Origin of the sequence: Bacteroides sp. 1001302B_160321_D4, assembly GCF_015667765.1 — a bacterium.
In the GTDB taxonomy this organism is placed as follows: Bacteria; Bacteroidota; Bacteroidia; order Bacteroidales; family Bacteroidaceae; genus Bacteroides; species Bacteroides xylanisolvens.
This window is the reverse complement of sequence record NZ_JADPLO010000006.1, coordinates 117,650-162,396: the sequence shown is the minus strand read 5'-3', so window position 1 is coordinate 162,396 and position 44,747 is coordinate 117,650. Positions and strand designations below refer to the sequence as shown.

Below are 44,747 nucleotides of genomic sequence, written 5' to 3'. Positions count from 1 at the left end.
ACGGAAACGGTAATTGCACACAAACTTCCCACCACCTGCAAAAACGTGATACACCCACATACGCACAGCGCCGGGTAGGGGTTGTGGATTATACACTCCCCAGTTCACCTGACCGGGTTGTAGTTCCATCACTCCGAATGTTTTGCCTACACGGTTACGAAACTGGTCATTGGAAAACCCAAGATCTTCGGGAATCCCCATTCGAAAGCCCTGGCTACCTATTCCTTGATTATGTCCGGTCACCAGATAGCGGGTGTAGGTCAGGAAGTCCGTATGATCGATCCGTACCGGGTCAACCGGATTGAAAACAGGAATCAGGTTGGTAGTGATCCATTGGTCTTTATTAATATGCTGCCGGAGTATGTCCGCCTGCATATTAACAAAGCCCGCCAATTCGTCCGCCATGAAACGGTTCAGGTCGAGCATGGCATGAGGATTGGGCTTATCGGGTACTTCCTGCTGACTAGGGAGACGCACTTGGTCGAAGTCCTGATAAGTTTCACTCCAGAAAGAGGTTCCCCATGTATCATTCAGTTTGTCGATAGTTCCGTATTTCTTTTGTAGCCAGACGCGGAATTTTAGTTGTGCATTTTCACTGTAATCCACTACTCCGTAGTGTCCCGGCTCATTGTCAATCTGCCAGCCGATAACAGCAGGATGATTGCCATAACGCATTGCCAGACGGGAAACAATGTTTTCTACATAACGACGGTAACGGTCGCTACTCCAGGAAGCATGCTGACGCCGTCCGTGCTGAATGGAAACTCCATTATCCCGCTGAATCAATATATCGGGGTACTTTTTCGACAGCCAGGCAGGAGGTGTAGGAGTAGGCGTACACATGATTACTTTCAAACCATATTTCTCCGCCAAAGAGACTGCACGATCCAGCCACTCAAAATCATACTTTCCTTCTTCCGGCTCCATCATGGCCCAAGCGAACTCCGCAAAATGGGTGAACTTGATCCCCATCTCCGACATTTTCTTCAGATCACGTTCCCATTGGGAGGAATCCCATTGCTCGGGGTAATAATAAGAACCCAAAGCAAACAACTCTTCCGGAGGAAAAGACTTATCGACCGGAGACTGGGAAAAGGATGCCAATGAAAACAATAAAGCTAAAACCAATAAAGATTTCTTCATGGATATTATTTTTAGAATCTATATAATAAGACATTTCTAAAAGAGAAAACCACATAGCCATTTATATAAAGAGGTCGTGTTTTGTATAAAACCGGCCTCTTTATGTTATGCTATACTAATATAATACTCAAAACTAGTATTTCTTTGTAAACGTGCAGGTATTTGTATTCATATCCAGCTTGACATGATATATACCGGCTCTGAAATTAGCTCCCGGTCCGAAGTTTTCTGTTTCCTGCCATTGATCTCCGTTCCAATAACCGCCCCGGGCTATTAAATCACCTTCAGACACAATAGTCACGTCAAACGAAGTAATTTCATTATTCCAACCTTTTTTCTTATAAAATCTGAACATAAAGTCATTGTTTAAAAATAGATTGGTTTCAAAAATACGATCCCCGGTCTTCACACAACAGATAAAATCTTTCGGGTTTTCCCATCCCCAATTTCCAATATCATCAGCAAGAAGTCCGCTGATTCTAGGATGCCCGAAGGTAGCCCCAGTGATCCATACAGTTTCGGGGAATTCCGCACCAGTCGTTTTCTCTACATATATAAGTTCCCTATTCTTATTATAGGAGATCTTATACTTGCCATCCGGAGCATTAAACTTGTATTGGCCGTTTTCATTCGTAAAGTATTCCGGTTGAAGCATATAATCCAGATAACTAAAACCTTCAAAATCGACAGTCTGCCCTTTCGTGAGATTCAACTCTACACCGATATAATTGGGATCATTAGATTGAGTCAGCTCTGTACCGTTTATTTTATAAAATTCTTCTCCAAGCTGCCCTTCGTCTACCTTATCAATAAACATACATATATTCTTATTCAGATCTATCCGGACACGGTATACTCCCGGCGTGAAATCCGGTCCGGCTACAAAATCACCGGTAAAATGTCCGCCACCAGTACCACCTGTTGCCGGATCACTGTAATACCATCCCTTACCCAATAAATTAACAGGTTGCGTATTGACAATAGTACTAGCCAGTTCACCTCCCCAAGGACGTTGTTTGTAGAATTTAAACTGGAAATCTTTAACCAGATAAAGGGTGGTTTCAAAAATATTGTCTGCTACCTTCACACACTGGAATGCATCACTCGGCAAGTTGAAAGTCCATGCACCGACAGTCACCCGTCCGGCTTGAGGATGTCCGAAACTGGATCCGCAAACCCATAACCCATCCGGATAATTTACCGAGCGGTTTTCCAGATATGTCAGTTTGTTTATCGGATCATAATACAATTTATAGTTTCCGTCTACTCCTATAAATGTAGCTTTATCTTTTGTTATGTTTTCAAAGAAATCCGGTTGAAGCATCTTTCTCACATCACCAAAATTGCTGAAAGTCACTTCATCACCTTTATGAAGTTCCAAAGCAATGCCCAGAAAAGATGAAGCCTCTTCTAATATACCCATTTCCTGACCGTTAACCAGGAAAGATTGTTCTTGAATATTCTCATCTTTCGCTTCAAAAGCACAAGTGTTATTGTTCAAATCGAGCGTGATAAGATAAACTCCGGGTTGGAACAGCGGTCCCGGAATAAAATCTCCTCCCGTCTTTCCGGCAACCAAGAAAGGGGTAGTTAGAGTGATATTATCTTCGGGAAGAGTAGTGATCTCATTGTCTCCCTCTCCCCAGCCTCTATGCTTGAAAAACTTAAATGAGAAGTTATTAGCCAGATAGAGAGTCAGTTGAAAAACATTGTCGGCACTTTTATAACAATAAAGCACATTGTTAGGTCCGTCCATACTCCAACCGCTTGTGGTAACCAGCCTCGCTTGAGGATGTCCCCAGTTGGCTCCGCAGAGCCATAATCCGTCCGGATAGGTCGCCCCGGCTTTTTCTATGTACAAAAGCTCATTAGCAGGATCATAAAGCACGTTATAATCAGCAGTCTCCCCTTTGAAACGGGCCTTATTTTCGGACACATATTCAAAGTAATCCGGTGAAAGAATGGATTCTATTTCGTCAATCCCCGAAAACTCGACTTCCTGTCCTTTTTCCAGATGAAGCTTTTTTCCCTGAAAATTGGAATAAATCTCTTCATCCAACACTTGACCTCCTACAGAAAGAGGAGAGGCAAGTTTCCATTCCGGCCACTGATCCCATTTCTGTACGTCATCACTGCAAGATGTCGTTAACAGCAACAGAAGGACCGTATATATATAATATTTCATAATGCAGTCATATTAAGATTATACATTTATTTTTTATATGCTTTCAGCAGAGCTTGATAAACAGTTTCGTTCACCTTCACAATACAGCCGTGTCGTGCGCCGGGTCTGTCCGTACCATCCTTCACATTAGGTCCGGAGAAGGTGCGTTCTTTCCATGGGCCGTCCATAGAGGTCGACTGAAACAGATGATACCCATAAGGCTTGGCTGCATAAGATTCCGCATAAATGAACCAACCGCTATGATTGGGCCGTTCGATAAAAATAGGTGCTTCGCGCATCATATCATTCGGAGTGACGGGTGCTCCCGGATTGGTGTAAGGACCGGTCAGATTGGAAGAGGTGGCAATACGGACTGTTTTCCCGGTTTCCGGAGCAACAGCCGGATCACGTTCATCTTTCAAGATTGCATAATAAACACCGTTTACCTTCCGGATAATGGCATCAATAATAGCCATGTTCTCATCTGCACCAGTGAAGTTGAACAGTTTCTGCGGTTCTGTATACGTCTCAAAATCTTTTGTCAACACATAGAGAGTACGCATACTGTCCCAGTCATCCTTATCCGGATCGTTGCAGGCATGCCAGCTTATAATATATTGTCCGCTGTCCTTGTCATAAAACATCTTGGGTGCTCCCCAATAATAAGTAGTATAAAATCCCTGCGCATTACTACGATTAAAAATCATTTCATCTAACGGGGCAGACGTCCATGTCACCAAATCTTCCGACCGCCACAAAGCCAACGGATTGACTGCTATCATATAAAAAGCCCCATCATGTCCCTGACAAATATCTGGATGCCCAATGTAAGCACTATTGATTATCCGACCTTTATTCAGCGTCTCCCAATTTACACCATCCCGGGAAGCTGCATAATACAGCTTTCCATAATTAGCATTCGTCATGTGAGCAAATAAATATCCGCCATCTGTTTCTACCGGAATTTCTTCTCTGCCTGTTTCTACATCATCCGAGCATGCCCAACTCATTAAAGACAATAATAGACCAATTATATAGTAACTCATACGTTTCATATCTTTATATTCAGTTAATAGGTTTAATTTATATTTTGCTGCGCTTTGCTCTTATCTTCCGCCCAACCCGGACGTTCCCAAGTCTGCTTCAGCTCTTTTCCATAAGAAACCGCCTGTTCGACTGCATAATTAGGAATCGGCATGTACTGATGCGTCGGCATTACTCCCTTCGCTTTATACATTTCCTGCGCATATTTATTAAAACGGATCAAGTCAATTTTACGATTACCTTCATAAAAGAGTTCATGTCCCCGTTCGGTCAAGATAGCATCCAGAAAAGCATCCTTGGTATTGGTTGCCACAGCCGGCAAATTTGCCAATCCTGCTCTGTTCCTTACTTGATTTACTGCATTTATAGCAGCCACAGAAGGTACAGTTCCTGTTTTGCGTACTTCTGCCTCTGCATACATCAATAATACATCGGCCCATCTCGCCAAAGGAATATCGGTACCCTGGAAAGTTGTCATGGTTTCCTGCGGAAATTTATTCATAATATATCCATTCCATCTCACCCCCAGATTGTCTTTATTGATGATAACACCATTCTTGTCCTTATAACTAGTCACAATCGTTTTCAGACGACCGTCGTTACTTTCGAAAGCATCATAGTATTTCTTATCCATACTGAAAGCCTGAAACCATCCGCCTCCCATTGGGAAAGGGTCCCCTTTTGCCACATCGGAAGGTAAAGCCCACATCAGGAAAGGATTCGCATTTCCATGTTTCGGGTTACCATCGGCAGCCGGACTACAACTGACAGCCATAATGATTTCTTTATTGAATTTATTGGCATTCTTGAACAGGTCAACGTATGGGGTACTTCCAGTTTTAAACAAATCATATTTACCTGTATTGAGTTCATTATACATATCCATCGCTCTCTGATAATAACCTTCCATGTGTTCTCCCTCGTTCAGACAGTGTTTCATCAGGCAGAAACGGGCATAGTCACGCGTATAGCGTCCCAAATCGGGAGCTGTTTCGGGCGCATTCTTTGCAGCAAATTCCAAGTCGTCCGTAATCCACTGGGCCATTTCATCCAAAGAAGGACGCACGGTATTCGATAACGCTTCCGGATCAATTACTTTTTCAGGGTCCAGGATGACCGGTACAGGACCGTAAACATGTAACAGAAAATACATCATCAATCCACGGCACAGACGCGCTTCTCCAAGCAGATTATTCTTTTTTTCTTCTGTAAGAGCAGTCAGAGGAGCTTTCTCCAAAGTTCCAATGATTTCAGTCATACGGGTTATTTGAGCTGTTTTCGGGAAATGGTTGAGGTTACTGCCATCATCTACATTTCCACGCCAGTAATAAAAGCAATTACTGTAATCTCCTTTAGTAAAGCGTTCCCAGTCTGCACCTACTGTGGTAGCAGATGCACATATATCAGAAGTGGAATCAAACATACGTACCGTTCCTCCCGACTGTATATGAATACCGTGCTGCAAACCGCCTGAACCCATATCATACGTCCAAACCGTAGTGTATGGCAAGTAGCAAATCATCATATAGGAAACATACTCCTGCTCTGTAGAAGGATATTCTCCCTGCAACAAAGCTCCATAAATATAAGGATCAAAATTATTCTCACAACTACCGAATAATAGTTGCAAGGAAACAAGCATCGGTAAAAAAATCTTCTTTTTCATACGACATAATTTGTTAGATTTCATAGCTTGAAGTTTAGAAGGTTAATTTTGCACCTATTGAATAAACTCTCATTTGAGGATATTGCCCTCCGGTCAAATTAGAAGAGGAAGTGTTGATTTCAGGGTCATATCCTTTGTATTTGGTAAAGGTCAAAGGATTCTGAAAATCGACAAACACACGTATTCCTCTAATATATCCTTTAAATACAGATAACTCTTTGGGACCCAGATTATATCCCAGTGTGATGTTTCTTACACGTATATAAGAGGCATTTTCTCTTGTATAATCAAAGCCCAGATTTTCGGGTAAAGCCACTGATTTACTGATTGCGATACCCGGGAAGCGTCCGTTCGTGTTTGTCTGGGTATTCCAAATATTATAAGAATAGATACCAACATTGTGCGCATCCACTCCTCTGGAGAGACCTCCGACATCTATACTATTGCCATATGCATCATTCCATTTCTTTACTCCCAATTGACCATACATGAATATATCCAAATCAAAGTTCTTCCATGTAAATGTATTCCCGAAACCAAAATATAATTTAGGTAACGTATTATCCATATAAGAGTCATTCACATCAATGATTCCATCACCATTTTTATCTTCAACAATAGGATATCCCGGCATACAAGCAGCAGGACCTAACGAACGTTGCGATTCGGGCATATTACTCTTATCCACATTGATGATACCGGTCGTTTTATAATAATAGAATGCATTCATCGGTTCATTTTTCCTTTTCTGATATTTTTGATAATCATAGTTGGGCATACGTTCTATCCATACCGCGTTATAATGGGACATTGTAATTTGAGAGGTCCATTTGAAATCATGTGTTTGAAGATTCAGCGAATTCAAACTCACATCTACTCCGGTACGTTTATAATGTCCTCCATTGATAGGACGTGTTCCGTGCATTCCCAATAATTCAGTCGGTGCTGTCCCCAACAAATGGGTTACGTCATTACGGAATACATCTACACTACCCCAGATTCTATCTCTAAGAACGGAAAAATCCAATCCGATATTTTTCATAACCGTCTTTTGCCAGGTTACATCTTCATAGTTGGCACCGGACAATATGTAAGGAATATAGGTAACTGAATTATTATTGAACTGAACATCTTCACGGGTAGTTGTTACAATACCATATAGTGTTGTACCTAAATTGTCACTACCAGTTTCACCATAACTGGCTCTTAGTTTCAACATATTAATCCAGGAGATATTCTTTATAAATGATTCTTCGTTCATTTTCCATGCTAGAGAAACAGATGGGAAGAGAGCATATTTCTTACTGGGAAAGAATTTATCCGTACCGTCACGGCGCAATGAAGCAGATACTACATAGCGACCCAATAAGTCGAAATTTCCTCTGACAAACTGTGACCTCTTTTCATTTTTATATTTATAAGAAGTCGGATAGAAAGGACCGTCTGCCATGCCTACACTGCTTCCCTGTATATGATCATTCGCATTTTCGTATGATATATCCGAACCATCGCCACTATCGAGATAACGTCCCATACCGCCCATCAGATTCATATCCAACAGCTCTCCAAACTTATGTTGAAATGTCAATGTACCTTCGAGAGTGCTTTGTTGCCTTTTTCCATATCCTAAGTTTCCTCTGGATTTACGTTGCAATGCGTAGTAAACATCAGAAGGTATGTATGAATCACGAGAGGTATTTTCCTTGTTCAATCCATACAACACTTTTGCCGAAAGCATATTCTTTATGATATCAACATCCAATGAGAAATTCATGTAATAACCACTTTGCTCGGACTTATCATTAATATCATGCATGGAAACAGGGTTAGGCGTCCGGCTAAATACATTATATTTCCCTTCGGCATCGTATATAGGAAGATAGGAAGGATAGAAAATTGCTCCGAAAAGTGCTCCGGCTCCCTGATCTCCTAAGTTCCCAACATCCCCGCCAACAGTAGAGTTCGTGTAATTATTCTGATTCAAATTGACGATTGTTGTCAGTTTCAAAAAGTTAGTCAGTTGGGAGGTGATATTTGTACGCAAAGAGTAGCGCTCCATATCCGAATTATGAACGGTAGCATCTTCTTTATAGTAGTTAACACCCAGATAATATTTAAACTTTTCAGAACCACCGCTAATCGTCAGATTATGATTGGTCACCGCACCTGTTTTCAGCACTTTGTCCAACCAGTCCGTAGTCGGAGCATTGGCTATTTGTGTCGGTGTAAAGATAGGTGTCCACTTATCATCATAAGCGGTATTTCCATAAGGATACTGACCTTTGTCATATAAATAATTCTCCTTACTAAAAACATTGACCATGTTCATCAATTCGGGACCACTCAATACCTCCAGATAAGGATAATGTTTCTGTATGGAATAACTTCCTTCATACACTATGGTCGGTTTTCCTTCTTTTCCCTTTTTGGTAGTCACCAAAATAACACCATCGGCAGCTCCGATACCATAAATGGCGGCAGAAGCATCTTTCAGGATTTCAATAGATTCAATATCGTTGGGATTTAATCCTGCCAATCCTGCACGGTTGACGGAGGAAGGAAGTGATGTGCTCCCCGTACCGACTTCAAAAGAGCCGCTAGGCATAACCACTCCATCTACCACATAAATCGGTGTACCACCTCCACGAATGGAGATATTGATGCCTCCCCCCGGCTGGGGACTGGATACGGTTGCCTGCAAACCGGCAGCACGCCCCAACAACATTCCGGAAATATTACTGGTAGCTGCTTTCGATATTTTTTCTGTTTTTACTGTAGCAATAGAAGTAGTCAGATTCTTGCGGGAAGTCGTACCATAGCCCACCACTACCACCTCATCTAAAATTTGCTGATTTTCAGCCAAGGTCACGGATAAAGAGGTCCGGTCTCCCACTTTTACTTCCTGTGTCTGATAACCAATATAGGAAATCTCTAATACGGCTCCCGGTGATACTTCCAACGAGAACTTCGCATTCAAATCAGATGCGGTTCCGTTAGCCGTTCCTTTTTCCTTGATGGTAGCACCGATGATCGGTTCACCATTGGCATCATTCACCACACCTGTGATTTTACGTTTTTTAGTGTCTTTAGAGGTATTCTGCCGTTGCCCTTTTTGGACAACAATGTTTTTACCTTTTACCTCATAAACAACATCTTGCCCGTACAATATCTGATCGATAGCCTCATTCAACTGCTTTGCCTTTACACTCACAATTTTCTTTGTATCCAGATCTCCCACTTTATATACGAAAGAATATCCGCTTTTATTCTTCAATTGCGTCATTGCTTCTTTCACTGAAACATTATTCATTTTCAATGAAACGGCCTGGGCTAGCATTGCTATGTTAAGGCAAAAGAGAGCCACGACCATTAATATGGCCTTCTTCCTGTAATTCATAAAATAAACAAATTATTTAATTAAAACTTGAATAACTCGTTTTAAAAGAGATGTATTTTGCTAACTTTGCATTATCTCTTTTGAAAACATGCTCACGTTTGAAAGTTGTTGAAGAAGAGATTCAGGAGCCGGAAGATGTTCGAGATCTTCCGGTTTTTATTTTTCTCTCCTTATTCATTCACTAAAGACTATTCAGTATTATTTTCTTCCTTCATATTCTTCAATTTCTAAGGTTAAACAATCATAGTATTATAAATCTCTGGTAACCGGTTAATAGATAGTTATATTGCGTTCTTCAATCTTATATTGTATTTTCTCCGTAGATGCCAACGCATCCAATACTTCCTGAATACTTTGCTCCCGACGGACAAAATTACCGTAGAACCGGAAGGTATTTAAAGAATCATTGGCGATGCGAATAGTAACATTGTAGCTACGTTCCAATTCTTTCACGATGTCCGGCAGAAGCTCTTCATCAAAAAACAGATAACCGTCCGTCCATTGCGAAGCATTAGAGGCTGTAACTGTTTCTACTGTCATCCGTCCGTTCGTTTTATTCAATATTGCTCTCTCATCAGGCGCAAGAATTGCTTCTTTTTCTTTTTTCAGTAAATTATTCAGTTCAACTTTCCCTTCCAATAAAGATACTACGACTTCATTATCCTCCGGGTAATCGCGAAAATTAAATTTTGTTCCCAGTACTTGCAATTGTAAATCCTTAGTCTTTACAAAGAAAGGGAGTTTCTCATTCCGCCGGACTTCAAAATATCCCTCACCTTCCAGTTCGATCATACGATTATCGACTCCGAAACCTTGTGAGTAAGTCATTCGTGAACCGGCATTCAGCCAAACTAATGTACCATCCGGCAAATAAAGCTTTGTCCTCGATCCTAAAGGAGCTTCTACGGATATATCCGCGAATGTGTCTTTTACGTTCACTCCTCCCTGCCAATAAGAGAAGCAGCCGACTGCAAGTATGACTGCAATAATCGCTGCATAACGCCACAACATTGACAACCGGAATCCATGATGAGAAGTTTTTTCTATTTCCTTCCGATTTCCGATACGTTTCTTAAATGTATCGAACGCTTTATCTTTATTGTATTTCGACGCAGCTTCACGACTGACAGCAGAAAACCAGACTTCCCGCTGCTGAATAAAGTAATTCTTATTTTCAGGTGATGCAGCTATCCATGCTTTCAGTTCGGCTAAAGCATTTTTGTCCAAACCTTCAGTCAGATAGGTTGCAATCAATTCATCAATATGTTTCTTTTCTTCTTCCATTTTTCTGCGTTCTATAAAGGAGACAGTAGTTTTTTAATTGAGGGTAGTCTAAAAATGACTTTTTTTCGTTTTTACCCGAAAAAAAATAAAAGTAGAGTAATCAGATATTTACTTAGATTCATTTGTAAAGATGCTAATGCATTCTTTATATGATATTTAACCGTATTGACAGAGATGCCTAACTCTTGAGAAATTTCTTCGTATGATTTTCCTTCAAAACGGCTTTTATCGAACACGCGACGACATTCGTTCGGCAATTTATCAATGGCTTTATATATTTCCTCTTCCAGTTCACGCTCCAGCAATGCCCCCAACGGATGCGAATCGGAGATCGTCATTTTATCGTCTGTTATCTCATCAGGCATTAGAGATGAAAACGCGATCTCACGCTTTTCCCATTCAGAATTCAGATAGTTGATACAACGATTACGGACGGCTCTCACCAAATAGCTACGGATAGAAACGGAAATCTCTAACGTTTCACGAATCTCCCATAAATGAAAAATAGTATCCCCGACAATGGTTTCCGCGAGGAATTGATCTTTTACATAGCCACTCGCGACATGACACAGCAGAGCATAATGACGGTCATAGATGTATTGATAGGCGTCTTCGTTGCCTATCTTCAACTGCTCTACTATTAAAGTTTCAGTGTGCTCCATGAATGTATTAGTCGAGTTAATGGCACAAATTTAGAGAAATTGCAGCAGACTACCTAATATCCATATTAATATCTTCAAGGACATCACAATCCAAAAGAATTATAAAAAACTTCTCTCGTTGATTTACGAGATATAGAATAAAAAGTTATTTTTGCACCGTTTTTTAATTTTATCTTAAACTAGTATTATGTACAAGATTTTTCACGGCTTCCATCTAGTGGAAGCTTATCAGGACTTAAAGAAAGCCAAACGGTTGGCAAAAAATCAGACAGTGGCCAGATGCATAAAGCTAACCGTAGCTATTACCCTTTCCCTTATTTTATGGCTCCTCCCTATTGACACATTTGGTATAGAAGGGTTAACAGTTATAGAACAAAGACTTATTTCTATCTTTATTTTTGCCACACTGATGTGGGTATTCGAGGCTGTCCCTGCATGGACCACTTCTGTATTGATTGTCGTTTTATTGTTACTCACCGTTTCCGACAGCAGCTTATGGTTCCTTACTCAAGGAATCTCGACAGAAGAATTGGGACAGACAGTCAAATATAAGTCCATTATGCATTGCTTTGCCGATCCAATCATTATGTTATTTATTGGTGGGTTCATACTTGCCATCGCAGCAACCAAAAGCGGATTGGACGTATTGTTGGCACGCGTCATGCTAAGACCTTTCGGAACCCAATCACGCTATGTACTATTAGGATTTATTCTTGTTACAGCTGTATTTTCAATGTTCCTTAGCAACACGGCTACAGCTGCCATGATGCTCACTTTCCTAACTCCTGTATTAAAAGTACTTCCGGCAGACGGTAAAGGAAAAATTGGTCTGGCTATGGCTATTCCTGTAGCTGCTAATGTGGGTGGCATGGGAACTCCTATCGGCACACCGCCCAACGCAATTGCCTTAAAATACCTGAATGATCCGGAGGGACTGAACCTAAATATCGGTTTCGGAGAATGGATGAGTTTTATGTTACCCTATACTATTATTGTATTGTTTATCGCTTGGTTCATACTTTTACGATTGTTTCCCTTTAAACAAAAAAATATTGAATTACAAATTGAAGGTGAAGCCAAAAAAGACTGGCGTTCCATTGTGGTTTATATCACTTTTGCTATCACAGTCATACTTTGGATGTTTGACAAGGTAACGGGAGTAAACTCTAATGTAGTAGCTATGATTCCGGTAGCCGTTTTCTGTATAACGGGAGTCATCACCAAACGCGATCTGGAAGAAATCAGTTGGAGCGTACTCTGGATGGTAGCCGGCGGCTTCGCCCTAGGCGTTGCTTTACAAGAAACCGGACTGGCGAAACATATGATTGAAGCTATCCCATTCAACACATGGCCTCCTGTATTAATGATTGTCGGCTCCGGACTTATTTGTTATGCTATGGCTAATTTCATCTCACATACAGCTACGGCAGCATTGCTCGTCCCCATCCTAGCCATTGCAGGAAGCAGCATGCGTGAGAACCTATCTTCCTTAGGTGGAGTAGAGACTTTATTGATCGGAGTGGCAATCGGTTCATCATTAGCAATGATATTGCCTATCAGTACTCCTCCCAACGCATTGGCACATGCCACAGGCATGATTCAGCAAAAGGATATGGAAAAAGTCGGAATAATCATGGGAATCATCGGACTGATATTGGGATATACCATGTTGATTATACTTGGCTCCAACAAATTATTATAAAAAATACTCTTTCCATACAAATAAGCCCTGTGAGAAGCAATCATTCTTACAGGGCTTTTTTGCTAATCAGTCTTACTTGAAAACCTGGAAAGAATCTCTTTTGATATTGCTATCCGTTGTTTCAGATAGTGGCAGACTTCTTCCCACCGATAATATGGGAAAAAGGATGTGACCACCGGAATGGTTACTTCTTGCTCATTCAAAAGTATTTTGACCCAGACTTGACAGTTCTTATCACGATAAAACACCCATTGCACATTAGCTGCCATCGGAGCAATTTCATAATCTTTCCAATAAATGGATACGGAATCAGGTGATGCTATCTGTATATCCGTTTTTCCTATACCCATCAATGCTACAAAAGGAATGACAGTTTCTGCATGCGCAAAACGAAGATCCACCCGATTGTCCGATTGCCCGTTAATTGCCTGCTCTGTCGTTTGAATAAACTCTGAAAGTAACGGCCATGCAATTGCAACCGGCAACATATTTCCAACTGGTGCTGCACTTTTAGTCAGATATTGCCGCAAGTTTTGTGTTTGCCAATAACCATACCATTCTTTATCATTGAGAATACCTTTCATATTAAAAGATAAGCCTGTATCAGGAAGTATAGCTGCTATTGAGAACAAAGCCATGACAAACTCCCGTTTTTCCTGTTCTGTTTCTTGTCCTGAGGTGAGAAAAATCCTTTTCATGACAGGTGTAAAAACTATCTTATCTTGCACAAATGATTCATACAAAGAAATCCAGTCACCTTTCTCTTTATAATAAACATAAGGCTTGTTCAAATCAAAAAAACGAAGAAGTGGGTTATATTGCTTTCCTGCACTTTTCTTTATTACCAATGAGGAATCCTGTTTTTCCATACCAGAAAGAAAAGCATCCATACTACTAATACAACGAGGAATATAGGAAGCTATCGCTTCAATTCGCGCCGAATCTACAAATATTTCAGGATAACGCAATAGCATACGCTCTGCTATTCCCTTTTGTTCCTGCTCTCCTACTGCCGACAATTCTCCCCATCGTCCTTCGAAAGCTTCGGACAGCCGTAATACCGTAGCAAGCAGTTCCTGACCTTTTACAGTCAATCTGTTTTCCTGCTCCGCCAATATAAGCACATTTCTAACCTTCTCTAATGCTTTTCCCGAAGTCGGGAACCGTGCTCCGTGCCTTCCTAAATGATTGATATAAAAAGGAACCATACCATCATGGTTCAAAACAGGCAGATTCTTTATCAAAGGATACGGCATAGCCGTTCCTGCATATTTCTGAATTGCACTTTGCCCGAATAAAAAAGTTATAGGGAAAAGCAGACCAGCTAAAAATATCAATATTGCTCTCATCCGGCAGAATATATATTTGTTTGCCAAACATAACAACCGGGCATAGAACAATGTTTATATACGCTGCCTACTATTTCTCATTTTTTAAATTGCTTGCCGGACAAGGTTCTGTATTTTCCGAATCTCCATATTTGCTCGGACTTACACCATAATACTTTTTAAATACCTCACGGAAATATTTCGCATCCGAGAACCCGACCCTATCGGTAATTTCCGCTATTGTATATTCGCCCTGCTTTAGCAATTGTGCAGCATGTTGCAAACGTATCATCCGGATATAATCAGCCGGAGCATAACCTGTCAAGACCTTTAATTTATTAAAGAAACTCGTACGGCTCATGTGATGGCGACTGCTAAGCATTTCTACATTAAAATCCGGATCACTCATGTTCTTCTCTATACATTCCTTGACCGAAGCAATAAATTTCCAGTCCAGAGTATTAGTACAATTAACCGCAAATTTCTGTTCTTCCTCTTCGATACTATTATAAACCTGACGGAGCAAAGCACGATTCGCCAGCAAATTCTTAATCGTTGCCTTGAGTATTCCTACACTGAAAGGCTTGGTGATATAAGCATCCGCTCCGATTTCCAGCCCTTCTAGCATATTCTTCTCGTCTCCCAATGCTGTCAGCAAAACGACCGGAATATGAGACATCTCAAGATCCCCTTTTATCGCTGAACAAAGTTCATCTCCGCTCATTTCAGGCATCATTATATCGGATATAACAAGATCCGGATTAAATTCCCTGATTATGATAAGTGCATCCTTTCCATTCGGACAAGCCTGAATATTATAACTCGTCTTCAGCATATCCACCAGATAATTGCGCAAATCATCATTATCCTCCACTATCAGGATCCGTTGTAAGGAACTGTTTATCTGGGATATTTCCATAGCCGGCAAATCAGAAATACTACCCGGTATGATAGTCTCCGGACGTTCATCCGGCAGCTTGGGAGAAATAAATTTAGCTTTATGAAGATGGCTATTTCCTTTCGGGAAAGTAACTCGTACACAAGTGCCTTGTTGTTCATTGCTCTGAATCTGAATCTTGCCTTTATGTAATTTGACTAGTTTGTATACCAACATCAGCCCTATTCCGCTACCTGTCACTTTTAGATTGACAACATTGCTACCTCTAAAACAGTTCCTGAACAATTTCTTCTGTTCGCACGAAGGAATACCAATTCCCGTATCTTTCACCTCAATGCTCCACGTGTTTCCTTCCTCACAAGCGGAAATGCAGACACTACCTTCTTCAGGTGTATACTTCAATGCATTCGACAAGATATTTTTCAGAATAGATCCCATCTTGTCACTATCAAACCACACATTCAGATAGTCAAAATTGCTTTCATAAACAAACCTGACATGTTTCATTTCAGCATATTTGCGAAAAGCAGCACAAACATCATTCATAAAAGTATTCAGCTCATACTCGGAAACATAAAGAGTGGATGAATAGACATCTATCCGTTCGAAATTTATCAAGTTCGTTGTCAGCTGAAGCAATGTATTTACATTCTTAAGAGCCATATTCATATGGGGTAACGCCTGTTCGGTCACCATACGATTTTCTATGACTTCCTCCAGCGGAGCTTTTATCAACGTAAGCGGCGTACGTATGTCATGAGCCGTATTAATGAAGAACCGTGTCTTCTCATCCGACACTTTCTTCTGCTTTTGCAACATGATGATACGAAAGATGATAATCATAACCAATACCAACAGAATTGCATATCCCACCATAGCCCACAAACTGGCCCATACCGGAGGTGTTATAACAATCTGAATGTTCCTAGTCTCATAGGTCTTATACTTCTCTTCATTGGATATGGCGCGAATTTGCAACGTATAACTGCCAGGAGGCAGATTTCTGACAAGAATCCGGTTATCCTGACTCGGACGGCTCCACTCTTTATGATAACCGTCAATCTTCCATGAATAAAGAATGTTGGAAGGATAATCATAATTAATGGAAGCTACATCAAGGGAAAAAGTATTTTGTCCGTAGGCTAGTTCCAGCCGGTCAGTTTCGTCAATGTCCTTCTTCAAAGGAGATCCGTCATCACCCGGGTAAACGGGATGATAAGCTATCATAAAATCGCGCAGCAACAAACGTGAATAATGCGGTTCCGGTATCTGTATGTCTGTCGGAAATTTAACAGCACCATCATTACCACCGAAAACAAGCATGCTTTTATTACAGGTCGTGGCAGAACCTGCATTAAAACTAACACTCATCAATCCTTGTTCACGTGTCCAGTTACGAAAAGAATGTTTCTGGGGAGAATAGATCGTAATACCAGTCTCCGTACCCATCAAAAGACTCTCGTCCTGACGCGGAAGAATTGTATAAATATTGTCGGAAATCAACGCACAGTTATCAGTACGATATTGATGGATAAACTTTTTCTTATTAATGTCATAAACAAGGAGTCCGGCTCCACGGGTACCGATATACAGGATACCGTCTTCTCTCTGGTATAATGCACATATATAGGGAGATTCAACTGGCAGATCAATATATCGGTAAATTCCGGATTCCTTATCAAGCAGGTAGAGTCCCATTCGCGTACCAATCCACATCAGCCGGTCATCCTTCTCCTGAATGGTAGTAATAGAACTTACTCCCGGATATAAACGTACATTTTTAGTCTCAAGATTGATACGCTTCAGATGATAATATCCACCGGACCAGATATCACCTCCCGAATCTTTTTTAATGTCATAAATATATTGGTCGGGACGTACTCCTGCAATGGCGGCAGGAGAAAGATAAGTTACCTTAAAACCTTTCTTCTTCTCTATCTTGTAAATACCCGATGTATAACCACCAGCCCACATTACACCAGGAGAGACTTCACACAGCGCTAAAAAAATGTGATTCTCATCATTCGGTACCGGTTCAAAGGAGCTAAAGAAGGAACGCCATTCTTTTGTATCAGTCTGATAGAAACTAATACCGTTACTGGTTGCAAACCAGAGGTCACCGTCACTATCTTCCACTACATCATGAACCTGATCGTTCACCAGTGACCGGGTATTACCAAGAGAATGTCTTATCAGGTCATAACTTCCATAACGGTTGTTACGGATTGTAATGCCGGTGGGATAATTTGCGAGCCAGATGCGATCTTCTTCATCTACATAGACATCATTAATATTATTTCCATTCATCCCGTTATAACTGCCATAATCAGCTGTTATATAGGGTTCACTCATGTATGTATTCACATCCAGCTTATATACACCTCTTCCCCCAGTAGCCACTAGAAGTTCATGAGCGTTTAAAGCAGCAATCTGGTTAATCTCTACATGATTGGGGAATTGACAAGAGATGATTTTTCCTGTTCCCCCCATGTCATATATAAGTATTCCCTCTTTATAGTTTCCCACAAATAACTGCTTTGAAACAGCATGGTAATAAAGTTCATGCACTGGAGCGATGCTTTCCAACGCTTCATCAGGAATCACCTTTAACTTCCCTTCTTCTATTCCGGCACGAAATAAACCACTTCCCGTACCTATAAAAAAATGGTTACCATCTGTCTGTTCAATGGTAGTTATTTCACCGTCGACCGGCACCGACATATGTAACACTGTTCCGGTATGGGTATCATACCAGGTAATGCTATCTTTACAGCACAACCATATACGGTCATTCTTGTCCAAATAACCATAATCCAGAAATGCTTGCGACTTATTTCTGATCAGTTCCGGATGCACATAAGCCAGTTCAAACTTGTCATGCTGCGAATCATACCTAAAAATACGACCTTTCTGACCAATTACCCATAATACATTTCCGTTGTCCATATAAAGCCAATTCAAGGCAATCCGTGAATCCAACGTCATGTTATCGTCTGAAAAGTTGTAATGCTTGATATGTTTGCCATCATAACGGTCTATCCCTCCTTGAGTCAGAAACCACATATATCCCCGTCGGTCTTTTTGGATATGGTATATTTTCTGATTATTCAACCCATCTTCCAGTCCTATGTACTTATAAATCTGTCCCCTGCTTACAGTACCATTAATGAGAAGAAGTACAAACAAAAAGAATCTTCTCATTTTTACAAAACTACTCATGTCTTTCACTAATATTCAAAAAAATACTCTGCAAAAATATGAAAAAATTAATTAAAACGCAAGTCGAAAATGTATTTATATTTTAACCATCAATTATTATTAATACTCATACTCCCAGTTTTAAATTTGTTGAATATTGTAAAGAAGAGCTAGAATTTCAGTTACCCCTTAATCTGTAAAATTTCATAAATGCATAAATAAAAAGCTATTCTAATATTATTAAAATAGCTTTTTATTCATATATCATCTATTAAACAATGCGGTAGTTACACTCTCTTTTCCTAGGTAAAAAGCCTTTGCTTTTATCAGTGGAGCATTACATGCTACCGGAGTTTGCCATTCTATGGAACTTTCCGTAGGCTCACTACCATCGGTTGTGTAGCGGATTATCGCATTGGGAATGGCAGTATTAGCCAATAGTAATCCATCCCTTATCATAATACCGGGAGGAGACACCCGGAAATTTATTCCCCGCTTTGCTAAACGTGGCAATTCATAATCTACAATACCGGCATTATATTTCCGTTTGGCATCCATATATACTTTGCCGTCCGGAGATAATGCCCACGATGGTTGAACATTCCAAGCACGTTCTGTCAATCCGAAGACTTTTGGGAAAAGATAATATTCTACCTGTTCAAAACTACGGATTGTTTCCGACCATATTTGTCCGGACAGACCTTTAATATTTTGAGAACCTTCCTTTGTCAAGGGCTGTTTTCCGTTTGAAGCAGCTTTCACATCAACAGGTTCACCTTTCAAATTCCGTCGTAAAGACTTATAAATATCAAAAGGCAACATATCAAACGTCACATATTCATCCACATAACCGCCCCAACGCAATCCCGGTTCCTCCACATGATAGCAATAGGCCATATCCAAATAGAAGTTACCCACATTACAGAGTATAATCGGGTAGCCCGCATTAGCTAGCTTATACGGCACTTCATCCCCACCCTGTTCCGGAATGGTGTTCCAGCAATAATTTAATACCTTACTGTTTCTGAAATGTTCGTTAACGGTATTATCCGGATTCATAACAATGTCCTGCCATCCGACTGCCTGTATGTTACGTTTGTCCAGCATTTCCAATATTTGTTCCAGAAAATAATCCTTCAGTTCCCGTATCTTAGTCAGTCCGTTCTCTTGCATAAAAGTGCGGCAGATAGAAGAACCTTCCCAAATACCTTCTGGTACTTCATCTCCACCCACATGGAAAGCAGTCAGTTCTACTCCTGCATCCTGATACATCTGCACGATTTCGTCAATCACTTTTTCAAGAAAATGATAAGTGGAAGGCATGGCAACATTAATCACATTGTCTGTGAAATTTTGTGCCGACAGATATTGGGAAGTATCTGCAAAGTCAGTCAAAAGATATTCTTCCGCTTTCGGTTGGTCTGTAGCTATGTATTTCTGATAACGGGCATTCATGGCTTTAATCGCTGCCCGGGAATGTCCGGGAATGTCTATTTCGGGAATAACTCTGATATGCCTTTCTTTCGCATATTTCAAAATATCCATGAAGTCACTGCGAGAATAATATCCATTAGCCAATGAAGCAGTATCTGTCTCATTCCATCCCCAGGCATACGCAGGATAAAGACATGTCTGTTCATCTGTGGTATGTCCTCTACGAGAAGCTATTTCTGTCAATTCCTCCAATCCGGGTATTTCCACACGCCAGGCCTCATCGTCACTCAAATGTAAATGCAGTACATTCATCTTATAGAATGATAATATATCGATCAGTTTCAGCAGCTCCGCTTTCTTTGTAAAGTTGCGGGCTACGTCCAACATAATTCCCCGATGCCCCATGTCCGGATAATCGGTTATATGAAGATTAGGTATCGGAGAAGAAGTTAGTTCCATGTTATCTAATAAGGCAAGCAATGTTTGACAAGCATTAAATATGCCATGTGTATCACTAGCTTTCAAAGTCAACCGGTTATTCTTTATCACGATTTCGTAATATTCATCGGGATATTGACAGGTAATAGGAACCTCCATTTTCTTCAATTCAATGATTGTTTCTTCATCCTTATCGGAAACGCTGCATCTTAATAATGAAGTCAATTGACTTTTCAATAAAAGAGCTTCCTCTTTAAACGCATCATCAAACTTCAGACAGACTTTTTGAGAGAAAGAAGAAACACCGCCCGTCTTTTCCACTTTTTTAGGAGCAGGAAAAAGAGAAAGCATATCACAATCTACCGGTTTGCTAAAATCATCATTCTGCTTATAGAAATAATTTCCATCTGCATAGGGAAAGCTGTTCCTCGAGCTAACCCATTGGGTATCGGGCTTAAAAAGCTCGATCTCGATGGGGACATTTTGCGGTTGTAACGGTTTTCCTTTTTCATCGGTAGTTACCATATAAGCCCCTTCAGGAACCGAGGACACATTAATCACATTTCCTTCACTCAATATGGTAAAAGTGATTGTTTCACCCGGTGGCAATGCCTGGTAGTGTTCAGTGGGGTACATTTTATAGTAAGTCGAACCCAAACATTCAATTTCCAGCGGTGCATTAATAGGTTGCTGATAATAAATAGGTGTCTGATTAAAATAGATCACCCAATTATTAGTCAAGGATTTATTCCCATTATTCGTCAGACAGAATGTATTCTTAAAATATCTGGCTTCCACACTATCTTTTTCCAGTTTCCATGTTAAGGATAGCTGTGAGGAAGGGGGCTGTTTACCAGCCCCACAACCAAACAGGCATATCCCCAACATCATTATCCATATATTCCTCATAGTTATCATAAGGGAATTATTTAGTTAATGAACGAATACATTCCACTTCTTCTGTCGAATAAGGGGTTCCATCACTACGGAATATATCGTGGAACCACAATGGAGGTTCAACAACATCAGGCAATGGAGTGTCCCATGCAAAGATCGTATTTGTTTTTCCAGCTACAAGTCCCCAGTTGATTGCACCGATATTTTCTCTCTTCAGCATTGGCATAATATCCTGGAAAGTACTATTTTGAGTACGTGCCATATATTCTGTACAAATCATCGGGCGACCGTATTGCTTCAATGTATCAATGAGTTGCTGATGCGAATTCACGCCTTCATACGTGTGGTATGTTATCACATCCGAATTTTCCAATTGGAACTTATTCAGATTAGTCAGGCTCATATCCCAAACTCCGGCCGACAGAGGTTGTGACGGATTCACCGTTCGTCCCCACGTAAATATCTTCTGCAATAACGGCAAACTTCTTTCACCGTATCTATATCCTCCCGAACCTCCGGGTTCATTATATAAGTCCCATAATACGATTCTCTTATCATCCTTAAAGGTAATCAGGATATCTTTCACATAGCTTTCCAATACCGGAAGTATCACTGCCGTATCGCCTTTATAATACAGATCACCCGGGTCACGTGCCCATCCCGAATTGTGTACTCCCGGCTGTGGTTCCGGCTGTTTGCCAGCCTGATATACAGGATTCCAACAATCATCCAGGAAGACGAAGATGGTAGAGATATGATGCTTGTCGGCAATAGTAAGGTATTCATTGATACGTTTCTTAAAGCCTTCCTTATCTGTTTCCCAAACCAGGTGATGCAAATATACGCGCATACAGTTCATGCCTATTTCTTCCGCCCACCCCAGTTCACGATCAATAGTCACCGGATCAAAAGTATCTGCCTGCCACATCTCCATTTGGTTGATTGCCGTGCTCGGAATAAAATCGCATCCACGAAGCCATCCCCATTGTTTATACCACTCATTAGCCTGCTCTTTTGTCCAGACCTCACGAACAGAGACAGTTTTCTGGTTGCAGGCAATCAACATAGCACCAATAAAAAAGGAAAGTAATATCTTTTTCATATAATCGTTTTACTTTATCAAATTAAAAATCTGTTTATTTTCTCCACGTAAATATTACCATATCACCCGGTTCGACTGCTATCGTAGAGCCGTCCGGAGTAGTCGTTGAACCATTTTTCAACACTCTGCTAACAGAACTATCCACATCGATAGACAGGTTCATCACATTACGAAAATCTCTATTTACTACCACAAGATATTGATTACCAGCTTTCTCCAGGACAGAGACAACAGCACCTGTATCACTCGTAGTCAATGATTTTATAGGGGCCGGCAAACTTCCCAACGCCGTAGTCCCTTCCGGTATTTCACTTCCGGTATGAGACACTAAAATAACCTGTGCTCCCAAGAATATACCAGCAAGCTGTTGTACTTCCTGATTAACAGTCTTGACCAAATCATACACTTCAGTCGGATCATCATGTTGAAGTCCGCGATAGGTAAAATACTGGATTGCCTGCGCACCATAAGCCAAATCACTGAAGACTTGTAATCTCAACTCGGGCAATGTCGGTATCTTATAAAAATGAGTTTCATCCAGTTTATGAGAAAGTGCAAGTGCAAATGCCCAAAAAGGTTTATTACTCTCTTTAGCAGCTGCTGATATTTCTTCCAAATTCCGATACCAGTCCGGACGGATAATGCTTGGAGCACCATTTATAGAGACAATTGGATAATTGTCAAACGAAATAAACGGAACAGGAACTTGTTCTATAAACGACTTTACATTTTCAGAATAAAGTTCTTTCCCCCATGCCCAATTGGGGTATAAATTTATATAACAAGGATGATGGCTGTCGATGGTTTTAATCTTCTTCACCAATTCGCCCAAGCCCGGCAAATCATTCACTTCCGGTTCATCCTTCAAATGGTAGGCATACAAAGCCGGATGATTCATCATCGCTTTTACGACCTCTTCGGCAGTACCAACAGACAAGAGGTCCTTACAAGAAGTTATCATTTTCACTCCGGTCTTCTGTGCGGCGTCAAGCACCTTCAATGTTGTTTCCAAATCATCATACCATCCCAGATAAATATTAATACCGGATGCTTTCATCACCGGGAATTTCTCCAGCGACTTATCTGCTTCCACTCCGGTCCATGCTATAATCGGAAACTCTCCATCAGTTGTAGGGATATAAGAATTACCCTGAATGATCTCAATTTCCTGTGTCTTTACTCCATTAGGTACTACGCGGAATACAGCCGTACGTCCGGTTCCTGTATTTGCATTTGCAGTAATTGTCACAGTTCCGTTTCCACTCCCTTTGGCCGGTGAGATGGTAACCCAAGACTGATCTGTCTCGTTTACAAATTTCCATTCCGTATTAGACTTTATCGAATAGACCTCCGTAAAACCGTCATTACTGATCTGTAACTTCTCCAAATTTCCGGAAATAGAAAAAGAGGCTTTCTCCGGGTCCATCGAACAGGACATCAATACCATTGGCAACATTGAAAAAAAGAATGCGACCAGTAATTTCTTACTATATGTTTTCATTGATATATACATAATTCTATTAAATATTAAATTAAAGACTATTAATCTTGATCCCCTCTTAATTATAAGGAGTCAATCGTATCACTTCTTTGGCTTTATCAATATGTATCGTATAAAGTCCGGCTTTAAAATCAGGACCGGGAATCAGATCGCCAGGGGCACTTCTCGTAATCAGGTTAACAGGTTCAACCGTATACAGATTCTTCGTGTCCTCCTCTTGCGCCCAACCATATCCCCGATAGAACTTAAATCCCATAGTCTGGTCGATATACACAACTGCTTCAAAAGCACTTGCACCTACCTTCTTAAAGAAGAACCATTGGTGAGGATATGCGAAATCCCAAGCAAGTGTAGCCACATAAGGTTCACGCGGGAATCCAACTCCAGTACCAACAATATACATCACTTCCGGATAAAAGACATCCCGCGGCCGCTCCATATACATAAAACCGTTTGATGTATTATATTTCAAATTATAAAGTACCGACGGACCATCGAATTTTGCTTTGCTCCCTGAAACATCTTTAAAGAATTCCGGCCGGAGCATATTGGTGACATCACTACCAAAACCTATAAAATTAATCTTGGCACTTTCTACCAGCTGAACATCCAACTGGACATATCCTCCTCCCACATCAAAGAAGCGGGACTTATCAATATCAATGCTGTATGTCAAAGTCTTATCAGCCAGAAAACTCAACATATCAAAAGTGATATTCTCCAATGTATAACTCCCTACCTTAGGAGTCGGAATCGAAGTAGCTGCATCATCAGTCACAATCGCGATCTTATCGTCTGAATATCCCCATACCAAACCGGAATAATCAGGTTTATTGTTTATTATCTTTTCGGCAACTTTAAAATGGTCGCCAATCCCTGCCAAATCCGCCGTATTCGTCCGGAAACTATAATCCGTTTCATTCTGACTCTCCTTGTCCATTTCATACACATTTCCCAAATCATCAACAAGGTATAATTGGGAAGGTGTTTCCGGACGGGTCACCGCCACACTTGCGGTCTCATCCAAAGTCAGGGTCGATTCATTGCCACCTAAATCGTTTACAGCCTTTATAGTCACCACAGGACGTCCATTCTGGAAACCGGCAACAAAAGGTAAAGTAGCTTCCTCTTCAATAACTGCAGAACGTCCGCTCAATCCTTTAGACAAATTCAAGATTTCGGCTCCATCCATTGTCACTAATAATTCGAATGAAACCAAATCATTATATTCATCACTTATCTGTGCGGTGAACTTCACCTTATCACCAGCCGCCACAACCGTTTCACCATTCACTCCCCGCAATACGGCATTTTCTATTTTAGGTTTTGAAGGTGTAGGCCACTCCGGCCATTCACTTGGCTTACTAACATCATCTTTTGCACACGAAAGGAGCAATAACGACGACATGAATAATACATATATCTTTTTCATTTTTCTTAAGATCTCTAGTTTAACAATAATGAATGATGACATTAATTGCGAGCTGCCGCAAGATCCGCTTTCCATCCCTCACGTTCAAATGTCTGTACCAACACTTTTCCATAAGATTCCGAAGCTTGTTGAACCGCGTAATTAGGAATAGGCACATATTGATGTGTAGGAGCCACTCCTTTGATCTTCGCTGTACGTTGCGCATACTGATTAAAACGGATGAGATCTATTTTACGCATCCCTTCATACAACATTTCATGTCCTCTTTCCGTAAGTAAAGCATCTAGGAAGGCTTCAACATTCGCTGTTGCCGATGACGGAAGATCTCCCAGTCCGGCACGCTTACGCACCTCATTGACCGCAGCAATAGCATCAGCGGACGGAGCTGCATTGTTTTTACGTACTTCGGCTTCCGCATACATGAGCAATACATCTGCCCAACGGGCTAACGGTATATCAGTCCCCTGAAAAGCCGTAGCTGTTTCCACCGGGAATTTATTAATTATAAATCCGTCCCATGTGGTTGTATTCCGGTCAATCCAAGTTCCGGCAGTCGTATAATATTTGGTAAGGATCACTTCACGACGTTTATCCAAAGGATCATACGTATCCCAAAATTTCGGAGACACGTTGAAGGTTTGTCCCCATCCCTGCCCTTGCAAGTAGAAAGGAGTCGGATTTCCCTGATCGTCCACTCTGGCTGCATTATCGGGAGTAGCGAGCATCATCAGCGGGTTAAAGTTACCGGACTTATTCGTACCGTCCGCCGTTTCATCACAGCTGACAGCCATAATCACTTCCGAATTGAAGTTATTGGCATTTTTAAATTGCTCAATATAAGGATTATCCCCTTTCTTGAAAAGACTATACCGCCCCTTCAACTCATTATACATATCAATTGCTTTCTGATAATAACCAGACATATAATAGCCTTCATTCAGGCAATGCCGCATGATGCATACACGTGCATAGTCTTTATTGTAACGTCCCTGTTCTGGCTGTGTATCTGCAATATACTGATAAGCATAATCAAAATCAGCCATAATCCACTCCGTCATTTGCTGCAATGTCGGACGTACCAGATTTTCCAGCTTTGAAGGATTAATCAGATCGTCCGGATCGACAATCAAAGGAACAGGACCATATACATGCAATAAATAATACATCATCAATCCACGGCAAAGACGGGCCTCGGCAATAAACTCCCTTTTACGCTCTTCGGAGACCACTTCGGTAGAAGCCTTCTCCAAAGTTCCAATCACATTGGTGAAGTAGGAAATCTCACTTACTTTCGGAAAATGATTCGGCCTTTCGTCACTTAACGTACCGCTTGTGTAATAAACACACTGACTGAAATCGGCTTTGGAAAGAAAGTAGTATCCGCCTCCCCAACCATTATTCCACACGGCCATTTCATCTGTTGGATAATCAAAGAACTTCAGTACACCTCCGGCAGGGATATACCAACCGTGCTGATTACCACTTGTTCCGGCACCGATCCAATAGGTCCATGTTGTCGTAAAAGGCATATAGCAGGTCATCATAAATGATTCGTATTCGGCTTCAGTCACCGGATAATTAGAAACATTCAACGTGCCATACATCTTCGGATCAAAATTATCCTCACAACTGCACATGATAAATGCAATCATGACAAACACCTTAAATAATTTATTCTTGCTCATATTTTCAATCTTTTCTTTCGTTACAGGTTTTCTTAGAAACATATTTTTGCTCCGAAGGAGTATGTTCTCGTCATCGGATACTCCGCTTTGGAGCCGTCACCACCCGTCTTTATTTCAGGATCGACACCTACAAACTTGGTAAAAGTAAACGGGTTCTGACAGTCGATAAAAACTCTGATAGAACTCACATAATCACCCACTCTTCCCAGCTTCTTTCCCGAAAGGTTATATCCTAAAGTGATATTCCTGACACGTACGAACGAAGCATTCTGATAATCTTCCTCAAAACCTACGTTACCGGGCAAAGCGACAGCCTTTGTTGAAGCAATACCACGCCGGTTTCCATTCTGATTGGTTTGAGAATTCCAGATAGTATATACATATTTGTTCGAATTCTTGGGACTTGTGTAATACACATCTCCGACAAGTGCCCAACGATATGCATAGTTATAACGTGTACGTCCGAATTGTCCATACATAAATACATCCAGATCAAAATCTTTGTATACAAATGTATTTCCAAAGCCTATATGAATTTTGGGAAGTGTATTCCGCATCTTTACATCATCAATCGTTATTTTATTATCCCCATTTGCATCCTTAATAATCGGATAACCGGGCTGTTGCGCGTCTGCCGGCAAAGACTTCTGCGATTCGGGCATATTGCTTTTATCTATGTTGATAACGCCTTCCGTTTCATAGTAATAATAAGCATTCACCGGTTCGTTCTTACGGATTCGATATTCTTCATAATAATAGTTGGGCATCCGTTCTTTCCAAACGGCATTATGATGTGATAAGGTCAATTGTGAGGTCCACTTAAACACACGGGGGATTTCAAAGTTAAGTGAGTTAATAGTCGCATCCCATCCGTAACGTACATAATGTCCATAATTCATCGGAACGGAAGATGTCATACTAAGCGGAGAGGCAGAGTCATATCCCAGCAAGTTGGTTACATCATTGCGGAACATATCAAAACTTCCCCAGATTCTATCTTTCAGGACTGAAAAGTCTATACCTATATTTTTCATGGTAGTCTTTTCCCAGGTAACATTCGGGTAATCAGGACCGCTAAGCAGATAGGGTACATAAGTCACTGAATTGTTAGAGAACTTGATATATTGGGCTGCCAGACTGAAAGTGCCATAAAGCGAACTACCCAGATTATCATTACCTGTCTGTCCATAACTACCACGAATCTTCAACTGGTCAATCCATGATATATGCTTCATAAACGGCTCGTTAGATAATTTCCAGGCCAATGATACTGAAGGGAAATAGGCATATTTCTTTCCCGGAAAAAACTTATCCGTTCCATCGCGACGAATAGTAGCGGCAACTACATATCTATCGAGCACATCCACACTTGCCCTGGCAAATTGAGAACGACGTTCATCGGCTGCTCTGAAAGAAGTCGGGTAGAAAGCGCCTTCCGCAGCTTCCACCTTATCAGCAGCAATGTGATCGTTAATCTGTTCGTAGTCAAGTTCAAGACCATTTGAATCGTTCGTATACCTTCCCATACCGACTACGGCATCGACACGTAACAAATCTCCAAACTGCTTTTTGAAAGTCAACGTACCTTCCATAGTTTGGTTTCTACGTTCAACATATCCCAAATGCCCTCTTGATTTATACATGTCCATAAAATATATATCAGAAGGAATATACAGATTACGATTAGCATTCTCCTTATTAATGCCATACATCAAACGGAAGGACAACATATCCTTGATTATATCCACATCGGCAGCAAAGTTTAGATAATAACCGCTTGTTTTAGTCCGGTCACTCACTTTTATCATTTCGGCCGGGTTAGGGTAATTTGAATATAAGGTAGGTTCTCCATCCTCACCTCTGATCGGTAAATAAGAAGGATAGGTTAAAGCCGATTGTATGGCATCATACCCATTTCCACCCCCACCGCCACCGGAAGTTGAGTTTGTATATTCATTCTCATTTACATTGACAATTGCTGTCAACTTAAGAAATGGAAGCAATTGTGAAGATATGTTTGTCCGAAGAGCATAACGTTCCATAGCGGAGTTTTCTACCGTACCTTCCTGTTTGTAATAATTTCCGGACAGATAATATTTCAATAGTTTAGAACCGCCCGTAATTGTGATATTATGATTATTGATGCTACCATCCTTTAATACACAATCCAGCCAGTCTGTTGTTTGAGCGGCAGCTATCTGTTGAGGTGAGAATTGAGGTACCCATTTATTATCAAAAGGTTTATCACCATAAGGATACATACCGTTCGTAAATAAATAGTTTTCTTTATTGAAAATGTTGGCAACATTCATATATTCTTCCCCACTCAAAGGTTCCAGATACGGATAGTTTTTCACGATAGAATAATTTCCTTCATAAGTGATTTGGGGACGAGTTTCAGTACCTTTCTTTGTAGTGATTAATACGACCCCATTGGCTGCACCAATTCCATAAATGGAGGCAGATGCATCCTTTAACACTTCGATAGATTCAATATCGGCAGGATTAAGTCCGGCCAACCCCGAACGATTGATAGAGTTGGGCATAACCTGGTTTCCGTTTCCAACCTCTAAAGAAGTGGAAGGCATCATTACACCATCCACTATAAAGATAGGAGTACCTGCCCCACGAATGGAAAGGTCAACTGCTCCACCCGGTTGCGGGCTTGTCAACGTAGCTTCCAGTCCGGCAGCCCGCCCAAGCAACATCTGTGACATATTACTTGTTGCGGCTCGCGATATTTTTTCCGTTTTTACCGTTGCAATGGAAGTTGTCAGATTCTTACGGGTGGTCGTTCCATACCCTACCACAACAACTTCATCCAACTGTTTCGAATCCTCTTTCATCGTCACATTCAACGTCATCGATCGGGTAATTTTCTGCGTATATGTAGTGTAACCTATTGAAGTAAATTTCAGTGTCGAGCCTTCCGGAACTTGCAACTGGTAATTGCCATCTATACCGGTAATAGTTCCTTGAGTAGCCCCTTCTATCATCACAGTCACTCCCGGAAGAGCTTCGCCGGATTCGTCCACTACTTTACCTGTCACCTTGACCGGCTGTTTGTTATCCTGTGCCCGAGATGAAACTTTGTTTAATACAATCTGACGTTTTTCAATGGTATAAGATACTCCTTCGCCTTTAAAAAGTTTATCCAGTACCAGAGTCATCAATTCATTTTTCACAGAAATACTTACGATACGGCTTACATCAACAATATCTTTGTTGTATAAAAAACGATATTCTGTCTGATTTTCGATACTAGTCAAGACCTCCTCTACAGTCACATTCTTCAGTCGCAATGTAATTTTGGCGGATTGTGCCAGGATAGGTATACTGATAGCTTGCAAAGCTATACAAAACAACCATATAGCACAGATTCTCCCCATTTTTACACTCGCAGGTACATTAATTCTCTTTTTCATTTTTCTAATTGAAATAAGTTTCATACCTTTACATGTTTGGTTATTGGTTCTACAAATAAGTTGATTAACGAATAACTGAATCTTTGGAAAGGAAGGTGAGTCAGACCTTCCTTTTTTTTATCAGTTGTCGGAAGCTGAATTCACTGATTATGTCTTTCTCATGGCTCGTATTATTTAAAGGTTAATAAATGTGTTTTTCTCTCGTTTCTATCAATAAGACGTTTCTAAAAATAAAAGCCACATTGGATATCGCATTATTTTTTCATCTGCATTATTTTTTCTTCAAACTATCGTTTATCCCAAATAATCTTTCTATTTTTACCCCCGACAATAGAACCTTTACTACAATACTATGCCGAATATCCAACAACAGACTTCCGACGACCGTTTTCTGGTAATAGCACTAAAACTGGATGATAAACAGGCTTTTACCCGACTATTCCATGCTTATTATAAAGATTTGGTATTGTTTGGCGGTACTTACATTCCGGAGAAATCTACCTGTGAAGATATTGTACAAAATATCTTTCTCAAACTATGGAATGACCGGAAATCATTGGTAATTGAGAACTCACTAAAATCATATTTACTGAAAGCGGTCAGGAATTACTGTCTGGACGAATTACGCCATCGCAGGATTATAGATGAGCACATTGCTTACGAACTTAAATCGGATTCTATAGATATAGATACGACAGAAAACTACATACTATATTCTGATTTATGCCGGCAACTTAAAAATGCATTGGAACAATTACCTCCTCAAGAAAGAGAAGTGTTCGAGATGAGCCGATTAGAAAATATTAAATATCAGGAAATAGCCAATCGCCTGAATATCTCTGTCAGAACGGTAGAAGTACGTATCAGCAAAGCATTGAAGCAGCTCCGCATCTTATTAAAAGATTTTTATTTACTACTTTTTTTATTTCTTTTCCACTAATGAATGTGGGATTTTCTTTCTGAAACGTCTATTATATATAAGGTAAAATGCATATGATAAATAAAGATTCAGACATAGAATTTATAATCTCCAGATATCTCTCGAAAGAGGCTACACCAGAAGAAATAAAGGTACTGGATGATTGGATATCGGCTACTCCCGAAAACTATAGGAGCTTTCTATCACAAAAGAATGTGTGGGAAGTCAGTCACCCGGCTTTTAATCCAGAAGAGATAGATGTGGACAGTGCGCACAGAAAAGTAATGGAGCAGATTCTCCATCCAAACCAGCCGGTTTCCGTTCGTCCTAAGTTGTCCTTCCTACACTATTGGCAGCAAGTGGCAGCTATCTTACTTCTTCCTTTACTGATATTATCTGCTTATCTTTATTTTAAACCCGCTTCTCAAATTGCAGAGACTTATCAGGAGCTATTCACTCCTTATGGCACTTGGTCGGTAGTTAATCTGCCTGACGGTTCTAAGGTTTGGCTAAATGCCGGAAGTTCTTTAAAGTATCCGACTCAATTCAATGATAAGCAAAGAGTTGTTTCAATGCAGGGTGAAGCCTATTTTGAAGTAGAATCCGATAAAGAGCATCCCTTCATCGTAAAAACAAAACAACTGACTGTAGAAGCTACCGGCACAGCATTCAATGTGAATGCATACGCTCCGGATCATGTAGCAGCAGTGACGTTAGTAAAAGGAAAGGTCGCAGTTACTCTTGACCAGAAAAAGACGATTTCCCTTTCACCGGGAGAGAAGATTGACTATAATCTGGCCACTTCTTTATATAACGTCAATAAAACCAATACTTATAAATGGTGCTCATGGAAAGATGGAATACTCATTTTTAGAGATGACCCGCTGGAATATGTATTCAAACGTTTGGGACAGACTTATAACGTGGAATTTATTCTGAAAGACGCCGAATTAGGAAAGTATTCCTATAAAGCGACTTTTGAAGGTGAATCTTTAAATGAGATTTTGCGCTTGCTTGAAATGAGTGCACCTATTCGCTGTAAAGAGGTTAGTAACCGCAACAGCAATAATGAGAAGTTTGAAAAGCAGCGTATAGAGGTGAGTAGGACTATGCAATAAAGGTAGTTTCAGTCTGTGTAAAACGCCGTTTCCGTATGCTCTGACAAGGGATAATTCTCACCGCGATGAGTATTTTTTCTCATCGCAGTGAGAATGCTTGAGAATTTATTACTTCATCTTATACACCAGTGTACCACCTTTTACAATATCTTCATGCGAGATCGTTTTCTTTGTATATGGTTCGCCATTCAATGTAATACTATCTACATATTTATGTTCTTTCGACAAATTCTCCGCAATAATTGTGAAAGTCTTGCCATCAGCCAAATGTAAAGTCATCTTCGGCAACTGTGGAGCACCGAATACATATTCCGCACTTACCGGATCTACCGGATAGAATCCCATCGCACTAAGCATATACCAAGCAGACATCTGTCCGCAATCATCATTTCCGCAAAGTCCGTCGGGTTTGTTTTTATATTGAGTATCAAATATTTCACGAACCAATTCCTGTGTACGTTCCGGACGACCAGCCAGTGCATACAAATAAGTAACATGATGGCTTGGCTCATTTCCATGAGCATATTGCCCGATTAATCCAGTAACATCCGCCAAACTTTCACCTTCTAGCTTAACCGTAAACAATGAGTCTAATTTATTCAAGAAAGTTTTTTCTCCCCCAAACAACTGGATTAATCCTGGAACATCATGTTGTACATGCCAAGTATATTGCCATGCATTTCCTTCCGTATAATCTCCACCGACACTTTCAGAATGTGCCAATGCACTTGGGTTAAACGGAGCTTTCCAAGTCCCATCAGCCTTGCGCGGGCGCATGAACTTCGTCTCCGGATCGAAAAGATTCTTATAATAGTCAGCACGTTTCGCAAAATAAGCGGCATCTTCCTCTTTACCCATACGACGTGCCATATCGGCAGCAGCATAATCATCATATACAGATTCTAAAGTGGAAGATACAGATTCTGCTTTTATCAGATCTGTCGGGAAATAACCATATTTCGTATAAACCTCCCAATCAGACTTCAACGGATGAGATACAGTCTGCGTCTTCTTTATTATATTGAAAGCACGTTCAGCGTCAAAGCCACGGAATCCTTTGCGATAAGCCTCGGCAATGACTGATACGCCATGATTACCAATCATACAGAAATTCTCTTTTCCCCACAATCCCCAAATAGGCAGGAAGCCTTGCACTTCACCCTGTTCGATGAGAGAATTCACAAAACCGTCCACACGTTCGGGAATCACCAATGTATAAAATGGATGAGCGGCACGGTAAGTATCCCACAAAGAAAATGTAGAATAGAAAGCACCAGTTCCGGCTTTTACAATAGAGTCGGCGGCATTACGATACATACCATCTACGTCCGAAATTTGATTAGGCTGAATCAATGCGTGGTAGAAACAAGTATAGAAATTTGTCTTTTCATCATCGGTACCCTCTATTTCAATACGGCTCAAATAGTTATTCCATTCATTGTGGGCGGTAGCTCTTACTCCTTCAAAATCCCAGGCAGGAATTTCTGCTTCCAGATTCTTTTTAGCCCCGTCTATGCTGGTGGTGGAAAGAGCCACTTTCATCATCAGCTCGTCTCCCGGCTGCATGTCAAAAGAGGCAATGATGCGTTTTCCTTTTTCTGTTTCGCCCATCGGAAGATAAAGTGAATCGACTACCGGACGGTTGAATTTCATCACAAAGAAATAATCTTGATTGACCCATACCGTGTTATTGACATGTCCTGTCAGTGTTTGAGCATCTTCCCAGTTCACTTCACAACTGTTGACTTGTGAATGATATTGTTCTTCTCTCCATGCAGGACCATGTTGCAAGTCAATCAATATAGAGGCAGAATCAGCCTTGTGATAAGTATAGCGGTGAAGGGCAGCATGGATAGAGGCAGTCAGTTCTGCTTTTACCTGTGGATCAGAGAGCTCTGCAGTGTAATATCCCGGAGTAGCCGCTTCTTTATCTTTAGGGAAATGACTGCGATAAGCATCCCACGCACGGGCACGTGTGCCAGTGACCGGCATCACCAGAATATCGCCTAAATCCATACAGCCTGTTCCATTCAAATGTGTCTGTGTAAATCCCCAAACCAGAGAATCCTCATAAACATATTCAGAACAGTAACGCCAACCGACTGCACCCGTCACAGGGCTGGTCTGTATCATACCGAAAGGATAACATGCGCCGGGAAATGTATGCCCGTTGTCTGCGCCACCGATAAAGGTATTAACGTATTGAGTATAATCTTTTGTATCCGTCTTTTCAGCCGGAGTACAAGAAGAATAAAAAAACAAGCCTGCTGCCAGAGTTGCAGCCATAAAAGGGGTTTTTCTTCTCATGGTAAATATAATAATGTTAAGTTAATGTCGCATTATATATGCTGATATTTATCTAATTTTTCACGATAGTAGCTTTCTACATCTTTCCAGTGGTAATAAGGAGCTACGTCTGTTTTCACCGGTAGTTTAGCTTCCTTTTCATTAAGTAATACTTTTACCAATACATCGTTACTTCCTTTTTTATGGAAAAAGACGAATTGCACGTTACTAGCCATCGGGAAAATATCATACGCTCTCCATTGTTCGGATAACTTTTCTACGTCAGGGTAAGATTCTCCATAATGATTCAGTTCCAATAAAGCGACTAACGGTAACAGACAAGACTCATGACCAAATCTTAAAGTGGCCTGGTTCTTACCTTCTTTCAAAGCAGCATCTGCCCTATCTAAAATATTACGCAACAAGTCGGCTTCCCGATAGGGCATCAAACCATCCGTTACAGGAGAACAAGCGTGTGTCAGATACCAATATAAGTTGTTACAACTCCATAAATCATAACACTCTTCATCCGTGAAAAGAGAATATAGCTGCATATCTGTATCATGACTCTGCATATTACAAGCCAAATCAAAAAGACGTCTCATCAGGCGCGCTTCATCAACGTTTGCTTTTACATACGCTTCGTCTGTAAACAATGTTTTCATCAACCGTTGCGGACGTACATGGGTAGCTTCAAAATCTTTCTGAACCTTCTTCACTTTATCGGAACTAGCTATTTTACTCAAATCCTTAGCAGGAGGATTCATGTAATACATATCATGGTAACTTGCATCATTCTTGATACATAGATTAGGATTCATCGCCTGCAATTGGAGGCATTCGGATGTCATGGATAATATACACCGGATGACAACTGTGGAACGGACATCCACTTCTGTTCCATCCGCAAATATCTGTGGGAAATTAGTATACATACGCTTTGCAATTCCTCTGTGTTGGCGTGCTCCCACCGAAGTCAGTTCACCAAGACGACCTTCCGCCATATCAGCCATGCGCAAAACAATATCCAGTGTGTTTTTACCTGTTGCAGTAAGTTTGTTTAAAGAGTCGGCTTTTAATAAAGTTTGCTTGGGGAAACGATAATCATTCGGATCAATCAAATACCGTGAACCATGACGCATATATGTGCTGATATAAAAAGGTTCGTACCCCTTAGGAGCAGCTGTCTGCTTGGCAGTAGGCGTGGGATATGCATAATAATTATTAGCGGATAAATACCGGTTTGCACGGATCTCTTCACGAGCAGTTTGTGCTTGTACCGTCCATACAAACAAAAGCAATAAAAGGATAGATGTGAGTTTTTTCATGATAGTATTATTCAATGTATTAATAGTTGTGCCACAAAATTAGAGATTTCTTCTCATTTAAAAGGATTTGATACAGACAAATATACTTAAATCTTAAATGAAGGAAGTTCCTATTTATATGGATTCGCTGTGATAAAACAAAAATTCGTACGACTTATTGAATAAATATCAACTCAATTATTTATCTTTGTTAGCTTAATAACAAGCTGGCGCAAAAAACAATAAGTATAATGAAAGATTTCTTGAAATTTACACTTGCCACGGTGACAGGTATCATTTTGTCAAGTATTGTATTATTTATAATCAGCATGGTAACGTTGTTTGGCATCATGTCTGCTTCGGACACGGAAACAATCGTAAAAAAGAATTCTGTAATGATGCTCGACTTAAACGGAACGTTGGTTGAACGTACGCAAGAAGATCCGCTGGATATTTTATCACAGTTGTTGGGTGACGGTTCTAACACGTACGGACTGGACGATATTCTTTCTTCCATCCAGAAGGCTAAAGAAAACGAAAATATTAAAGGGATTTATCTACAGGCAAACTCATTAGGCACCTCCTATGCTTCTTTGCAGGAAATCCGCAACGCACTGCTCGACTTCAAAGAAAGTGGAAAATTCGTTATTGCTTATGCAGACTCCTATACGCAGGGACTTTATTATCTTTCCAGCGCAGCCGATAAGGTGTTGCTCAATCCCAAAGGAATGATTGAATGGCGGGGTATCGCCTCTGCTCCCCTGTTCTACAAAGATCTGCTGCAAAAAATAGGAGTTGAGATGCAGGTGTTCAAGGTGGGAACTTACAAATCTGCCGTAGAGCCGTTTATTGCTACGGAAATGAGTCCTGCCAACCGCGAACAGGTTACCACATTTATCACTTCTATCTGGGGACAGGTTACGGAAGGGGTATCTACTTCACGTAATATTTCTGTAGACTCACTGAATGTTTATGCAGATCGCATGCTCATGTTCTATCCGGCAGAAGAGAGTGTAAAATGTGGATTGGCTGATACTCTGATTTATCGCAATGATGTGCGTAATTATCTTAAGAAATTGGTAGAGATCAATGAAGATGATAATCTTCCTATATTAGGATTGGGCGACATGATGAACGTAAGGAAAAATGTGCCGAAAGATAAAAGCGGTAATATCGTAGCTGTTTATTATGCATCCGGTGAAATTACAGACTATCCGAGCTCTGCAACTTCCGAAGATGGGATTGTCGGTTCGAAAGTAATTCGTGACCTGCGCAAATTGAAAGATAATGATGATGTGAAAGCTGTTGTACTCCGTGTCAATTCTCCAGGTGGAAGTGCTTTCGCCTCGGAACAAATCTGGCATGCTGTGAAAGAGCTGAAAACAAAGAAACCGGTCATTGTCTCTATGGGTGATTATGCTGCGTCAGGAGGTTACTATATCTCTTGCGTTGCCGATACGATTGTTGCAGAGCCTACTACCCTGACCGGTTCTATCGGAATCTTCGGTATGATTCCTAATGTGAAAGGATTGACTGACAAAATCGGCTTAAGTTATGATGTCGTAAAAACGAATAAATACGCTGATTTCGGAAATATCATGCGTCCGTTTAACGAGGATGAGAAATCATTGCTTCAAATGATGATAACTGAAGGATATGATACCTTTGTAACTCGTTGTGCCGAAGGACGTCACATGACGAAGGAAGCTATCGAGAAGATTGCCGAAGGCCGTGTATGGACTGGGGAAACTGCTAAAGAACTGGGATTAGTAGACGAATTAGGTGGCATTGACAAGGCACTGGATATTGCTGTTGCAAAAGCCGGTATCGAAGGCTATACCGTTGTGTCTTATCCTGAGAAACAAGATTTCCTGTCTTCCCTGCTTGATACGAAACCGACGAATTATGTAGAATCACAATTACTGAAAAGTAAATTAGGCGAGTACTACCAGCAATTCGGTTTACTGAAAAATCTGCAAGAACAATCCATGATTCAGGCACGTATTCCGTTCGAACTGAATATTAAATAAACCGTAATACATGGACGAACACTTTATCAAGATACATAAGTGGCTCTACCCTGCCTCCTGGCTCTACGGAGCAGTGGTAATGATGAGAAATAAACTCTTTGACTGGGAAGTTCTTCAATCAAAGAGTTTTGATATACCTATTATCAGCGTGGGTAATCTCGCTGTAGGAGGGACAGGAAAAACTCCGCACACTGAATATCTGATAAAGTTTCTTTGTAATCAATATAAGGTAGCTGTATTAAGCCGGGGATATAAACGGCACACGAAAGGTTATGTATTGGCAACTCCGGAAAGTACGGCAAGAAGCATTGGCGACGAACCTTACCAGATGCATCAAAAATTCCCGTCTGTCACAGTAGCTGTCGATGAAAAGCGTTGTCATGGCATAGAAAAGTTGCTTGCACTGCAAAAGCCTTCAATAGATGTTATCCTATTGGACGATGCTTTCCAGCACCGATACGTCAAACCGGGATTGAGTATTCTGTTAACGGATTATCACCGATTATTCTGTGATGACACTTTGCTCCCCGCAGGACGGCTTCGTGAACCAATTAGCGGCAAGAATCGGGCGCAAATCGTTATTGTCACCAAATGCCCGCAAGACATCAAGCCTATTGATTATAACATTATCACGAAACGGCTGAACCTTTATCCATATCAACAGTTATTCTTCTCATCGTTCCGGTATGGTAACCTGCAACCAGTGTTCCCTACCATGTCTCCGGACACAAATGCAATTTCGACAAACCATGAGGTTGCTTTGTCCTCACTGACAAACACTGATATATTATTGATGACGGGAATTGCCTCACCTGCCCCTATTCTCGAAAGACTGGAAGGTTGTACCAAACAAATAGATTTACTATCGTTTGACGATCACCACAATTTCACTCATCGGGATATACAGCTTATCAAAGAACGGTTTCATAAACTGAAAGGAGAACACCGGTTGATTATTACCACCGAGAAAGATGCAACACGCCTGATTAACCATCCGGCTTTGGACAAGGAATTGAAACCATTTATCTACGCCTTGCCTATTGAAATTGAAATATTACAAAATCAACAAGATAAATTTAACCAACATATTATTGACTATGTTAGAGAAAATACAAGAAACCGCAGCTTATCTGAAAGGTAAGATGCATACCAGTCCGGAAACTGCTATTATACTAGGCACCGGGCTTGGCAGTTTGGCAAACGAAATCACCGAGAAGTATGAAATAAAGTATTCGGATATCCCCAACTTCCCGGTATCTACCGTCGAAGGTCATAGCGGTAAGCTGATTTTCGGCAAACTAGGCAATAAGGATATCATGGCTATGCAGGGACGCTTCCACTATTACGAGGGTTATTCGATGAAAGAAGTAACTTTCCCTGTACGTGTCATGCGTGAATTAGGTATCAAAACCTTGTTTGTATCCAATGCCAGTGGCGGTACAAATGCAGATTTCGAAATCGGTGACCTGATGATTATCACTGACCATATCAACTATTTCCCCGAACACCCGCTTCGCGGAAAAAATATCCCTTACGGACCTCGCTTCCCGGACATGAGCGAAGCATACTGCAAGGAACTGATTAGTAAGGCTGACGAGATTGCCAAAGAAAAAGGAATTAAAGTACAACACGGAGTGTATATTGGTACGCAAGGTCCTACTTTCGAAACTCCTGCCGAATATAAACTATTCCATATCCTTGGTGCTGATGCAGTTGGTATGTCTACCGTTCCGGAAGTTATCGTAGCCAACCATTGTGGTATCAAAGTTTTTGGTATTTCCGTCATTACCGACTTAGGAGTAGAAGGAAAAATCGTAGAAGTAACACACGAAGAAGTTCAGAAAGCCGCTGACGCTGCTCAACCGAAAATGACCACGATCATGCGTGAACTTATCAACCGTGCCTAAACAATCATCCCGATTTATGAGAACTGAAATAGCATCTCTTGGTGAGTTTGGTCTGATTGACCGCCTCACCGAGGGAATCAAACTGGAAAACGAATCCAGCAAATATGGAGTGGGCGACGATGCCGCCGTTCTCTCCTACCCTTCAGAAAAGCAAGTACTGGTAACAACCGACCTGCTTATGGAAGGTGTGCATTTTGACCTGACTTATGTTCCCTTGAAGCATTTGGGATATAAATCAGCAGTAGTTAATTTCTCCGATATTTATGCCATGAACGGTACTCCCCGGCAGATTACGGTATCTCTTGGTCTTTCCAAGCGTTTCAGCGTGGAAGATATGGACGAACTTTATTCCGGTATCCGTCTGGCTTGCCAGCAATACAATGTCGACATTGTGGGAGGCGATACCACTTCTTCTCTGACAGGTCTTGCTATCAGCATTACTTGTATCGGCGATGCCGATAAGGATAAAGTAGTTTACCGTAATGGAGCCAAAGACACTGACCTGATCTGCGTCAGCGGCGACTTGGGAGCAGCCTATATGGGTTTACAACTTTTGGAACGTGAAAAAGTCGTATTGCAAGGTGATAAAGATGTCCAACCGGATTTCTCCGGCAAAGAGTATTTATTAGAACGCCAATTGAAACCGGAAGCGCGCAAAGATATCATTGAGAAATTGGCAGCCGCCAATATTGTCCCTACTTCTATGATGGACATTTCCGACGGCCTGTCATCAGAACTGATGCATATCTGCAAACAAAGCAATGCTGGTTGCCGCGTTTACGAGGAGCACATCCCAATCGATTATCAGACAGCTGTTATGGCTGAAGAGTTTAACATGAATCTTACGACTTGTGCCTTGAATGGTGGAGAAGATTATGAACTACTCTTTACTGTTTCCATCGCCGATCATGAGAAAATTTCACAAATGGAAGGAGTTCGTCTCATCGGACATATTACCAAACCCGAACTTGGCTGTGCATTGATTACCCGTGATGGACAAGAATTCGAACTAAAAGCACAGGGATGGAATCCATTAAAAGAAGATAAGCAATAGATTTCATCACATACCTGAAATATTTTCATCTTATACAACACTGATAATTAGCCGACTAACTTTTTATCAGTGTTTTTTATTTCCATAAGGCTTGCAGAATCCAAAAGTTTCACTACCTTTGCAACCGCAAAAGAGATATTACCGGACCGAACAAGCACGAGGTGCCATAGCTCAGTTGGTAGAGCAAAGGACTGAAAATCCTTGTGTCCCCGGTTCGATTCCTGGTGGCACCACTATCGATTCGGTAATAAAAAAATCCCTTGAACTTTTGAAGTTCAAGGGATTTTTTTATTCCTCGTATTGCAATTTGCAACCGCCTATACTTTAGAACTATGCAGTTTTTTATAAATCTCCACACGAGCATCTATTTCTGCTTGAGTCAAATGCGCAGGAAGTTCAATGGTAGTCCGCGGAGTTATTGCTACCAATACCATATCTCCCAAACCCTTTTTGTACTCTTTAATAACATTTTCAGTAAACTGACTGGATGAAATAACATCACGCATTATATTACCTTTTTTCATATCTCTAATTATTTTGTTTTTTATTTTACACACAAGCAGAATATACACTTCCCTATACAGGTTTAGATTGAGCTAAATCTTCCGATGTAGATTTGTTTTCCAAAGAGATATTGATCGCATTCATACCTTTCACTCCACGCTCAAGGTCAAATGTTACGATATTATTTTCTGCAATATTGCCAATGACATTGTTTACATGAAAAAAGTATTTCTCAACACCTGAAAGGTCTTTAATAAAGCCAAATCCTCTTGACTCATTAAAAAACTCAACCCGTCCTCTCAAGATCGTTGGCTCCTCTTCTTCCTTTTTAGGAGTTGCTATAATTATTTCATCCGGATTAATTTCTTCCTTCTTTATATCCTCTGTCGGAGGAGTCGAAGTTATCATTCCGTTCTCATCTACATAGGCAATCATATCCTCAAAGCTATTTGAGCTGCCCGATAATTTCTTGCTTTCTTTCTTTTTCAGTTTTTCTTCTCGTTTAGCGAGTCTTTTCTTTTCATTTTCACGTTTACCAACTGTCATGGATTTTGCCATAGAATTTATATTTAGTTTTATATTAATTTTAAAGAGATTGTTATTTGTTGATTTCAAATAGTATAACTGGCTTTATTCAGCTTCTTACCCGTCAGTTTCTGAATATCATTAACGAGTTTACGCTCTTCCTGCGAGCAGAATGTCAGTGCTGTCCCTGTATTCCCGGCTCTTCCGGTACGTCCGATACGATGCACATACGTTTCCGGCACATCAGGAAGATCATAGTTGATAACTAAAGGAAGTTCGTTAATATCGATACCTCTGGCTGCAATATCAGTAGCCACCATCACACGTGTTTTGCCCGACTTGAAATTGCCCAAAGCCAACTGCCGCGCTGCCTGACTTTTATTTCCATGAATCGCCTGGCTACCAATTCCCGCCTTGCCCAGTATCTTTACGATCTTATCAGCATTATGCTTCGTACGTGAAAATACCAACACCGACTGATCTTCTGATTTTTGCAAAATCGAAACCAGTAAAAGACTCTTTTCCTTTTTCTCTACGAAATAAACCATCTGTTCAATAGCATCCACAGTCGATGATTTCGGAGTTATGCTGATTCGTACAGGATTCTTCAACAAAGAATTCGTTAAAGAAATAATTGTATCAGGCATTGTAGCGGAGAAGAATAAAGTCTGTTTTTCTTTCGGAAGTTTTGGTAATATCCGCTTGATATCATGAATAAATCCCATATCAAGCATACGGTCTGCTTCATCAAGTACAAAATATTGTATCTTATCCAGATGGATATGTCCCTGATTCATCAAGTCAAGCAAACGTCCCGGTGTAGCAACCAGGATATCAATTCCTTTGTGTAACATGTCAACTTGAGGACGTTGATTTACTCCGCCAAAAATAACCCCATGCCGCACTTGGGTATATTTGGCATAATCATTAATGCATTCACTTATTTGCAAGGCAAGTTCACGGGTGGGCGTCAAAATCAACGCTTTAATCCCCCGGCACTTGGCTGCCTCTTTATTCATTTGCAAATGTTGTATAATGGGAATAGCAAACGAAGCAGTTTTACCTGTTCCCGTTTGCGCACAGCCTAATATATCTCTTTTTGCTAATGCAGCCGGAATTGCCTCTCCCTGAATGGGAGTGGGCACTGCATATCCTTTTTCTTCAATAGCTTTTAAAATCGGTTCGGTTATATTTAATTCTTTAAATGTCATAATTGTTGTTTTTGCTGTATCAAAACAGCTATTAATTTATATTGTAAAGGGACTGACAAACTCCATCATGGGAATGAAAATCCCGTAGGTTAAGCCAGTTTATGGGTTGCCAAGAAAAACTCGCGCTCCAGTGTACTCATTACTTCTTTTACACTACTGATTTTTTCAGCGAGAAAAGCATTGCTACCGGCAAAAGCATAGCCTTTTTTCATATTTCCTTTGGCTGCATTATATAAAGCCTTAATAATGCAATAAGGGCTTTTTGTATAATCACATGTTTTGATACAATGGAATGAGCAACTCTTAGGCCTCTCCAGTCCACTATTCACATTGTGAATAAATTCCCCGTCAATAGCTCGTCCTGGCATTCCCACAGGACTTTCAATAATAAGAACATCTTCGGACTTGGAGTGAATATATACTTCCTTGAACGTCTCGGACGCGTCACATTCCTGGGTGGTAACAAAGATACTTCCCATTTGTACCCCTGCAGCTCCCAGTCCCATAAAATGTGCAATATCTTCACCCGTCGAAATGCCGCCGGCGGCAATCACCGGAATCTGTTTCTGTTCTTTATAGCTGGATGCAATCATTACCACTTCCGGAATCAAAGTTTCCAAAGCATAATGCTGATCCTGTAATTGTTCTTTTTTGAATCCTAAATGTCCACCGGCTTTAGGCCCCTCCACCACGATTGCATCGGGCAGATAATTATAGTTCTTCTGCCATTTATCGCAGATGATTTTGGCTGCTCGTGAAGAAGATACAATAGGCACTAGCTTGGTTGTACTCTCCGGAGTCAGATATGAAGGCAGGTCGAGTGGAAGCCCGGCACCGGAAAATACCACATCAATCTTTTCCTCGATTGCGGTGCGCACCATATCCGCATAATTCGATAAAGCAACCATGACGTTTACGCCAATAATACCTTTTGTTTTCGCACGTGCTTTCCGGATTTCCTCTTTCAGCCCGTTAATACATTTTTCAGGATAAGTACCTTTCCCTTTGGGGTATAACAAACCTAAACCTGCGCATGATATAACGCCTACTCCTCCTTCGTTTGCTACTGCCGAAGCCAAACCCGAGAGCGAGATACCTACTCCCATTCCACCTTGTATTACAGGTGTTTTTATCTCAATATTTCCTATAAAGAATGATTTCATATGTTTTATTTTGCTTTAGAGCAATTGAACAAGATAAACAGTGTGAGCACACTTTATTCAAGCGCTCAAGATTGGCCCTGTCATTGACTATTTGCCTTGTTGGGTGTAATTTATTAAACCTTTACTCCTGACTTCTTCAAGAGTATTGTGTATTACAAAAAAGTCTAATAAATCTATTTTCAGAATGGAAAGTGCAGGAGTAGATATTCCTGATATTGCACAGAAAAAGAGCCAGAATTAGCAGAACTTAAATGTAATATGATTTTTTGTCTTCCCCTGTGTCAATCAGAAGATTCCTCCGTTGAATCATGAAACGGAAATAA

The 44,747-nt window shown here is 40.7% G+C and carries 28 protein-coding genes and 1 tRNA gene; 8 read left to right on the top strand and 21 right to left on the bottom strand.

Annotated features, from left to right (window positions below; all coding sequences use genetic code 11):
- From KFO40_RS04280 to KFO40_RS04250, 7 genes are all read right to left on the bottom strand, one after another.
- A partial coding sequence (locus KFO40_RS04280; protein WP_211146108.1) for a beta-galactosidase occupies positions 1–1,143 on the bottom strand: 1,143 nt, incomplete at its 3' end.
- Between the two features lie 133 nt (positions 1,144–1,276).
- A complete protein-coding gene (locus KFO40_RS04275; RefSeq protein ID WP_195646484.1) occupies positions 1,277–3,328 on the bottom strand; it encodes a hypothetical protein in 2,052 nt (683 codons plus the stop codon).
- A gap of 26 nt (positions 3,329–3,354) precedes the next feature.
- On the bottom strand, positions 3,355–4,353 hold the full coding sequence (locus KFO40_RS04270) for a family 43 glycosylhydrolase (RefSeq protein WP_008645106.1): 999 nt from the start codon (positions 4,351–4,353) through the stop codon (positions 3,355–3,357).
- A 32-nt stretch (positions 4,354–4,385) separates the two neighbouring features.
- Positions 4,386–6,041: a RagB/SusD family nutrient uptake outer membrane protein gene (locus KFO40_RS04265; RefSeq protein WP_117684674.1), complete on the bottom strand. Its 1,656-nt coding sequence runs from the start codon at positions 6,039–6,041 to the stop codon at positions 4,386–4,388.
- Positions 6,042–6,051: 10 nt separating this feature from the next.
- The gene (locus tag KFO40_RS04260; RefSeq protein WP_118408780.1) at positions 6,052–9,414 is read right to left on the bottom strand and encodes a SusC/RagA family TonB-linked outer membrane protein; all 3,363 of its coding nucleotides are present in this window, start codon (positions 9,412–9,414) and stop codon (positions 6,052–6,054) included.
- Between the two features lie 270 nt (positions 9,415–9,684).
- Positions 9,685–10,698, bottom strand: a complete 1,014-nt coding sequence (locus tag KFO40_RS04255) for a FecR family protein (RefSeq protein WP_117811701.1) — start codon at positions 10,696–10,698, stop codon at positions 9,685–9,687.
- A gap of 71 nt (positions 10,699–10,769) precedes the next feature.
- On the bottom strand, positions 10,770–11,360 hold the full coding sequence (locus KFO40_RS04250; protein WP_008026656.1) for an RNA polymerase sigma-70 factor: 591 nt from the start codon (positions 11,358–11,360) through the stop codon (positions 10,770–10,772).
- A 187-nt stretch (positions 11,361–11,547) separates the two neighbouring features.
- On the opposite strand from KFO40_RS04250, the gene KFO40_RS04245 reads away from it, so the two are divergent.
- Positions 11,548–13,062 (top strand): SLC13 family permease, encoded by a 1,515-nt coding sequence (locus KFO40_RS04245; RefSeq protein ID WP_004307059.1) that lies wholly within the window; start codon positions 11,548–11,550, stop codon positions 13,060–13,062.
- 62 nt (positions 13,063–13,124) lie between these two features.
- Here KFO40_RS04245 and KFO40_RS04240 read toward each other — a convergent pair whose 3' ends face one another.
- The 8 genes from KFO40_RS04240 to KFO40_RS04205 all read right to left on the bottom strand — a co-directional run bounded on the left by KFO40_RS04240 (position 13,125) and on the right by KFO40_RS04205 (position 30,424).
- Entirely contained in the window at positions 13,125–14,411 is a 1,287-nt protein-coding gene (locus KFO40_RS04240) for a histidine-type phosphatase (protein WP_008026659.1), read from the bottom strand.
- 70 nt (positions 14,412–14,481) lie between these two features.
- Complete coding sequence (locus tag KFO40_RS04235) at positions 14,482–18,507, bottom strand: hybrid sensor histidine kinase/response regulator transcription factor (RefSeq protein WP_211146107.1); 4,026 nt, start codon at positions 18,505–18,507, stop codon at positions 14,482–14,484.
- Between the two features lie 243 nt (positions 18,508–18,750).
- Entirely contained in the window at positions 18,751–21,276 is a 2,526-nt protein-coding gene (locus KFO40_RS04230; RefSeq protein WP_211146106.1) for a family 20 glycosylhydrolase, read from the bottom strand.
- A 7-nt stretch (positions 21,277–21,283) separates the two neighbouring features.
- Positions 21,284–22,357 (bottom strand): cellulase family glycosylhydrolase, encoded by a 1,074-nt coding sequence (locus tag KFO40_RS04225; protein WP_211146105.1) that lies wholly within the window; start codon positions 22,355–22,357, stop codon positions 21,284–21,286.
- Between the two features lie 34 nt (positions 22,358–22,391).
- Positions 22,392–23,870: a BACON domain-containing protein gene (locus tag KFO40_RS04220; protein ID WP_211146104.1), complete on the bottom strand. Its 1,479-nt coding sequence runs from the start codon at positions 23,868–23,870 to the stop codon at positions 22,392–22,394.
- Positions 23,871–23,916: 46 nt separating this feature from the next.
- A complete protein-coding gene (locus KFO40_RS04215; RefSeq protein ID WP_211146110.1) occupies positions 23,917–25,332 on the bottom strand; it encodes a DUF5125 domain-containing protein in 1,416 nt (471 codons plus the stop codon).
- Complete coding sequence (locus tag KFO40_RS04210) at positions 25,332–26,975, bottom strand: RagB/SusD family nutrient uptake outer membrane protein (protein ID WP_248005558.1); 1,644 nt, start codon at positions 26,973–26,975, stop codon at positions 25,332–25,334. Before KFO40_RS04210 ends, KFO40_RS04215 begins: the two co-directional genes overlap by 1 nt.
- Before the next feature lie 32 nt (positions 26,976–27,007).
- Positions 27,008–30,424, bottom strand: coding sequence for a SusC/RagA family TonB-linked outer membrane protein (locus KFO40_RS04205; protein ID WP_211146102.1), 3,417 nt, complete (start codon positions 30,422–30,424; stop codon positions 27,008–27,010).
- Positions 30,425–30,752: 328 nt separating this feature from the next.
- Here KFO40_RS04205 and KFO40_RS04200 point away from each other — a divergent pair, with 328 nt between their 5' ends.
- Both KFO40_RS04200 and KFO40_RS04195 read left to right on the top strand, forming a co-directional pair.
- Positions 30,753–31,340, top strand: a complete 588-nt coding sequence (locus tag KFO40_RS04200) for an RNA polymerase sigma-70 factor (protein WP_008774549.1) — start codon at positions 30,753–30,755, stop codon at positions 31,338–31,340.
- Positions 31,341–31,393: 53 nt separating this feature from the next.
- Complete coding sequence (locus KFO40_RS04195) at positions 31,394–32,437, top strand: FecR family protein (protein ID WP_211146101.1); 1,044 nt, start codon at positions 31,394–31,396, stop codon at positions 32,435–32,437.
- A gap of 108 nt (positions 32,438–32,545) precedes the next feature.
- On the opposite strand, the gene KFO40_RS04190 is transcribed toward KFO40_RS04195, so the two are convergent.
- Together KFO40_RS04190 and KFO40_RS04185 are read right to left on the bottom strand one after the other, a co-directional pair.
- Positions 32,546–34,744, bottom strand: a complete 2,199-nt coding sequence (locus tag KFO40_RS04190; RefSeq protein ID WP_008774551.1) for a GH92 family glycosyl hydrolase — start codon at positions 34,742–34,744, stop codon at positions 32,546–32,548.
- 32 nt (positions 34,745–34,776) lie between these two features.
- Positions 34,777–36,051: a histidine-type phosphatase gene (locus KFO40_RS04185; protein ID WP_004310622.1), complete on the bottom strand. Its 1,275-nt coding sequence runs from the start codon at positions 36,049–36,051 to the stop codon at positions 34,777–34,779.
- 230 nt (positions 36,052–36,281) lie between these two features.
- On the opposite strand from KFO40_RS04185, the gene sppA reads away from it, so the two are divergent.
- From sppA to KFO40_RS04160, 5 genes are all read left to right on the top strand, one after another.
- A complete protein-coding gene (gene sppA / locus KFO40_RS04180; protein WP_004310621.1) occupies positions 36,282–38,060 on the top strand; it encodes a signal peptide peptidase SppA in 1,779 nt (592 codons plus the stop codon).
- A gap of 10 nt (positions 38,061–38,070) precedes the next feature.
- Positions 38,071–39,201, top strand: a complete 1,131-nt coding sequence (gene lpxK / locus KFO40_RS04175; protein ID WP_004298941.1) for a tetraacyldisaccharide 4'-kinase — start codon at positions 38,071–38,073, stop codon at positions 39,199–39,201.
- Positions 39,158–39,967 (top strand): purine-nucleoside phosphorylase, encoded by an 810-nt coding sequence (locus KFO40_RS04170; RefSeq protein WP_004298940.1) that lies wholly within the window; start codon positions 39,158–39,160, stop codon positions 39,965–39,967. Before lpxK ends, KFO40_RS04170 begins: the two co-directional genes overlap by 44 nt.
- Positions 39,968–39,983: 16 nt before the next feature.
- Positions 39,984–41,021, top strand: coding sequence for a thiamine-phosphate kinase (gene thiL / locus KFO40_RS04165; protein ID WP_004298938.1), 1,038 nt, complete (start codon positions 39,984–39,986; stop codon positions 41,019–41,021).
- Between the two features lie 160 nt (positions 41,022–41,181).
- A tRNA-Phe gene (locus KFO40_RS04160) sits at positions 41,182–41,254 on the top strand.
- A gap of 84 nt (positions 41,255–41,338) precedes the next feature.
- Here KFO40_RS04160 and KFO40_RS04155 read toward each other — a convergent pair.
- The 4 genes from KFO40_RS04155 to KFO40_RS04140 all read right to left on the bottom strand — a co-directional run bounded on the left by KFO40_RS04155 (position 41,339) and on the right by KFO40_RS04140 (position 44,424).
- Positions 41,339–41,545 (bottom strand): hypothetical protein, encoded by a 207-nt coding sequence (locus KFO40_RS04155; protein WP_004307025.1) that lies wholly within the window; start codon positions 41,543–41,545, stop codon positions 41,339–41,341.
- A 52-nt stretch (positions 41,546–41,597) separates the two neighbouring features.
- Positions 41,598–42,083, bottom strand: coding sequence for a cold shock domain-containing protein (locus tag KFO40_RS04150; protein ID WP_004307024.1), 486 nt, complete (start codon positions 42,081–42,083; stop codon positions 41,598–41,600).
- A gap of 53 nt (positions 42,084–42,136) precedes the next feature.
- Positions 42,137–43,261, bottom strand: coding sequence for a DEAD/DEAH box helicase (locus KFO40_RS04145; protein WP_004296138.1), 1,125 nt, complete (start codon positions 43,259–43,261; stop codon positions 42,137–42,139).
- 89 nt (positions 43,262–43,350) lie between these two features.
- Positions 43,351–44,424: an NAD(P)H-dependent flavin oxidoreductase gene (locus tag KFO40_RS04140; RefSeq protein WP_004323237.1), complete on the bottom strand. Its 1,074-nt coding sequence runs from the start codon at positions 44,422–44,424 to the stop codon at positions 43,351–43,353.
- Between the last annotated feature and the right edge of the window lie 323 nt (positions 44,425–44,747).

Excerpts from the sequence above, each read along its gene's own strand:
- KFO40_RS04275 (WP_195646484.1), bottom strand. The coding sequence starts at position 3,328 with ATGAAATATTATATATATACGGTCCTTCTGTTGCTGTTAACGACATCT.
- KFO40_RS04155 (WP_004307025.1), bottom strand. The coding sequence starts at position 41,545 with ATGAAAAAAGGTAATATAATGCGTGATGTTATTTCATCCAGTCAGTTT.
- KFO40_RS04235 (WP_211146107.1), bottom strand. The coding sequence starts at position 18,507 with ATGAGTAGTTTTGTAAAAATGAGAAGATTCTTTTTGTTTGTACTTCTT.
- KFO40_RS04255 (WP_117811701.1), bottom strand. The coding sequence starts at position 10,698 with ATGGAAGAAGAAAAGAAACATATTGATGAATTGATTGCAACCTATCTG.
- KFO40_RS04270 (WP_008645106.1), bottom strand. The coding sequence starts at position 4,353 with ATGAGTTACTATATAATTGGTCTATTATTGTCTTTAATGAGTTGGGCA.
- KFO40_RS04185 (WP_004310622.1), bottom strand. The coding sequence starts at position 36,051 with ATGAAAAAACTCACATCTATCCTTTTATTGCTTTTGTTTGTATGGACG.
- KFO40_RS04215 (WP_211146110.1), bottom strand. The coding sequence starts at position 25,332 with ATGTCATCATTCATTATTGTTAAACTAGAGATCTTAAGAAAAATGAAA.
- KFO40_RS04145 (WP_004296138.1), bottom strand. The coding sequence starts at position 43,261 with ATGACATTTAAAGAATTAAATATAACCGAACCGATTTTAAAAGCTATT.
- KFO40_RS04205 (WP_211146102.1), bottom strand. The coding sequence starts at position 30,424 with ATGAAACTTATTTCAATTAGAAAAATGAAAAAGAGAATTAATGTACCT.
- KFO40_RS04140 (WP_004323237.1), bottom strand. The coding sequence starts at position 44,424 with ATGAAATCATTCTTTATAGGAAATATTGAGATAAAAACACCTGTAATA.
- KFO40_RS04150 (WP_004307024.1), bottom strand. The coding sequence starts at position 42,083 with ATGGCAAAATCCATGACAGTTGGTAAACGTGAAAATGAAAAGAAAAGA.
- KFO40_RS04220 (WP_211146104.1), bottom strand. The coding sequence starts at position 23,870 with ATGTATATATCAATGAAAACATATAGTAAGAAATTACTGGTCGCATTC.
- KFO40_RS04225 (WP_211146105.1), bottom strand. The coding sequence starts at position 22,357 with ATGAAAAAGATATTACTTTCCTTTTTTATTGGTGCTATGTTGATTGCC.
- KFO40_RS04265 (WP_117684674.1), bottom strand. The coding sequence starts at position 6,041 with ATGAAATCTAACAAATTATGTCGTATGAAAAAGAAGATTTTTTTACCG.
- sppA (WP_004310621.1), top strand. The coding sequence starts at position 36,282 with ATGAAAGATTTCTTGAAATTTACACTTGCCACGGTGACAGGTATCATT.
- KFO40_RS04230 (WP_211146106.1), bottom strand. The coding sequence starts at position 21,276 with ATGATAACTATGAGGAATATATGGATAATGATGTTGGGGATATGCCTG.
- KFO40_RS04240 (WP_008026659.1), bottom strand. The coding sequence starts at position 14,411 with ATGAGAGCAATATTGATATTTTTAGCTGGTCTGCTTTTCCCTATAACT.
- KFO40_RS04200 (WP_008774549.1), top strand. The coding sequence starts at position 30,753 with ATGCCGAATATCCAACAACAGACTTCCGACGACCGTTTTCTGGTAATA.
- KFO40_RS04195 (WP_211146101.1), top strand. The coding sequence starts at position 31,394 with ATGATAAATAAAGATTCAGACATAGAATTTATAATCTCCAGATATCTC.
- KFO40_RS04250 (WP_008026656.1), bottom strand. The coding sequence starts at position 11,360 with ATGGAGCACACTGAAACTTTAATAGTAGAGCAGTTGAAGATAGGCAAC.
- KFO40_RS04190 (WP_008774551.1), bottom strand. The coding sequence starts at position 34,744 with ATGAGAAGAAAAACCCCTTTTATGGCTGCAACTCTGGCAGCAGGCTTG.
- KFO40_RS04245 (WP_004307059.1), top strand. The coding sequence starts at position 11,548 with ATGTACAAGATTTTTCACGGCTTCCATCTAGTGGAAGCTTATCAGGAC.
- KFO40_RS04170 (WP_004298940.1), top strand. The coding sequence starts at position 39,158 with ATGTTAGAGAAAATACAAGAAACCGCAGCTTATCTGAAAGGTAAGATG.
- KFO40_RS04260 (WP_118408780.1), bottom strand. The coding sequence starts at position 9,414 with ATGAATTACAGGAAGAAGGCCATATTAATGGTCGTGGCTCTCTTTTGC.
- lpxK (WP_004298941.1), top strand. The coding sequence starts at position 38,071 with ATGGACGAACACTTTATCAAGATACATAAGTGGCTCTACCCTGCCTCC.
- KFO40_RS04210 (WP_248005558.1), bottom strand. The coding sequence starts at position 26,975 with ATGAGCAAGAATAAATTATTTAAGGTGTTTGTCATGATTGCATTTATC.
- thiL (WP_004298938.1), top strand. The coding sequence starts at position 39,984 with ATGAGAACTGAAATAGCATCTCTTGGTGAGTTTGGTCTGATTGACCGC.